General features: G+C 56.3%; 53 protein-coding genes (1 of these 53 running past the window's edge). 13 read left to right on the top strand and 40 right to left on the bottom strand.

What is annotated here, in order from left to right; genetic code table 11:
* The 4 genes from gyrB to AC6I8E_RS00250 all read left to right on the top strand — a co-directional run.
* Positions 1–2,135: the 3' portion of a DNA topoisomerase (ATP-hydrolyzing) subunit B gene (gene gyrB / locus AC6I8E_RS00265; RefSeq protein ID WP_013359602.1), read on the top strand. It extends 274 nt beyond the left edge of the window; 2,135 of the gene's 2,409 nt are visible here — the last part of the coding sequence; its start codon lies beyond the left edge, outside the window; it ends in the stop codon at positions 2,133–2,135.
* A gap of 191 nt (positions 2,136–2,326) precedes the next feature.
* On the top strand, positions 2,327–2,806 hold the full coding sequence (locus AC6I8E_RS00260) for a NanQ anomerase/TabA/YiaL family protein (RefSeq protein ID WP_013359601.1): 480 nt from the start codon (positions 2,327–2,329) through the stop codon (positions 2,804–2,806).
* Positions 2,807–2,905: 99 nt separating this feature from the next.
* A complete protein-coding gene (gene yidA / locus AC6I8E_RS00255; RefSeq protein WP_033784374.1) occupies positions 2,906–3,715 on the top strand; it encodes a sugar-phosphatase in 810 nt (269 codons plus the stop codon).
* A gap of 116 nt (positions 3,716–3,831) precedes the next feature.
* Positions 3,832–5,091, top strand: a complete 1,260-nt coding sequence (locus AC6I8E_RS00250; RefSeq protein ID WP_195857523.1) for a YidR family protein — start codon at positions 3,832–3,834, stop codon at positions 5,089–5,091.
* On the opposite strand, the gene AC6I8E_RS00245 is transcribed toward AC6I8E_RS00250, so the two are convergent.
* The gene (locus AC6I8E_RS00245; protein ID WP_236263131.1) at positions 5,066–5,434 is read right to left on the bottom strand and encodes a YceK/YidQ family lipoprotein; all 369 of its coding nucleotides are present in this window, start codon (positions 5,432–5,434) and stop codon (positions 5,066–5,068) included. The genes AC6I8E_RS00250 and AC6I8E_RS00245 overlap by 26 nt on opposite strands.
* A 290-nt stretch (positions 5,435–5,724) precedes the next feature.
* Here AC6I8E_RS00245 and ibpA point away from each other — a divergent pair, with 290 nt between their 5' ends.
* A complete protein-coding gene (gene ibpA / locus AC6I8E_RS00240; protein ID WP_003849623.1) occupies positions 5,725–6,141 on the top strand; it encodes a small heat shock chaperone IbpA in 417 nt (138 codons plus the stop codon).
* A 284-nt stretch (positions 6,142–6,425) separates the two neighbouring features.
* On the opposite strand, the gene AC6I8E_RS00235 is transcribed toward ibpA, so the two are convergent.
* The 6 genes from AC6I8E_RS00235 to AC6I8E_RS00210 are packed head-to-tail and all read right to left on the bottom strand — an operon-like array spanning position 6,426 to position 12,160.
* Entirely contained in the window at positions 6,426–7,337 is a 912-nt protein-coding gene (locus AC6I8E_RS00235) for an EamA family transporter (protein ID WP_195857524.1), read from the bottom strand.
* A 21-nt stretch (positions 7,338–7,358) separates the two neighbouring features.
* The gene (locus AC6I8E_RS00230) at positions 7,359–7,859 is read right to left on the bottom strand and encodes a YbaK/EbsC family protein (RefSeq protein WP_013359596.1); all 501 of its coding nucleotides are present in this window, start codon (positions 7,857–7,859) and stop codon (positions 7,359–7,361) included.
* Positions 7,860–7,900: 41 nt separating this feature from the next.
* Complete coding sequence (locus AC6I8E_RS00225; protein ID WP_013359595.1) at positions 7,901–8,701, bottom strand: 2OG-Fe(II)-dependent halogenase WelO5 family protein; 801 nt, start codon at positions 8,699–8,701, stop codon at positions 7,901–7,903.
* Positions 8,702–8,706: 5 nt separating this feature from the next.
* The gene (locus AC6I8E_RS00220) at positions 8,707–9,414 is read right to left on the bottom strand and encodes a class II glutamine amidotransferase (RefSeq protein ID WP_013359594.1); all 708 of its coding nucleotides are present in this window, start codon (positions 9,412–9,414) and stop codon (positions 8,707–8,709) included.
* Positions 9,402–10,676, bottom strand: a complete 1,275-nt coding sequence (locus AC6I8E_RS00215; RefSeq protein ID WP_110331117.1) for an ATP-grasp domain-containing protein — start codon at positions 10,674–10,676, stop codon at positions 9,402–9,404. The genes AC6I8E_RS00220 and AC6I8E_RS00215 overlap by 13 nt, the downstream gene beginning before the upstream one ends.
* 17 nt (positions 10,677–10,693) lie before the next feature.
* Positions 10,694–12,160 (bottom strand): hypothetical protein, encoded by a 1,467-nt coding sequence (locus AC6I8E_RS00210; protein WP_497824307.1) that lies wholly within the window; start codon positions 12,158–12,160, stop codon positions 10,694–10,696.
* Positions 12,161–12,328: 168 nt separating this feature from the next.
* On the opposite strand from AC6I8E_RS00210, the gene AC6I8E_RS00205 reads away from it, so the two are divergent.
* Positions 12,329–13,789, top strand: coding sequence for an aminotransferase-like domain-containing protein (locus tag AC6I8E_RS00205; protein ID WP_013359591.1), 1,461 nt, complete (start codon positions 12,329–12,331; stop codon positions 13,787–13,789).
* Here AC6I8E_RS00205 and AC6I8E_RS00200 read toward each other — a convergent pair.
* From AC6I8E_RS00200 to AC6I8E_RS00160, 9 genes are all read right to left on the bottom strand, one after another.
* On the bottom strand, positions 13,786–15,036 hold the full coding sequence (locus tag AC6I8E_RS00200; protein WP_095706442.1) for a valine--pyruvate transaminase: 1,251 nt from the start codon (positions 15,034–15,036) through the stop codon (positions 13,786–13,788). The genes AC6I8E_RS00205 and AC6I8E_RS00200 overlap by 4 nt on opposite strands.
* Positions 15,037–15,117: 81 nt before the next feature.
* On the bottom strand, positions 15,118–16,092 hold the full coding sequence (ghrB, locus tag AC6I8E_RS00195) for a glyoxylate/hydroxypyruvate reductase GhrB (protein ID WP_135907366.1): 975 nt from the start codon (positions 16,090–16,092) through the stop codon (positions 15,118–15,120).
* A 133-nt stretch (positions 16,093–16,225) separates the two neighbouring features.
* Positions 16,226–17,506 (bottom strand): MFS transporter, encoded by a 1,281-nt coding sequence (locus tag AC6I8E_RS00190; protein WP_201252220.1) that lies wholly within the window; start codon positions 17,504–17,506, stop codon positions 16,226–16,228.
* Between the two features lie 32 nt (positions 17,507–17,538).
* Positions 17,539–18,504 carry a sugar kinase gene (locus tag AC6I8E_RS00185; RefSeq protein ID WP_013359587.1) on the bottom strand — a complete coding sequence of 322 codons (966 nt, stop codon included), beginning with the start codon at positions 18,502–18,504 and terminating at the stop codon, positions 17,539–17,541.
* Between the two features lie 9 nt (positions 18,505–18,513).
* Positions 18,514–19,263, bottom strand: a complete 750-nt coding sequence (locus AC6I8E_RS00180; protein ID WP_201252219.1) for a sugar phosphate isomerase/epimerase family protein — start codon at positions 19,261–19,263, stop codon at positions 18,514–18,516.
* A 139-nt stretch (positions 19,264–19,402) separates the two neighbouring features.
* Positions 19,403–20,428: a LacI family DNA-binding transcriptional regulator gene (locus AC6I8E_RS00175; protein WP_497824306.1), complete on the bottom strand. Its 1,026-nt coding sequence runs from the start codon at positions 20,426–20,428 to the stop codon at positions 19,403–19,405.
* A 65-nt stretch (positions 20,429–20,493) separates the two neighbouring features.
* Entirely contained in the window at positions 20,494–21,477 is a 984-nt protein-coding gene (locus AC6I8E_RS00170; RefSeq protein ID WP_201252218.1) for a LacI family DNA-binding transcriptional regulator, read from the bottom strand.
* A 134-nt stretch (positions 21,478–21,611) separates the two neighbouring features.
* Positions 21,612–22,274, bottom strand: coding sequence for an OmpA family lipoprotein (locus AC6I8E_RS00165; RefSeq protein ID WP_013359583.1), 663 nt, complete (start codon positions 22,272–22,274; stop codon positions 21,612–21,614).
* A 110-nt stretch (positions 22,275–22,384) separates the two neighbouring features.
* Complete coding sequence (locus AC6I8E_RS00160; protein WP_497824305.1) at positions 22,385–22,951, bottom strand: DNA-3-methyladenine glycosylase I; 567 nt, start codon at positions 22,949–22,951, stop codon at positions 22,385–22,387.
* Positions 22,952–23,163: 212 nt separating this feature from the next.
* Between AC6I8E_RS00160 and AC6I8E_RS00155 the strand changes: the two genes are divergently transcribed.
* The 5 genes from AC6I8E_RS00155 to AC6I8E_RS00135 all read left to right on the top strand — a co-directional run bounded on the left by AC6I8E_RS00155 (position 23,164) and on the right by AC6I8E_RS00135 (position 27,265).
* Positions 23,164–23,787 carry an autotransporter gene (locus AC6I8E_RS00155; protein ID WP_230299978.1) on the top strand — a complete coding sequence of 208 codons (624 nt, stop codon included), beginning with the start codon at positions 23,164–23,166 and terminating at the stop codon, positions 23,785–23,787.
* 74 nt (positions 23,788–23,861) lie between these two features.
* On the top strand, positions 23,862–24,542 hold the full coding sequence (locus tag AC6I8E_RS00150) for a hypothetical protein (RefSeq protein ID WP_107319184.1): 681 nt from the start codon (positions 23,862–23,864) through the stop codon (positions 24,540–24,542).
* A 110-nt stretch (positions 24,543–24,652) separates the two neighbouring features.
* The gene (gene dnaT, locus AC6I8E_RS00145; RefSeq protein WP_013359579.1) at positions 24,653–25,189 is read left to right on the top strand and encodes a primosomal protein DnaT; all 537 of its coding nucleotides are present in this window, start codon (positions 24,653–24,655) and stop codon (positions 25,187–25,189) included.
* On the top strand, positions 25,189–25,929 hold the full coding sequence (dnaC, locus tag AC6I8E_RS00140; protein WP_033734618.1) for a replicative helicase loader DnaC: 741 nt from the start codon (positions 25,189–25,191) through the stop codon (positions 25,927–25,929). The genes dnaT and dnaC overlap by 1 nt, the downstream gene beginning before the upstream one ends.
* Before the next feature lie 202 nt (positions 25,930–26,131).
* Entirely contained in the window at positions 26,132–27,265 is a 1,134-nt protein-coding gene (locus tag AC6I8E_RS00135) for an ROK family transcriptional regulator (protein ID WP_013359577.1), read from the top strand.
* A 27-nt stretch (positions 27,266–27,292) separates the two neighbouring features.
* Here AC6I8E_RS00135 and AC6I8E_RS00130 read toward each other — a convergent pair whose 3' ends face one another.
* From AC6I8E_RS00130 to xylF, 5 genes are all read right to left on the bottom strand, one after another.
* The gene (locus tag AC6I8E_RS00130) at positions 27,293–28,744 is read right to left on the bottom strand and encodes a sugar porter family MFS transporter (RefSeq protein WP_013359576.1); all 1,452 of its coding nucleotides are present in this window, start codon (positions 28,742–28,744) and stop codon (positions 27,293–27,295) included.
* Between the two features lie 506 nt (positions 28,745–29,250).
* Positions 29,251–30,429 carry a D-xylose utilization transcriptional activator XylR gene (xylR, locus tag AC6I8E_RS00125; protein ID WP_061061193.1) on the bottom strand — a complete coding sequence of 393 codons (1,179 nt, stop codon included), beginning with the start codon at positions 30,427–30,429 and terminating at the stop codon, positions 29,251–29,253.
* A 93-nt stretch (positions 30,430–30,522) separates the two neighbouring features.
* Positions 30,523–31,707: a xylose ABC transporter permease XylH gene (xylH, locus tag AC6I8E_RS00120; protein WP_497824304.1), complete on the bottom strand. Its 1,185-nt coding sequence runs from the start codon at positions 31,705–31,707 to the stop codon at positions 30,523–30,525.
* Entirely contained in the window at positions 31,700–33,220 is a 1,521-nt protein-coding gene (locus AC6I8E_RS00115) for a xylose ABC transporter ATP-binding protein (protein ID WP_147789688.1), read from the bottom strand. Before AC6I8E_RS00115 ends, xylH begins: the two co-directional genes overlap by 8 nt.
* 28 nt (positions 33,221–33,248) lie before the next feature.
* Positions 33,249–34,241: a D-xylose ABC transporter substrate-binding protein gene (gene xylF / locus AC6I8E_RS00110; RefSeq protein ID WP_033734607.1), complete on the bottom strand. Its 993-nt coding sequence runs from the start codon at positions 34,239–34,241 to the stop codon at positions 33,249–33,251.
* A gap of 344 nt (positions 34,242–34,585) precedes the next feature.
* Here xylF and xylA point away from each other — a divergent pair, with 344 nt between their 5' ends.
* Both xylA and xylB read left to right on the top strand, forming a co-directional pair.
* Positions 34,586–35,908 (top strand): xylose isomerase, encoded by a 1,323-nt coding sequence (gene xylA / locus AC6I8E_RS00105; RefSeq protein ID WP_095706451.1) that lies wholly within the window; start codon positions 34,586–34,588, stop codon positions 35,906–35,908.
* A gap of 17 nt (positions 35,909–35,925) precedes the next feature.
* Positions 35,926–37,368 carry a xylulokinase gene (gene xylB, locus AC6I8E_RS00100; RefSeq protein ID WP_418162597.1) on the top strand — a complete coding sequence of 481 codons (1,443 nt, stop codon included), beginning with the start codon at positions 35,926–35,928 and terminating at the stop codon, positions 37,366–37,368.
* Between the two features lie 112 nt (positions 37,369–37,480).
* On the opposite strand, the gene AC6I8E_RS00095 is transcribed toward xylB, so the two are convergent.
* The 19 genes from AC6I8E_RS00095 to mnmG all read right to left on the bottom strand — a co-directional run bounded on the left by AC6I8E_RS00095 (position 37,481) and on the right by mnmG (position 57,347).
* Positions 37,481–38,719, bottom strand: a complete 1,239-nt coding sequence (locus tag AC6I8E_RS00095) for an MFS transporter (protein WP_013359569.1) — start codon at positions 38,717–38,719, stop codon at positions 37,481–37,483.
* A gap of 107 nt (positions 38,720–38,826) precedes the next feature.
* Positions 38,827–39,561, bottom strand: a complete 735-nt coding sequence (gene phoU, locus AC6I8E_RS00090) for a phosphate signaling complex protein PhoU (protein ID WP_009088225.1) — start codon at positions 39,559–39,561, stop codon at positions 38,827–38,829.
* A 17-nt stretch (positions 39,562–39,578) separates the two neighbouring features.
* Entirely contained in the window at positions 39,579–40,352 is a 774-nt protein-coding gene (gene pstB, locus AC6I8E_RS00085) for a phosphate ABC transporter ATP-binding protein PstB (RefSeq protein WP_033784348.1), read from the bottom strand.
* Positions 40,353–40,396: 44 nt separating this feature from the next.
* On the bottom strand, positions 40,397–41,287 hold the full coding sequence (gene pstA, locus AC6I8E_RS00080) for a phosphate ABC transporter permease PstA (protein ID WP_013359567.1): 891 nt from the start codon (positions 41,285–41,287) through the stop codon (positions 40,397–40,399).
* Complete coding sequence (gene pstC / locus AC6I8E_RS00075) at positions 41,284–42,246, bottom strand: phosphate ABC transporter permease PstC (protein ID WP_013359566.1); 963 nt, start codon at positions 42,244–42,246, stop codon at positions 41,284–41,286. Before pstC ends, pstA begins: the two co-directional genes overlap by 4 nt.
* A gap of 86 nt (positions 42,247–42,332) precedes the next feature.
* Complete coding sequence (pstS, locus tag AC6I8E_RS00070) at positions 42,333–43,376, bottom strand: phosphate ABC transporter substrate-binding protein PstS (RefSeq protein WP_033784347.1); 1,044 nt, start codon at positions 43,374–43,376, stop codon at positions 42,333–42,335.
* 165 nt (positions 43,377–43,541) lie between these two features.
* Complete coding sequence (gene glmS, locus AC6I8E_RS00065) at positions 43,542–45,371, bottom strand: glutamine--fructose-6-phosphate transaminase (isomerizing) (protein WP_497824303.1); 1,830 nt, start codon at positions 45,369–45,371, stop codon at positions 43,542–43,544.
* 154 nt (positions 45,372–45,525) lie between these two features.
* Positions 45,526–46,896, bottom strand: a complete 1,371-nt coding sequence (glmU, locus tag AC6I8E_RS00060; RefSeq protein ID WP_195857541.1) for a bifunctional UDP-N-acetylglucosamine diphosphorylase/glucosamine-1-phosphate N-acetyltransferase GlmU — start codon at positions 46,894–46,896, stop codon at positions 45,526–45,528.
* Positions 46,897–47,056: 160 nt separating this feature from the next.
* The gene (locus tag AC6I8E_RS00055; RefSeq protein WP_008926374.1) at positions 47,057–47,476 is read right to left on the bottom strand and encodes a F0F1 ATP synthase subunit epsilon; all 420 of its coding nucleotides are present in this window, start codon (positions 47,474–47,476) and stop codon (positions 47,057–47,059) included.
* Between the two features lie 24 nt (positions 47,477–47,500).
* Complete coding sequence (atpD, locus tag AC6I8E_RS00050) at positions 47,501–48,898, bottom strand: F0F1 ATP synthase subunit beta (protein WP_008926373.1); 1,398 nt, start codon at positions 48,896–48,898, stop codon at positions 47,501–47,503.
* Between the two features lie 30 nt (positions 48,899–48,928).
* Positions 48,929–49,795, bottom strand: coding sequence for a F0F1 ATP synthase subunit gamma (atpG, locus tag AC6I8E_RS00045; protein ID WP_003849534.1), 867 nt, complete (start codon positions 49,793–49,795; stop codon positions 48,929–48,931).
* A gap of 52 nt (positions 49,796–49,847) precedes the next feature.
* Entirely contained in the window at positions 49,848–51,389 is a 1,542-nt protein-coding gene (atpA, locus tag AC6I8E_RS00040) for a F0F1 ATP synthase subunit alpha (RefSeq protein WP_003849532.1), read from the bottom strand.
* A gap of 14 nt (positions 51,390–51,403) precedes the next feature.
* Positions 51,404–51,937, bottom strand: coding sequence for a F0F1 ATP synthase subunit delta (atpH, locus tag AC6I8E_RS00035; protein ID WP_033784344.1), 534 nt, complete (start codon positions 51,935–51,937; stop codon positions 51,404–51,406).
* A gap of 14 nt (positions 51,938–51,951) precedes the next feature.
* Entirely contained in the window at positions 51,952–52,422 is a 471-nt protein-coding gene (gene atpF, locus AC6I8E_RS00030; RefSeq protein WP_003849528.1) for a F0F1 ATP synthase subunit B, read from the bottom strand.
* Positions 52,423–52,529: 107 nt separating this feature from the next.
* Positions 52,530–52,769 (bottom strand): F0F1 ATP synthase subunit C, encoded by a 240-nt coding sequence (gene atpE / locus AC6I8E_RS00025; protein WP_003849523.1) that lies wholly within the window; start codon positions 52,767–52,769, stop codon positions 52,530–52,532.
* A gap of 105 nt (positions 52,770–52,874) precedes the next feature.
* Entirely contained in the window at positions 52,875–53,693 is an 819-nt protein-coding gene (atpB, locus tag AC6I8E_RS00020; protein ID WP_003849506.1) for a F0F1 ATP synthase subunit A, read from the bottom strand.
* Positions 53,694–53,701: 8 nt separating this feature from the next.
* On the bottom strand, positions 53,702–54,082 hold the full coding sequence (atpI, locus tag AC6I8E_RS00015) for a F0F1 ATP synthase subunit I (RefSeq protein WP_013359561.1): 381 nt from the start codon (positions 54,080–54,082) through the stop codon (positions 53,702–53,704).
* A 704-nt stretch (positions 54,083–54,786) separates the two neighbouring features.
* Positions 54,787–55,410 (bottom strand): 16S rRNA (guanine(527)-N(7))-methyltransferase RsmG, encoded by a 624-nt coding sequence (gene rsmG, locus AC6I8E_RS00010; protein ID WP_497824302.1) that lies wholly within the window; start codon positions 55,408–55,410, stop codon positions 54,787–54,789.
* A gap of 47 nt (positions 55,411–55,457) precedes the next feature.
* Positions 55,458–57,347, bottom strand: a complete 1,890-nt coding sequence (gene mnmG / locus AC6I8E_RS00005) for a tRNA uridine-5-carboxymethylaminomethyl(34) synthesis enzyme MnmG (protein ID WP_013359559.1) — start codon at positions 57,345–57,347, stop codon at positions 55,458–55,460.
* Positions 57,348–57,671: the final 324 nt, after the last annotated feature.

Raw genomic sequence — 57,671 nt, 5'->3', positions numbered from 1 at the left:
AAGTGATCATGACCGTGCTGCATGCGGGCGGTAAGTTCGACGATAACTCCTATAAAGTCTCCGGCGGCCTGCACGGCGTGGGCGTCTCTGTCGTTAACGCCCTGTCGCAGAAGCTGGAGCTGACCATTCGTCGCGAAGGCAAAGTCCATCAGCAGATTTACGTCCACGGCGTACCTGAGGCACCGCTGGCGGTCACTGGTGATACCGACATCACCGGTACCCGCGTGCGTTTCTGGCCAAGCTATGAAACCTTTACCAACGTGCGCGATTTCGAGTATGAGATTCTGGCAAAACGCCTGCGCGAACTGTCGTTCCTGAACTCGGGCGTGTCGATTCGCCTGGAAGACAAGCGTGATGGCAAAACCGACCACTTCCATTACGAAGGCGGTATCAAGGCGTTTGTTGAGTACCTCAACAAAAACAAAACTCCGATTCACCCTACCGTGTTCTATTTCTCTACCGAGAAAGATGGCATTGGCGTGGAAGTGGCGCTGCAGTGGAACGACGGCTTCCAGGAAAATATTTACTGCTTTACCAACAACATCCCGCAGCGCGATGGCGGTACGCACCTTGCCGGTTTCCGCGCAGCGATGACGCGTACCCTGAATGCCTACATGGATAAAGAGGGTTACAGCAAGAAAGCCAAAGTCAGCGCCACCGGTGATGATGCGCGTGAAGGCCTGATCGCCGTGGTTTCGGTAAAAGTGCCGGATCCAAAATTCTCCTCACAGACCAAAGACAAACTGGTCTCGTCAGAGGTGAAATCGGCGGTTGAGCAGCAGATGAATGAACTGCTGGCAGAATACCTGCTGGAAAACCCGTCAGACGCCAAAATCGTCGTGGGCAAAATTATCGATGCCGCACGTGCCCGTGAAGCAGCACGCCGCGCCCGTGAAATGACCCGCCGTAAAGGCGCGCTGGATCTGGCTGGTCTGCCAGGTAAGCTGGCGGATTGTCAGGAGCGTGACCCGGCGCTCTCTGAAATCTACCTGGTGGAGGGTGACTCCGCAGGCGGCTCGGCCAAACAGGGCCGTAACCGTAAAAACCAGGCGATTCTGCCGCTGAAAGGTAAGATCCTGAACGTTGAGAAAGCGCGTTTCGACAAGATGCTCGCCTCGCAGGAAGTGGCCACGCTGATCACCGCACTGGGTTGCGGTATTGGTCGCGATGAGTACAACCCGGACAAGCTGCGCTATCACAGCATCATCATCATGACCGATGCCGACGTCGATGGTTCACACATCCGAACCCTGCTGCTGACCTTCTTCTATCGTCAGATGCCTGAAATCATTGAGCGCGGCCACGTCTATATCGCCCAGCCGCCGCTCTACAAAGTGAAGAAAGGCAAGCAGGAGCAGTACATCAAAGATGACGAGGCAATGGACCAATACCAGATCGCTATCGCCCTTGACGGTGCAACGCTGCATACCAATGCCAGCGCGCCTGCGCTGGGCGGTGAGCCGCTGGAGACGCTGGTCTCTGACTTCAACAGCACCCAGAAGATGATCAAGCGTATGGAACGCCGTTATCCGATGGCCATGCTGCGTGCGATGATTTATCACGACACGCTGAGCGACCTGAGCAACGAAGCAGAGGTCACTACCTGGCTGAACGGCCTGGTGAGCTATCTGACGGAGCGTGAAGCGCACGGCAGTACTTATCTGGCACAGGTGCGTGAAAACCGCGAACTGAACCTGTTCGAGCCGGTGCTGCGCGTCCGTACCCACGGTGTGGATACCGACTATCCGCTGGAAGCTGAGTTTGTTCAGGGACCTGAGTACCGCAAAATCTGTGCTCTGGGCGGCAAACTGCGTGGTCTGCTGGAAGAAGATGCTTACATTGAACGTGGTGAGCGTCGTCAGCCGGTGGCAAGCTTCGAACAGGCGATTGAGTGGCTGGTGAAAGAGTCGCGTCGCGGCCTGTCGGTCCAGCGCTATAAAGGTCTGGGCGAGATGAACCCGGATCAGCTGTGGGAAACCACCATGGATCCAGACAGCCGTCGTATGCTGCGCGTCACTATTAAAGATGCGATCGGTGCTGACCAGCTGTTCACGACCCTGATGGGCGATGCGGTCGAGCCGCGCCGCGCCTTCATCGAAGAGAATGCGCTGAAAGCGGCCAATATCGATATTTAACAGATAGCGGACATAAAAGGCCATCACTCAGGTGATGGCCTTTTTTTTGTGCCGTATGGGCGAAAACCCGGCGAGGCGGGTCCTGCTGCCCGCATGCTGCGACCCCGATCACGTTTTAACCCGCTGAGCTCCCTTACTCTTGCCTCTCTTTGCGCTATTCCGGCGCACTCATTTTTACAGGGAGTTACACCATGATTGTTTGCGATCGTCACGACTGGGACAGAGAACGTCACGCCTTTCATCCGGTCATCGATCAGGCGATAAGCTGGATTGCGGAAACCGATTTCAGCCAGCTGGACACCGGCAAATATGAGATTTTGCCTGACAACAAAATGTTCTGTCTGGTGCAGGAGATGATGACCGAACCGGCCAGCGCGCGTCGTGCAGAGTCCCACTTTAACTACATCGATATTCAGTATCTGCTGGCAGGCACCGAGAATATTGGTGTGGCCCGCGCCCATCCCGATCAGCACATCACCGAAGATTTCGCCCAGGAGCGTGACGTCGTTTTTTATCAGAAAATATTAAATGAGTCAGTGATTACGCTGCTGCCCGACATGTTCGCGCTGTTTTTCCCGCACGATATTCATCGCCCCTGCTGCGCGCCAGGCGAACCCGCAACTATCCGAAAAGCCGTAATTAAAATCCACCGCGATCTCTTTACCGCCTGACCCTGGCGGTTTCCTGGCCATTCCCGCCTGCCAGGAAACTAGTCAATGTGCGCTGAATCGCGCTAGCATTGAACAAAACCCAGACGCTACGAGGACTCTATGGCTATTAAATTGATCGCTATCGACATGGATGGCACCCTGCTCAATCCGCAACATGAGATCACGCCGGGGGTGAAATCCGCCCTGGATCGTGCCCGTAAGCAGGGCGTGTCGATTGTGCTGACCACGGGTCGGCCGTTTGTAGGTATCCAGCGCTATCTGATGGAGCTGGATATGCAGGCGCCCGGCCAGTACGCGATCAGCAACAACGGTGCGCTGGTTCATCAGGCGGCAGATGGTGAGTGTGTGGCAGAAGTGACGCTGACCTTTGACGATTACCTCTACATTGAGAATCTGGCACGTGAGCTTGGCGTCCATTTCCAGGCGTTCGACAAATCTCATCTCTACACGCCGAACAAAGACATCAGTGAATACACCATCCATGAAGCGAGCCTGACCGGCATTCCGGTGCGCTATCGCGCGGTGGAAGAGATGGATCGCGCTATGCGCTTCCCGAAACTGATGATGATCGATCGGCCCGCCCTGCTCGACGCGGCGATTGCCCGCCTGCCCGAGCATGCTCAGCAGACTTACACCATCCTGAAAAGTGCGCCGTATTACCTCGAAATCCTCGATCGCCGGGTGAACAAAGGCCAGGGCGTCAGAATGCTGGCGGAGAAGCTCGGCCTGAAGCAGGAAGAAGTGATGGCGATTGGCGATCAGGAGAATGACCTGGCGATGATTGAATATGCTGGCACGGGTGTCGCCATGGGTAATGCCATTGATTCTGTTAAGAAAATCGCGCAGTTTATCACTAAAACCAATATGGAAGATGGCGTCGCTCATGCCATTGAAGAGTTAGTGCTGTAACGGCCCTGTTCTCTGCCGGGCCGCAGCGGCCCGGCTCCCTTACCCCGCCAAAAAAGCTGCACCGCAAAACGGAATCGCGTAATTTGTCGGGCAACGCTTTCTCCGTGAGTTTCATCATGTCAGAAAAACAGATCACCTTTGCTGCCCGTCAGCATCAGCTCACCAATATCAATGTCTGGACGGCCGACAGCCAGTGGCTGGCGTTTGACGTCCGTCCATCAGGTGCCTCCTTTACCAGCCAGACCATTGAGCGGGTCAATGTGATGACCGGTGACGTTGAGGTGCTCTATCAGGCCCGGCACGGTGCCCACGTCGGCGTCGTGACGGTCAGCCCCGATCTGCCCCCACGCTACGTCTGCATTCATGGCCCGGAACATCCCGATGACAGCTGGCAGTATGACTTCCACCACCGGCGCGGTGTGATCGTTCAGAACGGCGCGGCGGTGAATCTGGATGCCTGCGATATTACACCGCCCTTTACCCCTGGCGCGCTGCGCGGCGGCTCGCATGTACATGTCTTCAGCCCCGATGGTTCACGCCTGAGCTTTACCTACAATGACCATGTCATGCATGAGCTGGATAGCCGTCTCGATCTGCGCAACGTCGGTATCGCGGTGCCGCTTCACGCGGTGACGCCGGTTAAACAGCATCCGCGCGAGTATGACGGCAGCTATTTCTGCCTGCTGGTGAGCAGAACGCATGCGGAACCGCAGCCAGGCAGTGACCAGATTAATCGTGCTTATGAGGAGTGCTGGGTCGGTGAGCGTGGCTATCAGAAACCGGACGGCAGCTGGCAGCGCTGGGCCATCGCTTTCATTGGCGACACGCTGACGGCGCAGGGCGAGAAACGGCCTGAAATTTTTATTGTTGATCTGCCGGACGCGCTGGAGGATTACGCCCGCGCCGGAGAGAGGCCGCTGGAGGGCAGCAGCCAGCAGTTACCTGCGCCACCGGCTGGTGTGCAGCAGCGTCGCCTGACGCACAGCCGTGGCGTGGCGCTACAACCGCGCCATTGGCTGCGTACTGCGCCCGATGGCAGCCAGATCGCGTTTCTGATGGCGGATGCCGGCGCGGTGATCCAGCTCTGGACGGTCTCTCCCAACGGCGGCGAACCGCGTCAGATCACCGAACTCAGCCACAGCATTCAGTCCGCTTTTAGCTGGCATCCTGACGGCCAGTCAATTGCCTTTATCTGCGATAACAGCGTGATGCGATGTGAGGTTGAGAGCGGCACGTGTCAGCGTCTGACACGCAGAACGGAAGAAGCACCGTCAGGTGACGCGGTAGTCTGGTCACCGGACGGGTCACAAATTGCTTTTATGCGTGAGGTGAATGGCTGGCGGCAGCTCTTTACGGTTGCGGCTGTGACCGCATAGGTGGCATAGGCTGCGCCTGCGCAAGGCTTTCCTGGGTATGCGCCAGCCTTTCGCTCTGCAGGATACGTTCACGTGGGGAGTCGAGAGATTTGTCTTTGTCGCTACGGTAGTAGTCCCACGGCAGCAGCAGCGTATCCAGCACGGCAGAGAAAGGAAGATCGATTAACGCCAGCGGCTTCAGCGCCCAGCTGGTATCACCATCCGTCAGCATGTCGGCACTGGCACGGGTGCCGGGATAATAGCCCTGACTCGCACCGGTATGAGACATCACGCTGGAACAGCCTGTTGTTGCCATAGCGCAGCACACCATTCCAGCCAGAGGTAAGGTCTTCATCAATTTCATCATCATCATCCCTTCAGCCATGGCATAAGCCTGGCTGAGTTGGCTTGCCAGACAACGTCAACACTCTGGGGCGAAGTCCGTCTGCGTCTGGCAAAAGTAGTCCTGAGTGTATGTCATTTCCGCAATTTGGCGAAAAAAATTGCATTTCGCCCTCTTGAAAATCGTTTTGTGACACCCATTTTTAGTTTACGGACGCACTCACCGTCGCCGCAAGGGACAGTGAGGTGCCGTATCCAGCCTGTCCAGTTGTGGAAGGTTGCCAAAACTTGCTGAATTTCAGGAGTCTTAATATGCGTAACTTTGATCTCACCCCACTTTATCGCTCTGCTATCGGTTTTGATCGCCTGTTTAACCTGCTCGAATCTAATCAGAATCAGAGCAATGGCGGCTATCCTCCCTATAACGTTGAACTGGTCGATGAAAATCACTATCGCATTACCATTGCGGTGGCCGGTTTTTCTCAGAGCGAACTGGATATCACGGCGCACGATAACGTGCTGATCGTGCGGGGTGCCCATCCTGAAGAGCAGGCCGAGCGTAAGTACCTGTATCAGGGTATCGCCGAGCGTAACTTCGAGCGTAAATTCCAGCTCGCCGACCACATTGTGGTACGCGATGCCCGCCTTGAAAATGGTCTGCTGAGCATCGATCTTGAACGACTGGTGCCGGAAGAGGCGAAACCACGCCGTATTGAGATTCTGAAGTAATTTCTGACAAACGCCGCGTTAGCGGCGTCAGACTACTGACAAAGCCAAAGCTGGGTGAACCTGGCAGCAACGCATTCGCTAAAAGCGCAGGGAATAAGGTCAGAGGAGGAAAGCGTCCCGCGCCAGGGATGGCGTGGGCCGAGCGTGCCAGGGATGGCGGTTTTTGCGACTTTCCGATCTGACTTTGTTCCCTTCGCTGGCTGGATCTTACAGCGAGCCAGGGCAGACTTTTTCAACAATCTCAACGCCGCGCATGCGGCGTTTTTTTGCTCTTATGGCTATCTTTAAAGCTGCGTTCGCATCGCCAGACGCTGACCCAGCACGCCACCAAACACATTCACCAGCAGCCCCAGAATAATCACCCCCGCCCCCAGCATCTGCTGACCAGATAGGTGCTCATCCAGCACCAGCGCGGCAGTAATGATCCCTACCACCGGTACCAGCAGCGACAGCGGCGCGACGCGCCAGGTTTCATAGCGACTCAGTAAATTCCCCCAGATAGCGTAACCGACAATGGTGGCGACAAACGCCAGGTAGAACAGCGCCAGCACGGTCTGCAGGCCGATATGCAACAGGCTGTTGACGATGGCGGCCTGCCCCTCAAACAGCAGCGAACAGGCAAAGAAGGGAATGACCGGCACCAGCGCACTCCAGACCACCAGCGACATAATCGGCACACTGCGGTTCCGCATAATAATCTTATTGGTGATATTCCCCAGCCCCCATGACAGCGCCGCCGACAGGGTCAGCATCATAGTCGTCAGCGTAATCCCGGCGCTGGTCTGCCCTTCCATCCCCGCCGTCGCCAGCATAAACATCCCCAGCGTGGCGATAATAATCCCGACGATATGATTCCAGCGCAGCTTCTCTGCCAGCAGCAGCGCACCCAGCAACAGGGTAAAGAACGCCTGCGCCTGCAGCACCAGCGACGCCAGACCGGCTGGCATGCCGAGCTTAATCGCCAGAAACAGAAACGCAAACTGACCAAAACTGATGGTCATGCCGTAAACCACCAGCCAGCGCAGCGGGATCGGCGGGCGACGCACAAAGAAAATAGCGGGAAAGGCGACCAGGGCGAAACGCAGTCCGGCCAGCAAAAAAGGCGGCATGCCCTGCAACCCGAGCTTAATCACCACAAAATTCACGCCCCACGCTACCACCACGCACAGCGCTAACAGCATATCTTTTACCGACATCTGAAACTCCTTGAGCCGCCGTCAGGCGGTGATCGCAATCGGGGAGGCGATATCAGCACAACAGCCTTCACCCACGATGCGAAAATAGTCATCTGCAGCCAGCGCGATCGACTTCTCCAGCTCGCCCGCGTTAAACCATAATGTGCCGACCTGCTGCAGCCGGGTATCGACCCTCAGCGCCAGCCGGTCATCAAAACTAAACGGCGGCACAGCCCCCATCACACAGTCGGTCAGTGCCTGCGCCAGCTCTGGCGCGGCGAACGAGGACTTTTTGCCGCCAATGGCGCGCGCCGCGCTTTTGAAATTGATCCGACAGTCACCCGGCACAATCGCCAGCAGCTGACGCGATGGCGCACCGTCCGGCATAGTGACCTCCAGTACCATCGCTTTGGCCGCCTGGCCCAGCGCGTTGCCGCGAATCTGGCTGATCTGATCGGTCTGCCCGACTGCCTCATGCTCCACCACGCGGTAGCTGGCCTGATGCTGATCCAGCAGCGCAGTAATTTTTTCAAACGTCGTCATTCCCTTCTCCTCTTCTGGCAAAAATTCCTGCACAACCCGGCTTAGCTCCAGGCGATAGCGTGTTTCATCTTTTTATCGGTCAGCCCGAAAAAGAACCCCATGGTGATGCGGGTATCACCTTCAACCCGGTCGATCTCGTGATAAAAAGCAGGATTAAACAGATAGATATCACCACTGCGTGGTGAAAATTCGCAGATCTCGCTGTTTTCAATCACACCACTGCGATAGCCCAGCTCACCGGCGGTTTTGAACTGCTCATCCTCCGGCATCCACTTTTTGTTGTAGATACGTAGCGCGCCACCTGCGTTGCACTCCTGCAGGCAGACCACGCAGCTGAGCTGATGCAGGATCTGCGTCACCACCAGCGAGGTCTTTGCGGCGTCGCGCACGATATTGTCGTTATGCAGCGGGTTCGCGACGCCATCCGCATGAAAGCGCACGATAGAACCGGCGTAGTCGCCACGACCCGGCTCATGGGCGATGTTTAAACTTTCCAGCCGCAGCGCATGCTGCACCCAGCCGTAAATCAGTTCACGCAGCTGGTTCAGCGAGGGCGGCAACGCCGGCTGGATATCACGCAGCTCGGTAAAATAGTTATCGGGTGCCGCCGTATGGCGCGCCAGATAGGGACCAAGCGTGGTCAGCGCGCCATTGGGATAGTGAGAGACACGGATCTTTTCCCGGCAGCGCTGCAGGTCAGCCACCACCGTTTCCCGCACCTCTGGCGTCAGGAAATTACGCAGCACCAGCAGCGGCACCCGTGCAGTGACGATGTCATCCAGCCAGGTCGATTCCACAAACATGTTGGGATTAATCACGCGGAACTGATTGAAAATAGCCATGTTTATCACTCCCTAAACGGTATTTCATAGAGTTCATGATTGTTCATTCGCCGCCAGCTGCCGGCGCTGCCTGGTATTGTTACGGGTTCAGAGGCGATCAGCGTGCAACCGTCCTGTTGCCGAAAATGCATCGTAAAGTAGTCAGGGAAAGGCGTATCGTGCGGATGCCACTGCCACGCCCAGGCTTTGTCGCGGGTGACAAAAATGGCATTGCCTGCGCTACCGCCTGGCTCAACCTGCGCCATCTTTGCGCGCAGATAGTCGCGGGTGAAATCGGCGGGTGTGGTCTGATCCACCAGGTAGCGCAGATACTCTTCGGAATCGAAGCGGGATTCCGCCAGGCCAAGCTGGCGGTAAATCGTCGGCAGAAAGCCGTTATGCATCATGTACCACTGATGTCCGGCGCTGTTGCGCCACAGCGGATGCGAAAATTCGATCCCCTGATTTTTACTCAGCGTGGCGTGACGCACATGCACCGCCAGAAAGCGGCTGCGCAGGCGATCCACATCAATGCCCGGCAGGGCGTCGGCGAACGGGCCGGTGCCGTGCAGGGTTCGAATCTCGCCCTCTTCCAGCCACAGACAGCCCCAGCCGTTGGGATGCGATTTAATCGGGCCATCGTGTTCAGCGCCTTCACCGCAGCTCATGGCGCGCGCCGCCTCTAAAATCTGTGCGCTGTCGAACTGACCATGCGCCAGAATCATCCTGCACATACTTTGTCTCTCCCGGCTGTAACGGATTGCGCGGCAATCACCTGCTGAAAGGTGGTCATAATGGGTTCGCGCGTAGCGGCCGTCAGGCTGAACGTTGCCAGAATGCCCGCGTGTCGGGTCAGATCGGCATAGAGTGAGGATCGGGGTGAAACCTGTAATGCCGGCAATCTGAGTGGTGGCAACAGCGCACCCTGCTGATGCTGATCAATCCAGCGTTCAGCCGCCTGAAGCTGCGCCGGTTGCCGTAACCGCAGCTGGCCGACCGCACCGGGTGGGGTGAAGGTAAAGACAGGCAGTGCACCGCCCGCTTCCAGCCGGAAGGTGACTTCCGCCCAGTTGATGCCCGTCGTCGCCTGCACCAGCGTCGCCACGCCCATGCCGGAGAGCCGGAATCCCATCTCCAGGAAATGCGGCACGCCATTCACCACGATGAAATCGATGTGAAACGCGCCCTGACGATAGCCAAAGGTTTCGCAGCAGAAGGTCATCAGACTGCTGAACGACGCTGGCAGGGCTGCTGCTGCCATCGCCACATGCCCCGACTCATAAAAGCTGACGCAGCCTTCGCTATCCCGGTGCTGCTCAATGACCTTCTGGCAACAGGTCAGCGCCAGGGGATGCCCCTGATGCACCACGCCCTGCAACGAAAACTCCTCGCCGATCAGCGCACTTTCCACAATAAAGCCGCTGAAGCCGCGCCCGCCGTAGTTCATGGTCTGTACCAGCTGTGTTACTACGCTGTGCAGCTGATCGGCGCGCTCAATCAGCCAGATGCCCAGCCCGCCGCCGCCATCCACCGGCTTCACGACACAGGGATAGATCAGCGCCTGTTCCGCATCCAGAATGCTGAGCGGCGAGGCAAAAAAGCGGAACTCCGGCTGCGGAAAGCGCGGCCAGGCTTTTTTCAGCGCCATGCGCTGCGCATATTTATCCAGCGGAATAAAGGCGGCGGGCGCGTCAGGCCCGGCCAGCATCTCGCGCAGCCGTCCGGCGCTGGCGTTGTAGGCTTCAAAACCCGCCAGCACCACCAGCGGATGCGCCAGCAAACCGGCATGGAGATAGGCCTGCATGACCTCCCACGGATTCTCAGGACGGTCGAGGCGGATAATCAGATCAAACGGCAGCGCCAGACTTAACGACTGGTAATCGACAAAATCGCCCATTTCCGCCAGCACGGTGAAATAGCCATCGCGCTTTGCCACCTCGCAGTAGGGGTTCTGGCCATCGCGGGTGGCGCCAATTTGCAGAAAAATCTTTTTCATCGCCTTGCCTTACCGGGTTAACGCCCGGAAATGATTTCTGTCACGATGTCGTTGAGCACACCGTTATTGACCTGAATCACCGCTTTATGGGGATCAAAACGCAGGACGCGCGACAGCGGATCGCGGCTTTTGCCCTCCAGCAGCGAACTGACCGGTCTGCTCTGCCAGCAGTGCCGCATCTGCGTCAGCGTCAGGCCAGAGAGCTGTGTTAGCTGCTCTGCCAGCGTGAGATCCTCGCTACGCTGCTCAAGCAGGTCGCGAATGGCTGTTTCATCCAGCGCAATCTGCTGCTGCGTCAGCCACTGTCCGAGCTGTTCTCCCTGTGCCAGGAAGGGTGAGTAGATCATGCAGATCAGCTGGTCGTCGTTAAGGTCAAACGCCTGCAGGGCGAAGTCCGCCGCGCGCTGCCGCTGCTGGTAGATGGCGTCGTCATCCTGATAACGTGCCGCCATCTCATCAATCAGCTGTGGCGGAAAATCTTTCTTCACCATCAGCCCCAGCGCAAAGCGCACATATTCGCGGATCCCTTCGGCATAGTTACGCTGCAGCAGCGTTTCAGCCCGCAGTCCCCGCAGGTGCGCCATCAGTGTCGGATTACCGCAGTCGGACTCAGAAAAGCTGAACATCAGCTCATCAAAACGGAAACGCATAAATTCGCTGAGCAGCGCCCAGTGCGCGCCCGCTTCATAGGCAGTGTCCTGATAGATGTTGAAAAACAGCGGATCGCGCGCCAGCTGGTGGGTAATGCGGTGCGCGGGTGTCAGTTGATCGGCACCGTAAACGTCAGAGAAGTAGCGCTCAGCTACGCCGTCCAGCGTCTGGAGAAAGCCGCTGAAGCCCCGGTCTTTGTCCGCTACCGGCGCATCAAACAGCCGTGAAAGGTGCCGCGCCCAGGCAACATAGGCAGCCTGCTCCTGCGGCGAGTCGCCGGTAACAATCAAATCCACGCCGCCGTTGTAGTCTGCCGCCAGGCCAAAGGAGTTCACCATGCTGAGATTACAGGCATTGCAGAAGGTCGAGCGCCCATCGGCGCGAAAGCGGTGGCCATTCATCAGCACATCATGGCGGTTCTGCTGCCGCACGCTCTCCGGCATCGGCAGGTCGCGGGCAAACGGCCGGATCAGCAGGCCATCCACCACCAGACATTCCGCCCGTTCATCGTCATGCATCGCCAGCGCCTGATACACGCGATGGATATTCCCCATCACGCTCTGATTCATCGCCGCGTGGCGGTTGGTGCTGACCCGAAGAGAAAAAGTGCTGCCCTGCTGCTGCCAGATCAGGCCCTGAATGTATCGCACATACGCCACCATGTAGCTGCTGTCTTTTCCGCCGCCATAGGCGAGCAGCACACGGTTGTTCTCCAGCTGCAGCTTATCCGGTAACGCCGCCAGCAGGCGGGCGGAGCAGCGCTGAGCCGACTCCATGATCGCGGGCGACAGATACGCTTCAATCTCCTTCATCATGGCGGGCAGATTATTCATTTCTCGCATTTCCCTCAGGTGAACAGAATCGCTTTATGGCCTGAAGCCCGGTGGCTGGCGGGGTCGCCGTGCCGTTCAGCATCATGAATAATTAAGAGATGCAGCCTAAAGTACTTTGAATGTACTCTGTTGAATATGCACAGATCAGCGCGATATGGGGTGGAACAGATGGCCGATGTTATCGGGGAACAGGAGAGTCAGAGCAGTCGTTACCGCCAGATAGCAGAACAGATCAAGCAGGCCATTCATGCCGGTTCGCTGGCTCCCGACAGCCGTCTGCCGTCGGTACGCACGCTGGCGACGCAGTACAATGTCAGCCTCACCACCGCCCTGAAAACATTGCGCACGCTGGAAGATGAGCGCTACGCCGTCGCCCGGCCTAAATCGGGCTTTTTTGTCGCCCCGCAGCGGCCTTCTTCACGTCAGTTGCCCGCCATCAGCGAACAGCCACACGCCATCGCACCGCTGGATGAACAGACCGAACTGCATCTGGCGATGCTTGGCTCAGACTGCCGGGTGCGCCTCGATCTGGCTAACGGCGACAGCGCGCTCTATCCGGTCAAACGCATCGGCCTGCTGATGCGCCAGATGGGCTACAGCAAACCGGCCCTGCTCGGCAATACGGTCAAGGGCACCGGCTATGCGCCGCTGAAAACCGAGATTGCCCGCCGCGCGGTCGATTATGGCTGCAATATCAGCGCTGACGATATTCTGATCACCAACGGCTGCATCGAGGCGATCTCACTGTCGCTGCGCGCCACCACCCAGCCGGGTGACGTCGTGGCCGTAGAGTCACCCTGCTATTTCGTGCTGCTGCAGATGCTGCATAACCTGAATCTGCGGGTGATTGAAGTGGAAGCCGGGCCGGAAGGGTATGTGAATGTGGCGAAGCTGACCGGCCTGTTTCAGCGCAAGGCGGTGCGGGTCTTTCTCACCCTGTGCAACGTCAATAATCCGCTGGGCAAGAGTATTCCCAACGAGCATAAAGCCTATATCGCGCGGCAGGCGGATGAGAACGATGTAGTGATCATTGAGGATGATATTTTTGGCGATACCGCCTTTGGTGAGCGTCGCCCCTTCCCGATGCGCGCCTTCAGCCCCAATGCCATTCTCTGCAGCGGCTTCTCTAAAACCGTGGCACCGGGCATTCGTATTGGCTGGGTGCACAGCGTTAACTACATGCGCAAAATTGCCTCGCTGAAATATACCTCCACCATGGGCACCTCCGTGCTGTCACAGGCGGCGGTGGCGGAGCTGCTGCGCAGCGGCGGCTATGATGCTCACCTGCGCAAACTGCGGCGCGAGCTGGCGCGGCAAATCCGTGAAATGCGGCAGTCGGTATTGCGGGAATTTCCGGCGGGAACCCGGGTGTCCGATCCGGAAGGAGGCTATGTGCTGTGGGTGGAAATGCCACGGGGGGCACTGAACGTGCGCGAGCTGTTTCTGAAAGCGCGCAATGCGGGCATCGGGATTGCGCCCGGCCACATTTTTGCTACCGATCAGCGCTACGATCACTGTTTCCGGCTGAATGCCGGTTTCGGCTGGAATGCGGAAGTGGAACAGGCGATTCAGCAGCTGGCACAGTGGTGCCAGCTGTCGTTAACCGATTCACAGGAACAGCAGGATTAACTGTCGCGCCAGGCGATCTCAACCTCTTCCGCCAGAATCTGCACCGCCCGCTCGATGTTCTCTGCATCCGGCACGTAGTTCATCCGCATACATTGATGAGTATGCGGCCACGCCTGTTCCAGTCCCGGGAAGAAGAAGTGACCTGGCACCATCAGTACGCCGCGCGCTTTAAGCCGCTGATAAAGCAGTTCGGTGGTGATCGGCAGATCGCGGAACCAGAGCCAGAGGAAAATCGCCCCTTCCGGCTTATGGATCAGGCAGCGATCTTCCGGCAGATAGCGCCGCAGGATCGCGATAGTCTGCTGCACCTTCTGCTGATAGAACGGCTTAATCACCTCTTCGGAGAGCCGCAACAGATCGCCACGACGGATCATCTCATTGGCGATGGCCGGACCGATACTGCCTGGCGCCAGGCTGATAATCCCGTTCATATTGCTCAGCGCAGTAATGATCTTCTCATCCGCGATAATAATGCCGCAACGCGCACCCGGCAGGCCGAGCTTCGACAGGCTCATGCAGAGAATAATGTTGGGATTCCACAGCGGGCGCACCTCGCTGAAGATGATGCCGGGGAACGGCACGCCATAGGCATTGTCGATCAGCAGCGGCACGTCATGCTGCTGTGCCAGCGCATCGAGCTGCATCAGCTCATCATCGGTGATCACATTGCCGGTGGGGTTGGTCGGGCGCGATACGCAGATTAACCCGACATCATCGTTCATCGGCAGATGCTCGAAATCGACATGATATTTAAACTGGCCTTCCGGCAGCAGCTCAATGTTCGGCTTCGCCGACACAAACAGATCGTCTTCCAGACCGGCATCCGCATAGCCAAGATACTCAGGCGCCAGCGGGAAAAGCACTCGCTTTTTGCTGCCATCGGCCCGGCGACCGGCGTACAGGTTAAACAGATAGAAGAAGGCACTCTGGCTGCCGTTGGTCAGCGCGATGTTCTCTGCGGTAATCGGCCAGCCAAGCTGTTCGCTCAGCAGTCCGGCCAGCGATTCGAGCAACGTCGCTTTGCCACGCGGACCGTCATAATTGCACAGCGCCTCGCTGAGTTTGCCCTCCTCATGCATCTGCTGCAGCAGTTGCTGAAAATAGTCGTTCATGGCCGGAATTTGCGCCGGATTGCCGCCACCCAGCATGATGGTGCCGGGCGTACGCAGGCCTGCGCCCATATCTTCCATCAGACGTGAGATGCCGGAATGTTGGGTAAATTTGTCGCCGAACTGAGAAAAGGACATAGCGGTTAAATATTTGTAATAGCGAATCGGGGGTCCACCATAACGCCCGCCATCGGCGGGCGCAATGGGAAGGCGTGGGGATTACTTCAGCGCCTGCGGGTTCACGCAGTTTTTCTCAACGTTTCCGCCGAGCGCGGCGATGAGATTCTCTACCGCATCCTGCATCATGCCGTAACGGGTTTCATGCGTGGCGGAACCGATGTGCGGCAGCGTCACAACATTAGGCAGCGACAGCAGCGGAGAGTCGGCTGAGACCGGCTCCTGCTCAAACACATCCAGCCCGGCAGCGTGCAGTTTGCCCGCCTGCAACGCGGCGATCAGCGCCTGCTCATCCACCACCGGCCCGCGACCGGCGTTGATCAGCACTGCATCCGGCTTCATCAGTTCCAGTTCGGCAGCACCGATCAGATGGTGCGTCTCTTCCGTCAGCGGCAGGCTGATGCAGACGAAATCACTCTGCTTCAGCAGCGCCTCCAGTTCACAGCGCTGCGCGCCAAAGCGCGACTGCGCCTCTTCATGTTCGCGGCGGGCGTTGTAGAGGATTTTCATGCCGAAACCAAAGTGGGCGCGCTGCGCCAGCGCCATGCCGATGCGTCCCATGCCAAGGATACCCAGCGTTTTATGGTGCACGTCGATGCCGAACTGCGCCGGCCCGATGCTCTTCTGCCAGTTGCCCGCTTTCACCCAGGCATCCAGTTCCGGCACCCGGCGCGCCGTGCTCAGCACCAGCGCCATCATGGTGTCCGCCACGGTTTCGGTCAGCACGGTCGGCGTGTGCATCAGCACCACGTGACGCTGATTGAGTGCATCAACATCGAAATTGTCATAGCCCACAGAGACGCTGGAGCAGACGCGCAGATTGGGCATTTTCGCCAGCAGCTCGCCATTCACTTTACCGCCCGATCCCAGCAGCCCTTCTGCCTGCTGAAACACCGCAGCGTGCTGCTGCTGGCTTTCCGGCGACAGATCGCTGATTTCCGTCACGTCACACTGTTCAGCCAGGCGTGCGTAGAGATCGTCAGGCAGTTTTTTATAAAGAATTACAGCGGGTTTCATTCGGTGGCTCCCGTTCAATAAGTAGCGGGCGGCTTGCAGGCCGCCCGGAGAAACAGAGATTAACGATTACGCTTTTAATGTGCTGACTAAGCCTTAGGCGCTTATGAATCAGCACTCTCTAGCGTTTACGCTTTCAGGCCGGTTTCGCACCCTGCAGCGGCGGGGCTTTATTCTGCGCCGGTTTCACAATCAGCGTCAGCCACACCGAAACCAGCAGGGCCGATCCCATAAAGATGTAAGACGCCGACGGGCTGCCGGTAGCACCATTAAGATAGCCGACAATCCATGAACCGATGAACGACCCCAGCGCGCCCATGCTGTTGATCAGCGCCATTGCGCCACCGGCGACATTACGGGGCAGCATCTCAGGAATAATGGCGAAGAACGGTCCGTAAGGGGCATACATCGCGGCTCCGGCAATCACTAACAGGGTGTAGGACATCCAGAAATTGTTCGATCCCACCAGATACGAGCCGAGGAACGCCAGCGCGCCAATCAGCAGCAGCGGCCAGACGAACAGCTTACGATTCTGGGTTTTGTCCGACGCCCAGGAGACCACCACCATCGCAATGGTCGCTGCCAGATAAGGAACGGCAGAGAGCCAGCCCGCTTCTACCATGCCCATCTGCGTACCGTTGCGCAGAATCGACGGCAGCCACAGCACAAAGCCATACACGCCGATGCTCCAGGCAAAGTACTGCAGGCAGAGAAGGATGACGTTGCGGTTACGGAACGCTTCGCCGTAGTTACGCACCGCTTTGATGTTTTCCTGCTCTTTCTGCAGTTCAGCCTGCAATGCCGCTTTCTCGGCATCACTCATCCAGCGCGCCTGTGCCGGTTTATCCTGCACCAGGAACCACCAGGCAATCGCCCAGACCACCGCCGGAATCCCTTCGAAGATAAACATCTCACGCCAGCCAAAGGATTCAATCAGATAGCCCGACACCACAGACATCCACAGCACCGTGACCGGATTACCCAGAATCAGGAAGGTGTTGGCGCGCGAACGTTCCGATTTAGTGAACCAGTTGCTGATGTAGATCAGCATTGCAGGCATCACGGCGGCTTCCACGACGCCCAGGACAAAGCGAATCGCGGCCAGCATCGGAATGTTGCTGACCACGCCGGTCAGCGAGGCGCAACCACCCCACAGCATCAGACAGACGAAGATCAGTTTCTTGACGCTGCGGCGTTCGGCGTAAATCGCACCCGGGATCTGAAAGAAGAAGTAACCCAGGAAGAACAGCGCACCCAGCAGCGAGGACATGCCTTTAGTGATGCCGAGATCGTCGTTAATCCCGGCAGCAGAAGCGAAGCTAAAATTTGCACGATCGAGATACGCCAGGCTGTAGGTGATAAAAACGATGGGCATGATGAACCACCAGCGTTTTGGCGCGATTGTCTGCTTTTTCATCGGGAACTCCTGTGACTGTAGAGGGGCGCGAACTACACGTCGCCCAGTTGCTGACGCGTCGGCAGACCTTCGCTGTCACCAATGACCTGAATTGCCATCGAACCAATCTTGTTACCGCGCCGAATCGCCTGCGGCAGCGACTGACCTTCCAGCAGCGCGCTGATGACGCCAACGGCAAAGCCGTCACCAGCACCCACGGTATCCACCACGTTATCGACCTTGATCGCCTCAACCTGGCCCTGTTCGCCCTGCGCGGTTTTATACCATGCACCGTCACAACCGGTTTTAATCACGACGGCTTTCACACCCCTGTCGAGATAGAAATCCGCGATCGCTTCCGGCTGACGATAACCGGTCAGAATCAGACCCTCTTTTTCGCCCGGCAGTACCCAGTCGGCATACTCCGCCAGCAGATTGAGCTGCTTACGCATCTCCTCTTCGCTGCGCCACAGCACCGGTCGCAGGTTCGGGTCAAACGAGATAGTTTTGCCGCGTGCGCGCATCTCTTTGGCGGTGTGCTTCAGCAGTTCTAATGAGCTTTCTGACAGCGCCGCCGCCACACCGCTGAGGTGCAGATGGCGCGCCGAGCCGAAATAGTCCGCGTCAAAATCATCGACCGAGAGATGGCTGGCCGCCGAGCCTTTACGAAAATATTCCACCAGCGGATCGGAACCGTCATCCACTTTGGACTTGAGCTGAAAACCGGTGGGATAGCGCTTATCGACCGTCACACAGGCGTGATCGATACCCTCTTTTTCCAGCTGCTGGCAGATAAACCGGCCAAAAGCGTCATCGCCGACACGGCTGACCCAGCCCACTTTCAGGCCAAGACGTGCCAGGCCGGTCGCTACATTGAGTTCCGCGCCCGCGGCACGTTTAACAAAGGTCTCTGCTGCGGCCAGGTCGCCGGTTTCACGGGCGATGAACATCGCCATCGCTTCACCGATGGTGACAACATCAAGCGGACCGTTGTGATGCATAGTGTGATGCGTCGTCATCTTCACTCCTTACACGTTACGCAACAGCGACACGTAGTGACGTGTCACCGCAATCAGATCGTTGCCTTCCAGCGGAAATTCAATACCGCGCGGCGCGCGGGCGGGCAGCTTTTGCAGCAGCGTGCGCCAGTGGTCATCAGCCTCATCCAGCGCAATCGCCCGGAAGCTATCCTGATGCGGTACGGCGGCTTTGACATGCACATAGCCCACCTGCGCGGCCAGCTGCTCTGCTGCCTGATCGGCGTTTTCGCCGGTCCAGCACCAGTTACCCATATCAAAGGTCATGCTGATCGGCAGATTGGCTTCGCGCACCGCCGTGAAAAACGCGACGGACGGTGCCAGTCGGCCATGTTCGGTCTGGTCGTTTTCCACGGTCAGCTGGAATGGCAGATCTGCCAGCAGCGCCTGCAACGTTTCGCGAGGCAGCGCACCAGTAAAGTCTCCCAGCGCCACTTTCAGCCGCTGCGCGTTTAGCTGTCGTGCCTCTTCAACGTAGTGGGTTATGCGTGGATTGATTTCGCCGCCGTCACAAAACAGCGTATCCGGCACGGAATAGCTGGCGTGCAGCTGATGCTCCGCTATCGCCCTGGCCAGCGCCGGCAGATCGGCCAGCGCCGCGTCATCAAGCAGTTCACGGCGGATTTCGACCCCGTCAGCGCCCGCCTGCTGGATTACTGGCAGCAACGCAGCCTGACCGCCGAGTGCGGCGATCTGCGCGTGGCCATAAGCGGCGGTCACCACGATAATGTCAGGTTTCATGTTCTACTCCATGGCAGAGGTCTGCCCATAACGAATAGAAAAACCCTAAATGGAACCGGTTCCAAAGCAAAGCAGCAAACTGTGAAATTATGATCGTGCTCACGAAGCGAGCATGTAAACGGAAGGTTAAATCTGAAATTCAGCCCAGAGGCTGGCTGGAGCCACGAACGATCAGTTCACCCGAGAAGACCTGCTCAGCAACAGGCAGTTCACTGCCCTCGATGCGCGCAATCAATCGCTCCAGCGCGCTGTAGCCAATCTGCCAGGTCGGCTGTTTCAGCGTGGTAATGCCGACACCCGCCAGCGCCGCCCACTCCAGTTCGTCGAAACCGAGCAGGCCGATATCACGGCCCCAGTGCAGGTTAAGTCGTTGCAGCGATCGCGCCACCTGCAGCGTCAGCGCGCCGTTGGCCACCATCACCGCGCAGCGTTTACCGGTGTGACGCTGCTGGAAGGCCAGCAGCGCCTGGTCCAGTGCGGCGGGCTGGTGCAGCGGCACTTCCGCATTTTCATGCTCAACCTGCGGATGCGCCGCCAGCAGCTGGCGGAAAGCCTTCAGACGCTCGCGTCGCGTATTCACGCTGCCCAATGGCTCGCTGAGAAACAGCAGCGCGTCATAGCCATTGTCGACCAGATGGCGTGTGGCCTTCTCGGCCGCTTCGGCATTGTTCAGGCCCACCACATCGCAGGGAAAGTCGGGGATTTTGCGGTCGATCAGCACCATCGGCAGCAGGGATTGTTGCAGATGGCTGAGTACCTCTTCACGCATGCCGACCGCGTTAACCACGATGCCCTCAACCTGATAACTGCTCAGCAGTTGCAGATAGTGCTGCTCCAGATCCACTTCGTTGTTGGTGTTACACATCAGCAGCGTGAAACCCTGCTCCCGGCAGGCAGCTTCAATGCCGCTCATCACATCGACGGAATAGGGATTGGTAATGTCGGCGATAATCAGCCCAATCAGGCGGGTACGTCCGCGCTTCAGGCCGCGCGCCATCTGACTCGGGCGGTAGCTGAGATCCGCAATAGCCTGTTCAATCCGCGCTTTTAAGTCGGCAGAGAGCAGATGCAGCTCGCCATTGAGATAGCGTGAAACGCTGGTTTTACCGGTTCGTGCCGCGTGAGCAACATCGCTGATGGTGGCGCGAGGCGGCCTGATTTTCATGAGATATCCTGCGAAATAAGAAACCCGGCAGAGACTAGCACAAGCGAAGCCCGGCGCAAAAAGTGCTAGGCCGGTAATTGCAGCCAGGGTTGCCACAGGGTCTGTAACGTTTCCGGCGGCGCGCCATTGATCAGCCTGATAACCATGTCAGCCACCTGTTCGCCGGCCTGATGCGGCGTTGCCTGGCGAATCGCGGCAATGGGATGATCGAGAATCGCATCACGCGGTAATCCTTCCCAGCCTGCGAGCAGAATGGCGTCCTCGCCCGCTGCCCGACCGGCCTGCTGCAGCGCCAGAGCTGCCCCTTCAGCCAGCGCAGCGCAGTCGGTGATAATCACTTCCGGCGCGGATTCCTCTGCCAGCCACTCACGCGTCTGGTGATAGCCGGCACGGCGCGACGGTGCGACCGCCGCCATCGCGTAAGGCGCAACGTCACCCAGCGCCGTCAGATAACCCTGACGCCGGTCACGTACCCGCGTGCTGTTTTCATTGCTGCCGAGCCAGGCTATCCGCTGCCGCCCCTGCGCCAGCGACCAGCCCACCGCCAGTTGTGAACCGGCAAGGTGATCAACATCAAACCAGGCGTAGGCGGCTGGCAGATCGCTGCGGCCCAGCGCCAGAAAGCGAAAACTGGTCTGCATCAGCGCATTCAGTCGGCTGTCTTCTGGTGTGGTATGGCCGACGATCAGAGCATCGATGGCCCCACTGCGCAGCAGGCGCGTCAGGGTTGAGTGACTCTGTTGCTGCTTATCCGCCAGCAACAGCAGGTTAATTTCATGACGGGCAAGATGATGATCCAGTGCCAGCAGCATGTCGCTGAAGTCGCTGCCACATAGAGGGGATGCACTGATTGGGCAGACAAATCCCACCGCGTTTGCACGGCCGGTTTTCAGCCGTCGGGCCGCCGCATTAGGCCGGTAGCCGCGCCGCTGCGCTTCCTCTTCGATGCGTTTACGCGTCTCCTGAGCGACATCCTGATAACCATTAAGGGCGCGGCTGACAGTCGTAACGGAAAGACCTAAAACTGCAGCGATGGCTTTAAGAGACATGGGGCAAGTCCACTGATCAATTTTTGATCAGACTACCATAAGGCCTCTGCTGGCTCTATCCGCAGAAACATTACTGGTGCTTTTAACGTGATGCTTTACAGAAAAGGTACGCCCCCGTTCGGGGGCGACCGCGATTATCCCAGCGGGCTGAGCGTGATCTCAACACGACGGTTTTGTGCTTTGCCTGCTTCGGTGCTGTTGGTGGCAACCGGATTATCCGGGCCTGCACCCTGCGTACGCAGGCGATCGCTGGCAACACCCTGCACGATCAACGCACTGGCAACACTTTCAGCACGCTGCTGTGACAGACGCATGTTCAGCGCACGGCTGCCGGTACTGTCGGTGTAACCCACGACGTTTACCGCGGTTTTCGGATACTCTTTCAGCACCATTGAAACACCGGTCAGGGTGTTGGCGCCGGCAGGTTTCAGATTGCTGCTGCTGGAGTCGAAGGTGACATTGTTTGGCATATTCAGGACGATGTTATCGCCGTTGCGGGTTACGCTGACGCCGGTCCCGCGCATCTTGTCACGCAGTTTCGCTTCCTGCACGTCCATATAGTAACCCACGCCACCACCCAGTGCAGCACCACCAGCGGCCCCAATCAGCGCACCTTTACGACGATCTTTCTTCGATGAAGAGAGCACGCCGACACCGGCACCGACTAATGCGCCAAGGCCCGCGCCCACGCCTGACTTACCCGCCTGAGATTCGCCGGTGTAGGGATTGGTCGTACAACCTGGCAGGGCCAGACTGCCGCTTAATAACAAGGTGATGGCGATTAATTTCTTCTGCATTTTTGTTCCCTTACATTCGACACACAGGGGAAAACCTTTCCCATAAGTGGCACGATTATGCCGTCTGGTGACCGGGAATGTAGTGCGGAAAAATCCTGATTTACCGGGAATCACGCCTTTTGATTGTCAGGATGGCAAAAACAGTTGCTCTGATGATCGTTTATCAGCCCGCAGGCCTGCATAAAGGAGTAGCAAATTGTAGGGCCGATGAATTTGAAACCACGCAGCTTCAGCGCCTTCGAGAGCGCAATGGCCTGCTCTGACGTGGTGGGTGCCTGGCTGTAATCAGGATAATGGTGGACAATTTGCACGTTATCGACAAATTGCCAGACGAAGTCGCTGAAATCCTCGCCTTTCGCTTCCATCTCAAGAAAAGCGCGGGCGTTAGCGATAATGGCAGCGATTTTGCCAGGGTGGCGGATAATGCCGCTGTTGAGCATAAGATCGTCAATGTCGGCAGCGTCCATCTGCGCAATAACCTGAGGATCAAACTGGTGAAACGCCGCCCGATAGTTTTCACGTTTTTTCAGCACGGTGATCCAGGATAATCCCGCCTGCTGTCCTTCCAGACAGAGCATCTCGAACAGTGCACGCGTCTCTCTCTGCGCCACACCCCATTCCCTGTCGTGATACGCCAGATAGAGCGGATCCTGCGTTACCCAGCCACATCGTTGCATCGTTTTGTTCCTTTATAACGAGAATATTTTAGCGGTCCGCTTGATCTTAGAATTAATCGGTTGATAGTTAAACGATCACCGGTTAAATAACAGAGACGGGCCGAAAAATTCATTAAGACGCCATAACTTCAGCCTTGCCCGGAGAAGCGATGTTGCCGAGAAGCGGTTGGAAAGGTCTGCGGACCTGCTGTGCTGTAGGGCTGTTAATGTTCATGCAACCGACTTTTGCCCGCGGTGGTATCTCTGCGCCTCAGCATCCTGACTTTCTGCCCGACTACGACACAATTCTGGCGGAGAAGATCGCCCTGACGCCACTTGCGTTCAGCGATGAGAGCCGCGCCCTGTTTGAAGCTGCAATTAATTCTCCCACTGCTTCCCCCATCGCCCTGCACAGTGAAACCGGTAGCGTAGGCACCACGCCGCTGGGTAAACGCTATCGGGCGGGCGTTGATATGCCCATTGCGCCGTCATTGACCACCGGACCCGTGGCGCAGTATGCGGTCGATCCCCAGCAGATGAACTGTCTGCAATGCGACTACAGCGATCAGCAGAGCCGTGAACAAAGCGCCAGCGTTGGCTGGCGCATTGATTCGCAGCAGGGATGGATATCGCCCTGGGCGCAGCTGAGTTACCACTATCTGATGGCAGATGCGCCGCAAAGCCCACGGCGCGAGGCAACGAATGGCTCGGACCAGTCCGACGGTATCGATTTAAGCATCGGCGCACAAATGCCACTGAACGATAATCTGGCGGCTTTCGCGTCATTTTCACAAAGCGAAGCGCTGAATAACGACGAGCAGCAACTTTATAGCTTTGGCTTCAGCGCCAGCTTCTAGCGGGGCATGAAAAGAGAAAGGGAATCGGGCGTTTAAAATATAATGAGTCCGCTAATCATTATACTGGTAACAAAATGCGCAACGATTTGACAATTATTGGCCGTGAAATCGCGGTCTTCCTGATGGCCGCCCTGGTTCTCGCCCTGACTATCGTCCCCGTCTACATTGATGTGGCCTGGATGAACGACGCACTGCACGAAACCTCTTTTACTGAAACTACCCAGGAAATCATGCTGGCGATGATCGCCGCGCTGTTTTTCATTGCGGCCCGCCGCCGTCCCGCCCAGCGTGGAGCGCTGACCCTGGTCGCCGGCTTTTACAGCTGCATGCTGATCCGCGAGCTCGACTTCGTGTTTGATGTCATTCAGCACGGCAGTTGGGTCTGGTTTGCCCTGGCGGTCACGGCGGGTTCGCTGGCCGGTGCACTGCGCACGCCGAAGAACACAGTCCATGCGCTGGCAAACCTTGTTCAGCACCGCAGCTGGCCGGTGATGGCGTCCGGCTTTTTAGTGGTGCTGGTTTTTTCCCGTCTGTTTGGTGTTCATGTGCTCTGGCAGCATCTGATGCTCGGTGATTACAACCGCGTGGTGAAAAACATGGCCGAAGAGGGCACCGAGCTTCTGGGATACAGCCTCTGCTGGCTCGCCTCGGTTCGCTATTTATGGCAGACCCGCCCGGCCGCCGCTGCCATCAGCGTGTGCGCCACTGAATCTGCATCGGCCCGCCACGCCTCTTCTCCGGCCACGTCGCACTGACTGCGGTGTTGCTTTTTAAGCGATCCGCACCCTCAAAACAGGTACAATAAACACTTCTGTGTCGGCGACAGGTTCCCGGCGCAAGGTGTTCGTTAACCTCAGGTCTTTTCATGTCAGCTAAAATCTTAACTTCAACGCTCATTGGCCTGGATGCCTTCCGACAGGATCCGCTGACTGCCCTGCAGCAGGCGGAAAAGGGCACGCTGGCGGTATTAGACAACTATGCGCCGGTGATGTATGCCATCACACCGGCGCGTCTGGCTGAGCTGCTGGCGCTGGAAGCCGCCGCCCGGCAGCCAAATGATGTGGTGCTGGATGACAGCCTCTATGACGATGCGCCCGCCGCGATTCATACGCCGGCAGGCAAGTTCGCCATGTATCCGGGCTGGCAGCCGGATGCCGACTTTACGCGTCAGGCCGCCATCTGGGGCGTGGCGCTGAGTGAACCGGTGACGCCCGGCGAGCTGGCGGCCTTTGTGGCCTACTGGCAGGCGGAAAGCCGGATGTTCCATCATGTGCAGTGGCAACAGAAGCTGGCGCGCAGCATTCAGATGAACCGCGCAGCAAATGGCGGGCAGCCGAAGCGTGATATCACGCAGTTGCCTGATCCTGACCGTACCATTCCCGATGGTTTCCGAGGTGAATGATGAAAACGCCAGATGATCTCTTTAACCGTCTGAAAAGAATGATGCCTGCGGGCACCCGTCCCAAATTTGCCAATGGTGAAGAGCTGCTGGCGTGGAATCAGGAACAGGGTCGTCTGCGATCGGAGGCGATTGTGCGTGAGAATCGCGCAATGAAAATGCAGCGCGTGATGGGCCGTTCCGGTATTCGCGAGCTGCACATGAACTGCTCATTTGATAATTACCGGGTAGAGAACGAGGGACAGCGCAAAGCGCTGGAGCTGGCGCGTCAGTACGCCGCTGAGTTTGATGGCAGCATCGCCAGCTTTGTCTTTTCCGGGCGTCCTGGCACCGGTAAAAACCATCTGGCCGCGGCGATTGGCAATGACCTGATCCTGCGCGGTAAAAGCGTGCTGATCGTGACGGTCGCCGATCTGATGTCGAGCATGAAGGGGACCTTCAGCGGCAGCAGCGGCATTACCGAAGAGCGACTGATTCAGGATCTCAGCAGTGTCGATCTGCTGGTGATTGATGAGATCGGTATGCAGAGTGAGTCACGCTACGAAAAAGTGATTATCAATCAGATTGTCGATCGCCGCTCTTCATCGAAACGCCCGACCGGCATGTTATCCAACCTCGATCATGCGGGCATGAATGCGCTGCTGGGCGAGCGCGTCATGGACCGTATGCGGCTGGGCAACAGCCTGTGGGTACGTTTCGACTGGGAGAGTTATCGCAGTCGGGTGCGCGGCGACGAGTATTAACAATGACCCGGCTACGCCGGGTCATTGCGCTAATGAGGCCGCCGGTACAGCAGAAAAGCCAGGCTTAAGCTGGCGATCTGATCGCCGTCACGATCTCAGACACAGGCGTTCGGGTTGTGTGAAACAGCCCACAAAGTGTAGGGCGAAGAATGCGCCAGGGCTGATACACTCAATTCTTACTCCTTTGTTGGGTGAATCCGTGATGAAAACGAACGGCAAAGGCCCCGCACTACTGCGACTGAATAACCAGAAACGGGTGATGGCTCAGCTGCGTAAGCTGCGCGTGACGTCGCGTCAGGATCTGGCGGAGGCGCTGACCCTCAGCAAAAACACGGTCTCATTAATCATTGATGACCTGCTGGAGCAGGGTCTGATAGAGGAACTGGGGCCGGTCAGCGTCGCGGCTGCCGGACGGCCTAAAATCGGTATCACCCTGAGACCGGAAAAGCTTAAGAGCGCAGGCGTCATGGTAGAACGCAACGTGATCCACTGGCGTGTCTGCGACTACTTTTCACAGGTGCTGGCTGAAGCGACGCTGCGCACCGATACCAGTCACCCGACCCGCCTGCTGGCTGAACTGGCTATGCTGTGCCGGGAACTGACAGAACGCTATCCCGACTTGCTCGGTATTGGCCTCGGCTTCCCCGGCATCGTCGATCCCCGGCGCGGCTGGATGCATATCTCATTGCCGCTGGAATGGCAGGATGTTGACCTGCTGACCACGCTGCGCAAGCACGTGCGTCTGCCTATCCGCATTATGAATAATGTCAAAGCCGCTGCGCTACTGGCTGTCGAGCAAAGTGGATTATCGCCGGAGAGCGGTCATTTTTATCTGCGTATTTCCGAGGGGATTGGTGGCGCACTGGTACAGCAGGGTCAGGTATTTACCGGGCATAGCTGGACGGCGGGCGAAGCAGGACATCTGGTTGTCCAGCCTGAAGGGCCACGTTGCAGCTGCGGCCGCCGGGGGTGTCTGGAAGCGCTGGTCAGCAAGCCTGCAGTGAATCAGCAGCTGGCGCAGCGTCAGCCTGGCCTGAGCTGGCAGAACCGTGACAGCGCCCCGCGCGTGGTGGATGAGGTGATGGCGCAGGCGGGTGGCTATCTGGGTGCGGCGCTGAGTCAGATTATGCTGCTGCTCAATCCCGCTACCATCATCATTGATTGTCCGTGGAACGCCAGTGAGCGCTTCTGCAAGGCGGTGCGCGATACCGCACACGGCAACGCGCTGGCCTTTACCGCCGCGCACACTCAGTTGCACTTCCCGGAAAACCGGATTGACCCGGCAAACGGGCTGGCACTGGCGGTGCTGGAACAGAGTGAGCAGCGTGTGGGGTGAGCGTGCCCCCACAGACTGCCCTCTTTTTTACGATCGTGTCTCGCTGACCGGAGCATCTGTCCGTTCGCCCGCCTCACGCGGGTCAATATTAAACTTCTCCAGCACGCGCGCGTGAATTTTTTCCAGCGGCATCCCAGCCGTTTCCGGCAGATAGCGGAAAGTGAAGAAATACATAGCCAGTGAAAAAAGCGCAAACAGTAACAGCGGGAAGCCACCGTGGAAAATCTCAAGCAGAAAAGCACTACTGTTCAGAATCGGGAATGTGGTGCTGATGACAAAATTGGCCATCGACATGGCGCAAATGGAGATGCCGACACAGATTGAGCGGATTTCTGTCGGAAACAGCTCGCCCAGTACGGTCCAGACAATCTGTCCCCAGGTCATGCCAAAGAAAACCATATAGGCAAACAGTCCCACCACCGCCAGCAAGCCGGGCAAACGGTAATAGAAAGCGATAAAGGTGTAGGCAAGGAAAACGGCAGAGGTAATCGCCCCCAGCAGTAACAGCTTACGACGTCCGACTTTATCAATCAGCGCCATACCCATCAGCACTCCCACAAACTGACATACAGACAGCCAGAAGGTCTGGAGCAGCGCCGAATCCGTGCTGCCGGACACATTTTTCAGCAACGTTGGTCCGAAATACTGAATCACATTGATGCCGCTAATCTGGTTGCCGACAGCCAGGCCAATACCAATGATGAGCAACGGCACCGTGGTTTTGTTCAGGCGGAATCGGGATTTATGGCGGGTCGCCGCCTCATCAGAGAATGAGTGTTTAATTTCATTGAAAACGGTGCGGGCATGGACCGGGTCAGAGATTTTGCTCAGCGTATCCAGCGCCTCTTTGTCTTTGCCTTTCAGAACGTTCCAGCGCGGTGATTCCGGTATAAAAGCAATGAAAAAGATAAACAGCGCACAGGGCACCAGCGCGGTTGCCAGGATATAGCGCCAGCCTGTATCGACCATCACCTCCGGCAGCATCGATTTATTAATGAAGTAGTTGGTGAGCAGTACCACCGATTGCCCACCGACACAGCAGACCGCATAGAGCGCGCTGGTGCGGCCACGATACTTCGACGGTGAAAGCTCCGCCAGATAGATTGGCGAAATCACCGAGGCCAGCCCGATGGCTAATCCGCCAAGAATACGAAAGGCGACAAAGGTGAAGAAGTTATGGGCGATGGCAGTCCCCACCACCGAGGCAGTAAACAGTAGCGCCGTGATAGCGAGCGACTTTTTGCGGCCAAATTTATCGCTCAGCTTTGGCGCAATAAAGCAGCCCACCAGACTGCCAAGCAGGATGTTAGACACTGCCCAGCCGGTTTCTGCCGGGGTCAGCTGGAAATAGTCACTAAGCGGCTCGATAGCGCCAGAGATAATTGACGAGTCATAGCCCATCAGCAGGCCACCAAAAGCGGCGACGGTGCAACAGAGCATGACATATTTCATGTTGTAACGTTTTTGCCGGGTTTCCATTTTTACAGGCTCCTTTTCTCTACTGCCTGAACCGTATCGGTTCAGAAAGAGGAGGCGTGATTGTCAGGGGTTCAGGAATTGCAGCGATCAGATACCCGTGAAATATATTTTCTAAATGGAGAAATTTGGATTAATTCTTTCGGAAGTGTGAGGCGGGTTGGAAAAAATTATAAACTTGTTGAGTGATAACCCTTAATAAAGCTCATATAAATCATTGATATAATAGAGAAATCCGGGCAGTGATGTTTTCCCATCCAGGGTAAACATCTGATGACAGACGAAATATCGTCTGAAGTGGCCTGTCTGGGGCTGATAAAACACTACGCCAGCATTCATCCTTAAGTGCTGATTTTTAAGCTTTAAATTCAATGAAGCCGGGCCGTTCCGGCTGGCAGATTAAGCCTGCGAAAATAGCCCCTGGACTGACAGCGAGGCATCAGGATGAAATATAATTTTCATCCTGGTCATTATATGAAAACACGGGCGTTCTTTACGCCAGTCTGTCGTTAAAGCAGGTTTTCGCCAAAATGCTGGCGATACTCTTTCGGCGTGGTGTCGTAGCTTTTGCGAAAAACTGAGTAAAAGTATTGCAGCGAAGGGTAGCCGCACATCTGTGAGATTTCGTTGATGTTGAGCGACGAGGAAGCCAGCAGTTCGCGGGCTTTTTCCAGCTTTTCGCGGTGGATCATCGCATGGATAGTGTCGCCGGTCTCATCCCGGAAGCGCTTTTCCAGGTTAGAGCGCGACAGTCCTACCGCATCCAGCACCTGCTCCACTTTAATCCCTTTACAGGCGTTGAAGCGGATGTAGTGCATCGCCTGAATCACCGCCGGATCGCGCAGCGAGCGGAAATCGGTAGAGCGTCGGGCGATCACTTTCACCGGCGGCACCAGAATGCGCTGAAGCGGCAGAGGCTGCTTATCCAGCAGCCGATGCAGCAGTTTGGCCGCCTGATAGCCCATCTGTCGCGAGCCCTGTGCTACGGACGAGAGCGCCACGCGTGACAGATAGCGGGTCAGCTCCTCATTATCAATCCCGATCACCGTAAGCTTCTCCGGCACCGGTATTTTCAGATGTTCGCACGCCTGCAGCAGGTGCCGTGCCCGTGAGTCGGTGACGGCGATAATGCCGGTTTGCGGCGGCAGCGTCTGCAGCCAGTCGGCGAGCCGGTTCTGGGCGTGCTGCCAGTTTTCCGGTGCGGTTTCCATGCCCTGATAAACCACGCCCTGATAGCGCTCACGCCCCACCAGCTGGCGGAACGCCTGTTCCCGCTCCTGTGCCCAGCGCTTGCCGCTGGAGGCCGGTAAACCATAAAAGGCAAAACGGTTAATGCCCTTCTCTTTCAGATGCAGAAAGGCTTTCTCCACCAGCGCGGCATTGTCCGTAGCGATGTAATGCACCGGGGGATAATCTTCCTGACGATGGTAAGAGCCGCCAACGCCGACAATCGGCACAGAGACATTTGACAGCAGGGTTTCGATGGAGCGATCGTCGTAATCGGCGATCACCCCATCGCCCAGCCACTCGCGGATGTTGTCGATGCGACAGTGGAAATCTTCCTCGATGAAGATATCCCAGTCAGTCTGCGACGCCTGCAGATACTCTCCGACGCCCTCAACAACCTGGCGGTCATACACTTTATTGGCGTTAAACAGCAGCGTAATGCGATAGCGTTTATCATGCATGGTGGCGCGTTCCCTTAAATCCTCAGCGCATTGCATAACACGGCTGAAAGGGGCAAAAAAATTGTTTGCGCCACAATGTGATCGCCCGCGCGATTACACCCGACGCCGCGTTGCGGTATCCATCCACACCGCCAGCAGCAGAATCGCGCCTTTGACGATGTACTGCCAGAAAGTCGGCACATCCATCATGCTCATGCCGTTATCCAGCGAGGCCATGATAAAGGCCCCCATTACCGCGCCCGCCACCGACCCCACACCGCCCGCCAGGCTGGTGCCGCCGATGACGCAGGCAGCAATCGCGTCGAGTTCTGCGATGTTACCCGCCGATGGCGAACCTGCGCCCAGCCTTGAACTCAGAATCAGCCCGGCAATCGCCACCATCACACCGTTGATGGCGAACACCGCCAGTTTGGTGCGCGCCACGTTAATGCCAGACAGCCGGGCAGCATCAATGTTGCCGCCGATGGCATAGATACGACGGCCAAATGCAGTGCGGGTGGCCATAAACATGCCTGCCAGCAGCAGCACAGCCAGCATTAAAACCGGCGTCGGCACGCCGCGATAGTCGTTGAGTAACCAGATGGCACCGAGCACTATGATGGCGGTAATCGCCTGACGCCCCACGGTGCTGCTGGCTGCGCCCTGCGGCAGTCCGAGCTGCTGACGACGCAGACGCAGACGCCACTGCCACAGCATAAACAACGCCAGACCGGCCACGCCAAAGCCGAAACCAACGCCACCCGGCAGATAACTCTGTCCAATCTGCGACATGCCCGGCGTGATGGGCGCAACCGTAGTGCCGTCAGTAATTCCGACCAGAATGCCGCGGAACGCCAGCATCCCTGCCAGCGTGACGATAAACGACGGCACTTTACGGTAGGCCACCCACCAGCCATTCCAGGTACCGAGCAACAGCCCCATCACCAGTGTCACCACGATGGTCAGCGGCAGTGGCCAGCCGAGCCAGACGTCGAATATCGCCGCCGCCCCGCCCAGCAGCCCCATCATGGAGCCGACTGACAGGTCGATCTCCGCCGAGATAATCACGAATACCATGCCCACCGCCAGGATACCGGTGATGGCGGTCTGACGCAGCAGGTTGGAGACATTACGCGCACTGAGCCACGCGCCGTCGGTGGTCCAGGTAAAGAACAACGCAATCAGCACAATCGCGCCCAGCATCACCAGCACCTGCAGATTAGGCAGCGTGAACCTGCCCGGTGACGGTTTGCCCGACGTGCCGGTGAGGCGGCTTTGGGTACTTTCACTTTTAAGCATAATGTTCACTCCGCAGGGCAGCTTCCATCACCTGCTCCTGAGTCAGGTTATCGTTAATCAGATCGGCTTTGATCTGCCCTTCATGCATCACCAGCACCCGATCGCTCAGGCCCAGCACCTCCGGCAGCTCAGATGAAATCACAATCACCGCGATACCCTGCTGCACCAGCGCATTGATCAGCAGGTAGATCTCCTGACGGGCGCCCACATCGATGCCGCGCGTCGGTTCATCCAGGATCAGGATTTTGGGATTAAGCAGCAGGCACTTCGCCAGAATCGCTTTCTGCTGATTGCCGCCGCTCAGGCGGCCAATGGGCAGTTCCGATGAGGAGGTTTTTACCCGCAGCCGGCTGATCGCGTCGTTGATCGCCTGCTGCTCCTGCGCTTCATCCAGGGTAGAGAGGCGGTGACTGAACTGGTCCAGCGCCGCCAGGGTAATATTTTTACCCACCGCCATCAGCGGCACGATGCCATCCTTTTTGCGATCTTCGGGCACCATCGCGATGCCGTGCGCAATCGCAGCGCGGCAGTCGGTGATGCTGACCTGCTGGCCATTGATCCAGATATCACCCTGCCAGCGCCCCGGCCAGATGCCAAACAGACACTGCACTGTTTCAGTCCTGCCCGCGCCCACCAGCCCGGCGATACCCAGAATCTCACCGCGTCTGAGCGTGAACGAAACATTGTTAACGCGGCGGATGTGGCGGTTAACCGGATGCCAGGCGGTAAGGTTATCGACTTTCAGTATCACATCGCCAATCTGATGGGGCGCGTGGGGATAGAGCGCGGTCAGCTCGCGTCCGACCATCATGGTGATGATGTCATCTTCGCTCAGGCCCGCCGCCGGACGGGTGGCGATATGCTGGCCATCACGGATCACGCAGATGGTGTCGGAGATCGCCTTCACCTCATTCAGCTTGTGTGAGATGTAGATGCAGGCGATGCCGTGTTCGCGCAGATTACGGATGATACCCAGCAGCACATCCGTCTCCTGCTCCGTCAGCGATGAGGTCGGCTCATCCAGAATCAGTAGCCGGACCTGTTTGTTGAGGGCACGGGCGATCTCCACCAGCTGCTGCTGGCCCAGGCCTAACTCACCGACCCGGGTCGCGGTAGAGACGTTCAGCCCGACCCGCGCCAGCAGCTGCTGGCAGCGCAGGGTCATGGTTTCATCATCCACCATGCCGAAACGGCTCAGTTCGGCACCCAGGAAGATGTTCTCCATCACGGTGAGTTGCCGCACCAGCGCCAGCTCCTGATGAATAATCACAATGCCTTTACGTTCGGTGTCGCGAATAGTCTGCGCCTGAATCTCGTCGCCAGAGAAGTGAATCTGCCCTTCAAAATCGCCGTGCGGATAGAGGCCGCACAGGATTTTCATCAGCGTCGATTTACCCGATCCATTCTCACCGCACAGCGACATCACTTCGCCCGCCTCCAGTTGCAGACTGACATCATTAACCGCCTTCACGGCACCGAAACGCTTGGTGATGTTTTTCATTTCCAGCAGCATCGACTGTTCTCCCTCACGCTATGCGCGGTCAGAGTTCGCTCTGTTTATGGAAACCGTCTTTCACCACGGTGCTTTCTATATTGTCTTTGTTGACCGGAATCGGCTTCAGCAGTCGCGACGGCACATCTTTCAGGCCATTGTTCAGCTTGCTGTTGCTGGCTGGTGTTTTGCCATCACCCAGTTCGACGGCAATTTTCGCCGCTTCGGTGGCCAGTTCGGTGATCGGTTTATAAACCGTCATGGTCTGGGTGCCCGCTTTGATGCGCTTAATCGCGGCCAGATCGGCATCCTGACCCGAAATCGCCACTTTTCCGGCCAGTCCCTGTGCACTCAGCGCCTGAATCGCACCGCCTGCGGTGGCATCGTTTGAGGCCACGACCGCATCGATGTGGTTACTGTTAGCAGTCAGGGCGTTTTCCATAATTTTCAGGGCGTTTTCCGGCAGCCAGGCATCGACCCACTGATCGCCGACAATTTTAATACTGCCGTTGTCGATATAAGGTTTTAACACTTTCATCTGCCCGGCACGGAACAGGCGGGCGTTATTATCTACCGGCGATCCGCCCATTAAAAAATAGTTGCCCTTAGGCACCTGTTTCACAATGCTTTCGGCCTGAAGTTCGCCCACTTTTTCATTATCGAACGAAATATAAAAATCGATATCGGCGTTATTTATCATTCGGTCATAGGCCAGCACTTTAATGCCTTCCCGTTTCGCTTCAGCGACAACGTTACTCAAGACCTGACCGTTGTAGGGAATAATCACCAGCACATCGACACCGCGGTTGATCATATTTTCAATCTGCGACATCTGTGTTTCTTCGTTGCCGTTGGCCGACTGAACAAACACCTTAGCGCCCAGCGTCTCCGCCTGTTTAACGAAAATATCGCGGTCTTTCTGCCAGCGCTCAAGGCGCAAATCGTCAATTGCCATGCCGATCTTCACTTCTTTTGCCACGCTGGTCTGGCTGAAGAGCGCCAGCGCCGCGCAGGCGGCTAACAGTGCATGTTTCATCTTCATTGTGATCATCCTGTAGGTGGAGGCTATTGTTATCGCAGGCCGATAAACCAGGCGGATGAATTGTTGCCCTTCTTTTCCTGTCGCAGCAATTACTGATTTTTATCCGGCTATTACGTTTTTTGGTTTATTTCTTTTTTTATGAGCGCGATCGAGGTTTCATCTTTTTAGGACAAAAGAGTGACAAGGATAAACCGCCACGCAAATAACATTATTTTGCGAGCCAGCGCACAAATAATAATTATCTGACACCCGTAATGAAATATCGTAATTGAGCTGAGGTTACAGCCCATATTGAATATTGCTTCAACGCAGACCATCCGGGTACTGATGCTAAGGAGCAAACCATGCACGCTTATTTCGATCAGATCGATCGGGTTCGTTATGAAGGCACCCAGTCGACGCATCCTCTCGCTTTCCGCCACTACAATCCCGATGAGGTCATCCTCGGCAAGACCATGGCGGAGCATCTGCGCTTTGCTGCCTGTTACTGGCACACCTTCTGCTGGAATGGCGCGGATATGTTTGGCGTCGGTGCCTTTGATCGTCCGTGGCAGAAAAACGGGGATGCGCTGCAGCAGGCAAAACTGAAAGCGGATGTCGCCTTTGAGTTTTTCCATAAGCTGAATGTGCCGTGGTACTGCTTCCATGATGTGGACGTCTCACCGGAAGGTGATTCGCTGCACAACTACAAAGAAAACTTTGCCGCCATGACCGATAAACTGCTGGAGAAACAGCAGGAAACCGGCGTGAAACTGTTATGGGGCACGGCTAACTGCTTTACCCATCCGCGCTACGGTGCGGGCGCTGCCACTAATCCCGATCCGGAGGTCTTTGCCTGGGCCGCGACGCAGGTCTGCAGCGCCATGCAGGCGACCAAAACCCTGGGCGGTGAAAACTATGTGTTGTGGGGCGGGCGCGAAGGTTATGAAACTCTGCTGAATACCGATCTGCGCCAGGAGCGTGAGCAGATTGGCCGCTTTATGCAGATGGTGGTCGAGCACAAACACAAAATTGGCTTCCAGGGAACGCTGCTGATCGAACCCAAACCGCAGGAGCCGACCAAACATCAATATGACTACGATGTCGCGACAGTTTATGGCTTCCTGAAACAGTTCGGACTGGAGAAAGAGATCAAGGTTAACGTTGAGGCGAACCACGCCACGCTGGCTGGCCACTCGTTCCATCATGAAATTGCGACCGCCATTGCGCTGGGCATTTTTGGTTCCGTGGACGCCAACCGTGGCGATCCGCAGTGCGGCTGGGATACCGATCAGTTCCCGGTCAGCGTGGAAGAAAACGCGCTGGTGATGTACGAAATCCTTAAGGCGGGCGGCTTTACCACTGGCGGCTTAAACTTTGATGCCAAAGTGCGTCGTCAGAGCACCGATAAATATGATCTCTTCTACGGCCATATCGGCGCGATGGACACCATGGCGCTGGCGCTGAAAGTGGCGGCCCGCATGATTAGCGACGGTGAACTCGATAAGCGTGTGGCGCAGCGCTACAGTGGCTGGAATGGTGAGTTCGGCCAGCAAATTCTGAAAGGTGAGTTTTCACTGGAGGCGCTGGCGGCGCATGCTCAGCAACAGCAGTTCAATCCGCAGCATCAGAGCGGACGTCAGGAGCAGCTGGAAAATCTGGTGAATCACTACCTGTTTGATTTCTGACCCTTCAGGAGCAGCGCATGTTTATCGGGATCGATTTAGGCACCTCTGGCGTCAAAGTGGTGCTGATGGATGCACAGGGCAACGTGGTGGCGACAGAGACGTCGCCGCTGCAGGTTTCGCGTCCGCAGCCCTTGTGGAGCGAGCAGGATCCTGAAAGCTGGTGGCAGGCGCTGGATTCAGCCATGCAGGCGCTGAGCGCGCAGCAGGACCTGCGCGCGGTGCAGGCCATCGGGCTGAGCGGACAGATGCATGGTGCCACGCTGCTCGACAGCGCTAACCAGGTATTACGTCCGGCCATGCTCTGGAATGACGGGCGCAGCGAGGCGCAGTGCCGTGAGCTGGAGCAGAAGGTGCCGGATTCGCGTTTGATAACTGGCAACCTGATGATGCCCGGTTTTACGGCCCCCAAGCTGCTGTGGGTGCAGCAGCATGAACCAGCCATCTTCAGTCAGATTGCTCATGTGCTGTTGCCCAAGGATTATCTGCGCTGGCGGTTGAGTGACAACTTCGCCACCGATATGTCCGATGCCGCAGGCACGATGTGGCTGGATGTGGCGCAGCGTGACTGGAGCGATGTGATGCTGCACGCCTGCGATCTCAGCCGCGATCAGATGCCGCAACTCTGTGAAGGCAATGCCCTGACCGGCACTTTACAGGCTGAACTGGCCGCACGCTGGAAGATGAACGCGGTGCCGGTGGCCGCTGGCGGTGGTGACAATGCCGCGGGCGCTGTTGGCGTCGGTATGACCGAACCGGGCCAGGGGATGCTGTCGCTGGGGACGTCGGGCGTCTACTTCGTGGTGAGCGACGGCTATCTCAGCAATCCGGAACGTGCGGTTCACAGCTTCTGTCATGCGTTACCGCAGCGCTGGCATCTGATGTCGGTGATGCTTAGTGCGGCTTCCTGTCTCGACTGGGCAGCCACGCTGACCGGATGCAAAGATGTTCCAGAACTGCTGGCTCAAGCGGCGCGCGCGCGCGATGACGTGCCAGGACTATGGTTTCTGCCCTATCTTTCCGGAGAACGCACGCCGCATAACAACCCCAGTGCCCGGGGCGCTTTCTTTGGCTTCACCCACCAGCATGGTCGTCCCGAGCTGGCACGATCGGTGCTGGAAGGCATAGGGTTCGCCCTGGCGCAGGGCATGGACGTGCTGCATGAGTGTGGCGTTCAGCCAAATAGTATTATGCTGATCGGCGGTGGCGCACGCAGTGCCCTGTGGCGTCAGATGCTGGCAGATATCAGTGGTCAGACGCTGGATTACTGCCACGGCGGGGACGTTGGCCCGGCACTGGGGGCAGCGAGGCTGGCGCAGCAGGCGCTTGACGCCGACGTCACCGTTCCACGGCCGGCGCTGGTGCAGCGCCATCAGCCGGATCCGGCCAGGAGGGCGTACTATCAGCCGCGTCGTGAGACGTTTGCGACCCTGTATCAGCAGCTCCTGCCGCTGATGAAATAAAGAGGACGCCAGGCATCTGAACCGTTTTGCCTGGCGTCCTGCTTAGCGGATGACCATCATCCCTGATCTGTTGTTGCCGGGAGAAAATCATCCGGCGAACGCGCACTTCGCATCAGCCAATCGCGCCCAGCGTATCTTCCTGACCCTGTTTCTTCGGCAGCAGGAACAGCGTTGCCGCAATATCCAGCAGATAGATCAGCGCCAGCAGGGTAATCGCCGCGGTGAACGAGAACTGGCTCGCCAGCAGACCAATCACCACCGGGCCGAAGCCGCCCACGCCACGACCCAGGTTGAACAGGACGTTTTGCGCGGTGGCACGCACCTGTGGCGGGAAGGTATCGGAAATCAGCGCGCCGTAGCCGCCAATCATGCCGTTAACAAACATTCCCATGATCGCACCGGTAAACAGCATGATGTTCGGGTCGCGCAGCTGAGCATAAACCACCACCATCACGACGGCACCAAACTGATAGAGCAGGAAGATTTTCCAGCGAGCAAAGCGGTCGGCCAGCACGCCAAACAGCCAGATGCCGAAGGTCATCCCGATCACGGTTACCGCGGTCCAGAGGCCGGATTTCGTCAGGCTGAAGCCAAAGCTGGAAGAGAGGTAGCTCGGCATCCAGATCATCAGCCCGTAGTAACCAAAGTTCTGGACTGAACAGAGGATAAAAATACCGAGACTGGCTTTGGCGGTCGCGCGGTCGCGCACCAGCAGCTTCAGGCGCGCCGGAAATGACAGCGACGGCACATGTTTAACCTGCCGCTGAAACGCCTCCGGTTCGCCCATGCCGCGACGAATGGCAAACGAGACCAGCGCCGGTAATAATCCGACCAGGAACATGCCGCGCCAGCCGATGATATTCAGCAGCGGCGGCGTGATAAAGGCTGCCATCAGCACGCCGAGCTGCCAGCCGATACCGACCCACGCTGAGGCGCGGTTACGCTTTTCAGCAGGCCAGGCTTCGGCAATCAGCGCCATGCCGATACCGAATTCGCCACCCAGGCCCACACCTGCCAGCGTTCGCCAGGCGAGCAGGTCCCAGTAGCCCTGCGCCACCGCGCACAGGCCGGTAAAGATCGAGAAGACCAGAATCGTGACGGTCAGCATGCGGATACGGCCATAACGGTCGCTGAGATGACCGAAGACGATGCCACCGATAACCGCGCCAATCAGCGTCCATGTCACCAGCGATCCCGCCTGTGATGGATTGAGCGCCAGCGAAACACTGATAGCCGGCAGCATAAAGCCGAGTATCAGCAGGTCAAATCCATCCATGGCATAACCGCTGACCGCAGCCAGCATCGCTTTGCCCGGCGTTACGCCCGGCTTAGATTGGGGAGAAGGGGACATCGTTGCGCACCTCTGAAAGAAAAGTGCCGCAATTATAAAGAGAGTTCAGGATGTGACCAATTGAAAAGGCTTATCCCTGCGCCACTCCGGCACAGGGATAAGATGGATCAGGAAGGGCGGTTGCTGCCATCGTCACCTGACAGTAATTCATCGAGCCGATCTCCACCCACGTGACGGAAATCCTGACCTTTGACGAAGTAGAAGATAATTTCGCAGATGTTCTGGCAGCGATCGCCGATGCGCTCAATCGCGCGGGCGCAGAACAAAGCTGTCAGCACGCTGGGAATCGTGCGTGGATCTTCCATCATGTAGGTCATCAGCTGGCGCACAATGCCTTCGTACTCTTTATCCACCTTTTTGTCTTCACGGTAGATAGTGATCGCTTCATTGAGATCCATTCGCGCGAAAGCGTCCAGCACATCATGCAGCATCTGCACGGTGTGACGACCCAGCGACTCAAGGCTCACCAGCAGGGGAAGATGCTGCTGACCAAACTTCTCCAGCGCCGTGCGGCTGATTTTCTCCGCTACGTCACCAATGCGCTCCAGCTCGGAAATGGTTTTGATGATCGCCATCACCAGCCGCAAATCGATCGCGGTTGGCTGACGTTTGGCGATGATGCGCACGCAGGCTTCATCAATCTCCACTTCCATCATATTGACCTTCTGGTCGCCGTCGATCACCCGCTGCGCCAGCTCGCCATCCAGATTATGCATGGCGGTAATCGCATCGGTCAGCTGCTGCTCGACCATGCCGCCCATGATCATTACCTGAGTTCGGATATGCTCCAGTTCGGCATTGAACTGACCGGAGATGTGCTTATTCAGATTCAGATTATCCATGTCGATCTCCTGTCAGATCAGCCGTAGCGGCCAGTAATGTAGTCTTCGGTTTGTTTCTGCGCGGGCTTGGTGAACAGCGTGTCGGTATCGCTGAACTCAATCAGTTCGCCCAGATACATGAAAGCAGTATGGTCAGAGCAGCGTGCCGCCTGCTGCATATTGTGCGTCACAATCACCACGGTATAGTCCTGCTTCAGCTCGGTGATCAGCTCCTCAATGCGGCCAGTGGAGATGGGATCCAGCGCGGAGCAGGGCTCATCCAGCAGTAAGACTTCCGGCCGAATCGCGATGCCACGCGCAATGCACAACCGCTGCTGCTGGCCGCCGGAGAGACTGTAACCGCTCTGATGCAGCTTGTCTTTGGTTTCATTCCACAGCGCCGCTTTGGTCAGCGCCCACTGTACGCGCTCATCCATATCGGCACGCGACAGCTTTTCAAACAGGCGGACGCCAAAGGCGATGTTGTCATAGATCGACATCGGGAACGGCGTCGGCTTCTGGAATACCATGCCGACGCGGGCGCGCAGCAGCGCAATATCCTGCTGTGTCGCCAGAATGTTTTCGCCATCCAGCAGAATGTCCCCTTCGGCCCGCTGCTCCGGATAGAGCGAGTACATTTTATTGAAGGTGCGCAGCAGGGTCGACTTACCACAGCCCGATGGGCCGATAAACGCGGTGACCTGATTCTTAGCGATATCCAGGTTGATGTTCTTCAGCGCATGAAACTTGCCGTAATAGAAGTTCAGATTACGGACCTGAATTTTATCGGCTGTTACTGTCGCGATACTCATAATTCATCTCTCTTATACGGCGCCGCGCAGGGCCACGCCGGAAGTTAACCGTGTTTACCTTTGGCGAAAATCACCCGTGCCACAATGTTCAGCAGCAGCACGCAGAGGGTAATGATCAGCACGCCCGCCCAGGCCAGGCTCTGCCATTCGGCGAACGGGCTCATGGCGAACTTAAAGATGGTGACCGGCAGGTTTGCCAGCGGCTGCATCATGTCGGTGCTCCAGAACTGGTTCGACAGCGCCGTAAACAGCAGCGGAGCCGTTTCCCCTGCGATGCGGGCAATCGCCAGCAGCACGCCGGTGATGATGCCCGAGACCGAGGCTTTCAGGGTGATAGCCGAAATCATCTTCCACTTGGGCGTGCCAAGCGCATAAGCCGCTTCACGCATGCTGTCTGGCACCAGCCGCAGCATATTTTCGGTGGTACGAATCACAATCGGTACCTGCAGCAGCGCCAGCGCAATCACCCCGGCCCAGCCAGAGAAGTGCTGCATCTGTGACACCACCAGGGTGTAGACGAACAGCCCGACCACAATGGAGGGGGCTGAAAGCAGAATGTCGTTAATAAAGCGGATCACTTCTGACAGGGCCGATTTGCGCCCATATTCCGCCAGATAGATCCCGGCCATGATGCCCAGCGGCGTGCCGAAAAAGGTCGACCAGAAAATCAGCAAGCCACTGCCCGCCAGGGCATTCGCCAGCCCGCCGCCCGCCGTATTCGGTGGTGGCGTTGATTCGGTGAACAGGGACCATGAAAGCCCATCCACGCCACGCGATACGGTGGTGAAAAGGATCCACACCAGCCAGAACAAGCCAAACGCCATGGTCAGCAGCGACAGCGTCAGTGCAATTTTATTTTTCGTGCTGCGCCAGGACTGCATTTTACGACGTGATGCGTCCAGTTCGGCGCGCGCCTGAATTTCAATCGTGGTCATGAGCGCGCTCCTTCACTTTTCGCCAGTCGCATAATCATCAGCTTTGAAATCGCCAGTACGATAAAGGTAATCACAAACAGGATCAGGCCCAGCTCCATCAGCGCGGCGACATGGACACCCGATTCCGCTTCCGCAAACTCGTTGGCCAGCGCCGAGGTGATGCTGTTACCCGGCATAAACAGCGACGGGCTGTCGAGCTGGTAGGTGTTGCCGATAATAAAGGTCACTGCCATGGTTTCACCCAGCGCACGACCCAGTCCCAGCATCACGCCGCCAATCACGCCATTTTTGGTAAATGGCAGGACGATGCGCCAGATCACTTCCCAGGTGGTGCAGCCTATGCCGTAGGCTGACTCTTTCATCATTACCGGGGTCTGCTCAAAGACGTCGCGCATCACCGAGGCGATGTAGGGGATGATCATGATCGCCAGAATCACTCCCGCCGCGAGGATACCGATACCGAAAGCGGGGCCGGAAAAGAGCTCGCCGACAATCGGAATACCCGACATCACGTCGTTAACCGGTGTCTGGAAATATTCGGCAAACAGGGGTGCGAAGACAAACAGGCCCCACATGCCGTAAACGATGCTCGGAATTGCTGCCAGCAGCTCAATGGCGGTACCCAGCGGGCGACGCAGCCAGCCTGGCGCGAGTTCGGTCAGGAACAGCGCGATACCAAAACTCACCGGCACGGCGATAATCAGGGCGATAATGGAGGTCACAAGGGTGCCGTAGATCGGAACCAGTGCGCCAAATTGTTCGTTGGGCGCATCCCAGGTTTTGGTCCACAAAAAGGCGAAACCAAACTTCTGGATGCTGGGCCACGAGGAGATGATCAGGGAGACAATAATGCCGCCCATCAGTAACAGCACAATCAGCGCAGCCAGCCTGACCAGCGCGCCAAAAATTCTGTCACCTTGTTTGCCTGGGGCTTTGAATGCCGGCTTCGTTGCAGCCATAGAAGTCTCAGTCTTCAGAAGTTATCAGGGCGGCATGAGCCGCCCGTTGGGTCTGACCGGACAGCCGTCCGGCCAGGGTCGGTCAATTACTGATAAAGCGCTTTACCAGAACTGTCTTTGATGTTGGCTTTCCAGGCGGCGCGAATCTGCTCGGTCACGCTCTCTGGCAGCGCAGCATAATCCAGCGCTGTAGCGGTTTTGCTGCCGCTTTTGTAAGCCCAGTCGAAGAACTTCAGTACTTCAGCGCCTTTAGCCGCATTCGCCTGATCTTTGTAGATCAGAATGAAGGTGGTTGAGGAGATTGGCCAGGCATCCGCGCCCTTCTGGAAGGTCAGATCCTGCGCGAACGATTTGCTCCAGTCAGCGCCTTTCGCGGCATTACTGAAGCTGGTTTCGCTTGGCGCGACCGCTTTACCATCGGCATCGATCAGTTTGGTGTAGGTCAGGTTGTTCTGTTTGGCGTAGGCGTATTCCACATAGCCGATTGAACCCGGCAGACGCTGAACAAAGGCAGCGACGCCGTCGTTGCCTTTACCGCCCAGACCCACCGGCCAGTTAACAGTGTTGCCTTTACCGATTTTGCTGTTCCAGTCCTGGTTTACCTTCGCCAGATAGCTGGTGAAGACGAACGAGGTGCCTGAACCATCAGCGCGACGCACCACGTTGATGTTGGTCTCTGGCAGTTTCACGCCCGGGTTAAGTTTGGCAATCGCCGGGTCGTTCCACTTTTTGATGGTGCCGAGGTAGATATCACCCACAGTTTTGCCATCCAGCGTCAGCTGGCCTGACTTGATGCCCGGCAGGTTAACCGCCAGTACCACACCACCGATCACGGTAGGGAACTGGAACAGACCATTTTTCTGCAGATCTTCATCTTTCATTGGCGCATCGGACGCACCGAAATCAACGGTTTTGGCGATAATCTGTTTCACGCCGCCAGATGAACCGATGCCCTGGTAGTTAATTTTGCTACCGGTGGCTTGCTGATATTCTGCTGCCCACTTGGCATAAACCGGCGCCGGGAACGTCCCGCCTGCACCGGTGAGATCGGTGGCCGCAAAAGCAGATACCGCGCTTACGGCGAAGGTGGTGGCGAGGATTCGGGCTACGGTGCTACGCATCAGTGTCATATTCCCTCCAGGGGAGAAAAGTCAGGCTAGGGGCCGTTTTAGTAAGAGTCTGTGATTGCTGCAGGAGGGAAAATAGGACAGTTTGATGACAGTGAAATGTACGAAATATGACAGTTATATGACAAAGGGCCAGAATGAAGTGGGCCCGCGACGGGGCCCACCAGGTTATTCCACGGTAACCGATTTTGCCAGGTTACGCGGCTGATCGACGTCGGTGCCTTTGATCAGGGCAACGTGATAGGAGAGTAACTGCAACGGCACGGTGTAGAAGATCGGCGCAATCACCTCTTCAACATGCGGCAGCGGGATAATCTTCATCCCGTCACTGTCGCTGAAACCCGCATCCTGATCGGCAAACACATAGAGCAGGCCGCCGCGTGCGCGCACCTCTTCGATGTTGGATTTCAGCTTCTCCAGCAGTTCGTTGTTAGGTGCCACTACGATCACCGGCATGTCCGCATCAATCAGCGCCAGCGGGCCATGTTTCAGCTCGCCTGCGGCGTAGGCTTCCGCATGAATGTAGGAGATCTCCTTGAGCTTCAGCGCCCCTTCCATGGCAATCGGGTATTGATCGCCACGGCCCAGGAACAGCGCGTGATGCTTGTCAGAGAAGCCTTCGGCCAGATTCTCAATCAGCTTATCCTGCGCCAGCATCTGCTCAATCCGGTTCGGCAACGCCTGCAGGGCATGAACGATCTCATGCTCAGTCTCCACAGACATCCCTTTCAGACGACCCAGTTTCGCCACCAGCATCAGCAGCACCGCTAACTGAGTGGTGAACGCTTTGGTGGAGGCGACGCCGATTTCGGTGCCCGCTTTGGTCATCAGTGCCAGGTCAGATTCCCGCACCAGTGACGAACCCGCCACGTTGCAGACGGCCAGCGACCCCAGGTAGCCCAGCTGTTTCGAGAGACGCAGCGCTGCCAGGGTATCTGCCGTTTCACCCGACTGTGACAGGGTGATCAGCAGGCTGTTTTTGCGCACCGCTGACTTGCGATAGCGGAACTCTGAGGCGATCTCCACGTCACAGGGGATATTTGCCAGCGACTCAAACCAGTAGCGTGACACCATCCCGGAATTATAAGAGGTGCCGCAGGCGATAATCTGGATATGCTCCACCTGACTCAGCAGTGCTTCAGCGCCCGCGCCCAGCTCGCTGAGGTCAACCTGCCCCTGACTGAAGCGCCCACTCAGGGTGCTTTTCAGCGCCATCGGCTGTTCGTAGATCTCTTTCTGCATGTAGTGACGGTAAATACCTTTATCACCGGCGTCATATTGCAGGTTCGATTCGATCTCGGCACGCGTCACGGTATTGCCTTCACGGTCAATAATCGTGACATCACGACGACTGATCTCGGCGATATCACCCTCTTCCAGATAGATGAAGCGGCGGGTCACCGGCAGCAGGGCCAGCTGATCCGAGGCGATAAAGTTTTCGCCCATGCCACGGCCAATCACCAGCGGGCTGCCGGAACGGGCTGCCACCAGCAGCGACGGATCGCGGCTGTCCATGATCACCATGCCATAGGCACCGCGCAGCTGTGGGATCACACGCAGCACGACTTCGCGCAGCGAGCCGCCCTGTTTCTGCTCCCAGTGAACCAGATGCGCCACCACTTCGGTGTCGGTTTCAGAGGCAAAAACGTAGCCGCGTTCGATCAGCTCAGCACGCAGCGGCTCATGGTTTTCGATGATGCCGTTGTGCACGATGATGATGTGCTCTGAGACGTGCGGATGCGCATTTGCTTCCGACGGCTCGCCATGAGTTGCCCAGCGCGTGTGCGCGATGCCGGTACCACCGATCAGCGGCTGCTGTTCAGCGGCTTCCGCCAGTTTCTGCACTTTCCCTAACCGCCGCAGGCGCGTGACGTGCCCCTGACGATCGACCACGGCCAGACCGGCCGAATCATATCCGCGATATTCAAGACGACGCAGACCTTCCAGCAGAATCTCTGCGATATCGCGTTGCGCTACTGCACCAACAATTCCACACATAATGATGTTTTCCTGACTACATGGCTTTTCGCCACTTCTGTTGTCATGCGACCTGATATCCGGCTTTGCCGGTTCCCCGAGCCTTGTAGAGAGTGGGGATTATAGTTTTGGCACTGCACTGTATCGGCCCGCATAAAGCGGGCCGTTAAAAATTTTATTTTTTCTTCACCGGACGCTGCCAGTCCGCTTTGTGATTCTGCTCTTTACGGTTATAGACCAGACCGGCTTCGGTCACATCTTTCATGATGGTGGTGCCTGCCGCAATGGTAGCACCTGCCGCGACGCTGACCGGAGCCACCAGCTGCGTATCTGAGCCGACAAATACGTCATCGCCAATCTCGGTTTTGAATTTGTTCGCGCCATCATAGTTGCAGGTGATAGTGCCTGCACCGATGTTCACGTTGTCGCCAATCTCCGCATCGCCAAGATAGGAGAGGTGGCCCGCTTTCGATCCCTTGCCCAGACGCGCTTTCTTCATTTCGACGAAGTTGCCCACGTGCGCAGCGTCGGCCAAATCGCTGCCAGGACGCAGACGGGCAAAGGGTCCGACGGTACAGGCGGTAGCGAGATGAGCATCCTCGATCACCGTATAGGGGCTGATTTCACAATCATCGCCGATCACGCTGTTTTTGATGATGCAGCCCGCGCCGATTTTGACGCGCGAGCCCAGCGTGACCCGGCCTTCAATAATAACGTTGGTGTCGATTTCGACATCCCGTCCATGCGCCAGCGTCCCGCGCAGATCAAACCGTGCCGGATCGCGCAGCATCACGCCGGCCAGCAGCAGTTTTTCGGCCTGTTCAGCCTGGTATGTGCGTTCTAATGTCGCCAGCTGCAGACGGTTATTCACGCCATCGGTTTCACTGATGCGTGCCGGATGAACCGCGTTGATCACCCGACCTTCCTGATGTGCCAGCGCGATAATATCGGTAATGTAATACTCACCCTGCGCATTGTTATTGGTGAGCTGTGACAGCCAGCGTTTTAAATCGCCGCCGTTGGCGATCAGAATACCGGTGTTGATCTCTTTAATCATGAGCTGCGCCGGGCTGGCATCTTTCTGTTCGATAATGCCGGTGATGGTATTGTTCTCACGCACGATGCGGCCATAGCCGGTCGGGTCGTCCAGTACCACGGTAAGTAAGCCAATGCCGCCCTGCGGTTTTGCTTCGCGCAGACGCTGTAATGTCGCCTGAGAGATCAGCGGCACGTCGCCATAGAGCATCATGATATCTTCATCATCGGCGAAGGCAGGCGCGGCCTGCTGCATGGCATGGCCAGTGCCGAGCTGCTCAGACTGCAGTACCCAGTTCAGCGTGCTGTCGGTAAGTGTCGCTTTCAGGCGATCGCCGCCGTGACCATAGACCAGATGCACCTGCTGTGCGCCCAGCCCTTTGGCGGCATCAATGACGTGCTGAACCATCGGTTTGCCTGCCAGCGTATGCAGAACTTTAGGCAGATCGGAATACATACGGGTGCCCTTGCCAGCAGCAAGGATCACCACACTCATCGCACTGTTAGACATAACTATCCTGAGTGAATTTTTACGGGTGAAAGTAAAACGGTTTGGGGTTGAGATTACTACATTTTTCTCAGGCCGAAATTAGGCGGACGGGCAGATCGGGCACCGCAGGCAAAAAAAATGCCAGCCCGAGGGCTGGCATTTCGTGACGCATAAAGCTGGATTACATCGCTTTTTTGGTCAGTTCGATCACGCGCAGTTTAGCAATGGCTTTCGCCAGCTCGGCAGAGGCCTGAGCGTAGTCCACGTCGCCGTGGCTGCTGTTCATGTGCTCTTCTGCTTTGCGTTTTGCTTCCAGAGCTCGCGCTTCGTCCAGATCGGTACCGCGAATCGCGGTATCGGCCAGAACGGTGCTGCTGCCCGGTTGCACTTCCAGCACGCCGCCAGAGAGGTAGATATACTCCTCTTCGCCGTGCTGTTTCACGATACGGATCATTCCAGGCTTAATGGCAGTCAGCAGCGGCGCATGGCCAGGGAAAATCCCCAGTTCACCTTCGCTACCTGACACCTGAATTTTCTGTACCAGACCAGAGAACAACTGCTCCTCTGCGCTGACCACATCCAGGTGATAAGTCATAGCCATAATCTTCCTCCCGGGAAACCGTTATTACAGTTTCTTCGCTTTTTCCACGGCTTCTTCGATGGCACCAACCATGTAGAAGGCCTGCTCTGGCAGGTGGTCAAACTCACCTTCCATGATGCCTTTAAAGCCACGGATAGTGTCTTTCAGCGTAACGTATTTACCCGGTGAACCGGTGAATACTTCCGCAACGAAGAACGGCTGAGACAGGAAGCGCTGAATTTTACGCGCACGTGCCACCAGCAGTTTGTCTTCTTCAGACAGCTCATCCATACCGAGGATGGCGATGATGTCTTTCAGTTCCTGATAACGCTGCAGCAGTGACTGAACGCCACGCGCAACATCATAGTGTTCCTGACCGACAACCAGCGGATCCAGCTGACGGCTGGTAGAATCCAGCGGGTCAACGGCCGGGTAGATACCCAGAGAAGCGATCTGACGGCTCAGCGTTACCGTTGAGTCTAAGTGCGCAAAGGTGGTTGCTGGTGACGGGTCAGTCAGGTCATCCGCAGGGACGTAAACGGCCTGTACGGAGGTGATTGAACCGGTCTTGGTGGAGGTAATACGCTCCTGCAACACGCCCATCTCTTCTGCCAGCGTTGGCTGGTAACCTACCGCAGATGGCATACGACCCAGCAGTGCGGAAACTTCTGTACCGGCCAGGGTATAACGGTAGATGTTATCGATGAACAGCAGAACGTCGCGGCCTTCATCACGGAATTTTTCCGCCATGGTCAGACCGGTCAGTGCAACGCGCAGACGGTTACCCGGCGGCTCGTTCATCTGGCCATAGACCAGCGCAACTTTATCGATAACGTTTGAGTCAGTCATTTCGTGGTAGAAGTCGTTACCCTCACGAGTACGCTCACCCACACCGGCAAACACAGAGTAACCTGAGTGTTCAGCCGCGATGTTACGGATCAGTTCCATCATGTTGACGGTTTTACCGACACCCGCACCACCGAACAGACCCACTTTACCGCCTTTAGCAAACGGACACATCAGGTCGATAACCTTGATGCCGGTTTCCAGCAGTTCCTGCGAGTTAGACTGATCTTCATAAGAAGGCGCTGCGCGGTGAATAGAGGCGATCTCTACTGCACTGCCGTCTTCTTCTTTCAGCTCGCCTTTCATGTCGATTGGCTCGCCGAGAACGTTCATGATACGGCCCAGGGTCGCTTTACCGACCGGAACCTGAATGGGTTTCTGCAGGTCGTTGACGTTCAGACCACGCTTCAGGCCGTCAGACGTACCCATTGCGATGGTACGAACTACGCCGCCGCCGAGCTGCTGCTGTACTTCCAGCACCAGACGCGCATCACCATTCATCACCTCGAGGGCGCTGTACACTTGCGGTACCGCGTCCTGAGGGAATTCGACGTCAACAACGGCGCCGATAATCTGGACAATCTTTCCAGTTGCCATCTTGAATCCTCTACCTAATTCCAAACCTGGTTAAACCGCGGAGGCCCCCGAGACGATCTCGGTAAGTTCCTGGGTGATGCTGGCCTGACGAGCTTTGTTGTATACCAACTGCAGCTCTTTGATCAGATTTCCGCCGTTGTCGGTTGCGGCTTTCATCGCCACCATACGTGCAGCCTGCTCACTGGCCAGATTTTCCACCACACCCTGATAAACCTGCGATTCGACATAACGACGCAGCAGGGTATCCAGCAGCGCTTTCGGATCGGGTTCGTACAGGTAATCCCAGGTCTTCGCCTTCATCTCTTCTTCACCTTCCGCTGGCGCTAACGGCAGCAGTTGGGTGATGGTCGGAGTCTGAGACATGGTGTTATTGAACTTGTTACTGACGATCATCAGTTTGTCGATGCGGCCTTCATCATAAGCCTGCAACATCACTTTTACCGGGCCAATCAGATCAGACAGGGCAGGTTTATCGCCCATGCCGCTGACTTGCGCCACAATGTTGCCACCCACAGCACTGAAGAATGACGCCCCTTTTGAACCGATAATCGACAGATCGCTCTGCACGCCTTTATCGGACCAGGACTTCATATCCGCCAGTAATTTTTTGAACAGGTTAATGTTCAAACCACCACAAAGCCCGCGGTCTGTAGAAACGACCAGGTAGCCGACGCGCTTGACGTCGCGCTGTTCCAGGTAAGGGTGCTTGTATTCCAGATTACCCAACGCAAGGTGACCAATCACTTTGCGCATGGTGTCTGCATACGGACGGCTGGCCGCCATGCGTTCCTGCGTTTTACGCATCTTGGAGGCGGCGACCATTTCCATCGCTTTGGTGATCTTCTGCGTGTTTTTCACGCTTCCAATCTTGCTTCGTATCTCTTTTGCGCCGGCCATTAGCTTCTCCTCAAAGCCTTGCGGCCTGCCTTTTCAGACAAGCCGCCAGACATTACCAGGACTGGGTTGCTTTAAACGTATCGATCAGGCCTTTCAGCTTCGCTTCGATATCGTTGTTAAAGTTACCCGACTGGTTGATTTCAGCCATCAGCTCAGCGTGGTCGCGATCGGCGAAGGCCAGCAGTGCAGCTTCGAAGCTGCCAATTTTTGCCAGTTCAACGTCGTTCAGGTAGCCACGCTCTGCAGCGAACAGAACCAGACCCTGCTGCGCGACAGACATCGGCGCATACTGTTTCTGCTTCAGCAGCTCGGTCACTTTCTGACCATGGCTCAGCTGTTTGCGGGTGGCATCATCCAGATCAGATGCGAACTGCGAGAACGCCGCCAGTTCACGATACTGTGCCAGCGCGGTACGGATACCACCGGACAGTTTCTTGATGATCTTGGTCTGTGCAGCACCACCAACGCGGGATACCGAAATACCTGGGTTAACGGCCGGACGAATACCGGAGTTAAACAGGTTCGATTCCAGGAAGATCTGACCATCAGTAATCGAGATTACGTTGGTCGGAACGAACGCAGAAACGTCGCCCGCCTGGGTTTCGATGATCGGCAGCGCGGTCAGTGAACCGGTTTTACCTGTCACTGCGCCATTGGTGAAACGCTCTACATAATCAGCGCTTACGCGTGATGCACGTTCCAGCAGACGGGAGTGGAGATAGAACACGTCGCCAGGAAACGCTTCACGGCCTGGTGGACGACGCAGCAGCAGAGAGATTTGACGGTAAGCGATAGCCTGCTTGGAGAGGTCATCGTATACGATCAGCGCGTCTTCACCACGGTCACGGAAGTATTCGCCCATCGCACAACCTGCGTACGGAGAGAGATACTGCAGTGCAGCTGATTCAGAAGCAGACGCCACAACAACGATGGTGTTCTGCAGTGCGCCATGCTCTTCCAGCTTACGAACCACGTTAGAGATGGTTGAGGCTTTCTGACCAATCGCAACATAGACACACTTGATGCCTGAGTCGCGCTGGTTGATGATCGCATCGATCGCCATCGCGGTTTTACCGGTCTGACGGTCACCGATGATCAGCTCACGCTGGCCACGGCCGATTGGAATCATCGCATCGACTGACTTATAACCGGTCTGAACCGGCTGGTCGACTGACTGACGATCGATAACGCCAGGTGCAATCACTTCGACCGGTGAGAAACCGTCGTTGTCGATTGCGCCTTTACCGTCGATTGGCGCACCCAGGGTGTTCACAACGCGGCCCAGCAGGCCACGGCCTACCGGTACTTCAAGAATACGGCCAGTACACTTAACCTTCATGCCTTCGGCGAGGTCAGCGTAAGGACCCATCACCACTGCACCAACCGAGTCACGCTCGAGGTTCAGGGCGATAGCGTAACGGTTACCCGGCAGGGCAATCATCTCACCCTGCATCACATCGGCCAGGCCGTGTACGCGGATGATACCGTCACTTACAGAAACAATCGTACCTTCGTTGTGAGCTTCACTCACGACATTGAACTGAGCAATGCGCTGCTTGATCAGTTCGCTGATTTCGGTGGAATTCAGTTGCATATGCTCCAGTCCCCTTAAGACTGCAAGACGTCAGCCAGACGGTCAAGACGGCCGCGTACGCTGCCATCAATAACCAGATCACCCGAACGGATGATCACGCCTGCCATCACAGACTTATCAATTTTGCAATTCAGCTTAACTTTGCGTGACAGACGTTTTTCCATCGCGGCGCTGATTTTACTCAGCTGGTCGTCACTCAGCGTACTGGCGGAGATAACATCAACTTCAGCGGTGGCTTCATGAGCGTCACGCAGTTCGATGTATTGGGCCAGTACAGCCGGAAGCGCTGTCAAACGTCCGTTTTCCGCCATAACCTTAATCAGGTTCTGCGCGGGTTCATCCAGTTGATCACCACAGACTGCGTTAAACGACGCTGCCAGCGCTTCAGGTGCTAATGCACCGGAGAGAAGATCAGCCATCTGTTCATTGCGAGCCACTTCTGCGGCAAACGCCAGCATCTGTTGCCAGCGTTCTATACTTTGATGCTCAACAGCAAAGTCAAAAGCTGCTTTGGCGTAGGGGCGAGCTACAGTAATCAGATCAGACATCAGCCCCTCCCTCCTTACAGTTCAGCGACCAGTTTATCAACGATGTCGCTGTTAGCAGCTTCATCCACGGAGCGTTCGATGATCTTCTCGGCGCCAGCCATAGCCAGCAACGCAACCTGCTTACGCAGTTCTTCACGTGCACGTTTACGTTCGGCATCAATTTCAGCCTGCGCTTGTGTCACGATGCGATTACGTTCGTTTTCAGCTTCGGTTTTCGCTTCGTCCAGAATCTGCGCGCGACGCTTGTTCGCTTGCTCGATAATGACCTGAGCGTCTTCTTTGGCTTTTTTCAGCTGGTCGGTCGCATTAGCCTGCGCGAGATCCAAATCTTTCTTTGCACGTTCAGCAGAAGCAAGGCCTTCAGCAATTTCTTTCTGGCGCTTTTCGATAGCAGCCATGAGCGGCGGCCATACGTACTTCATGCAGAACGCGACAAACAGGATGAACGCGATAGCCTGGCCGAGGATTGTTGCATTAATGTTCACAGCACAATGCCTCTAGATTGAGTATTTAACTTTTCTGCCGTTATCGTTGTGATAAGCGGCAGAATCCGTTCACCCCTGCACATTGTGCGCTGAGTGAACACAGGGCTTTAGGCGACAGCAAACATCACGTACAGACCCAGACCAACAGCGATCATCGGGATTGCATCCACCAGACCCATTACAACAAAGAACTGCGTACGCAGCAGAGGAATCAGGTCAGGCTGACGAGCAGCGCCTTCCAGGAATTTTCCTCCGAGGATGCCGATACCGATCGCAGCACCGATTGCCGCCAGGCCCATCATCACAGCGGCAGCCATGTACAGCAGATCCATATTCAGGTTTTCCATGACAGTCTCCAGTTTGTTTCAGTTAAATGCTCCCTTCATCTTCCGGGCTTCAGCGGAGTACGCTGCAACCCGGAATCAAGAGGGAAAGTAGTGTTGAGAAAAAAATCAATGCTCTTCAGATGCCATCGACAGATAGACAATCGTGAGGACCATGAAAATGAAAGCCTGTAGCGAAATGATCAGGATGTGGAAAATGGCCCACGGCACATTCAGCACCCACTGCGACCACCACGGCAACAGACCGGCAATAAGGATAAAGATCAGTTCACCCGCATACATGTTACCGAACAGTCGTAAACCCAGTGACACAGGCTTAGACAGAAGGCTTACACCTTCCAGAATCAGGTTGATCGGGATGAAGATCGGGTGGTTAAAAGGCTGCAGCGTCAGCTCTTTCGTGAAGCCGCCAATGCCTTTCATTTTGATGCTGTAGAACAGAATCAAAATAAATACGCCCAACGCCATAGATAGCGTGATGTTCACGTCTGCAGACGGTACGACGCGCAGCGCCGGTAACCCCAATACGTGCTCACCAATATATGGCAGCAGGTCGATTGGCAGCAGATCCATGAAGTTCATCAGGAAGACCCAGACAAAAATTGTCAGAGCCAGCGGGGCGATAAGTTTGCTCTTACCGTGATACATGTCGCGCACGTTACTATCAACGAAACCGACAACCAGTTCGATAGCCGCCTGCATTTTCCCTGGTACACCGCTGGTAGCAGACTTCGCCACGCTACGGAACAACACCAGGAAGATGATTCCCAGCACCATAGAGAAAAACATGGAATCGATATTTAATACCCAGAACGTCGCGGGAGCGTCGTGCGGATTCACTAACTCGAAGGTACGCAGGTCCAACTGAAGATGAGTCAGGTGGTGACCAATGTACTCTTGCGGAGTAGAGATTTCTCCTGCAGCCATGATGCCTCTTACCCTTTGTTGTTAATTACCGCCGGTGCCAGCATTTGAACCACCAGCACCGATAACCAGGTTATTCCGACCGGCCAGAAGACCGCCCCGAACAGACCCAACGCCACAATGAGCAAAATGATGGTCGCAAACACTTTAGCAATTTCACCTAAAGCGAAGCTCCACGCGACTCGCCCCGAAGCGGGGGGTTGCCCCTGCAGGCGCCAGGCTAAAAACAAAAACAATACGTTTGGCAGCCAGGCTGCCGCTCCGCCAGCAAGAGCAGAGACACCCCAGGTGACATCTTTAACAGCAAAGAGTCCGCCGATGATGACTATCGTCACCAGCTGAATCATCAGCACCGTTCGGGCGAATTTTACACTGTAAAGAGACACTGACATGACGCTGATACTCTCCTGCCCCGTTAGGGGTATGTCGCGTGTCGTATAAGACTGCCTTTGCGCAGTTGAGTCAAGCAGCAAAAGCCGTGCAAATTATACGGGCCGCACCTGCGATTTCAATCGGTAAGTAGCGAAAAGGTGAACAATTATTTAAATTTCTTTCCGGAGGGCTATTTTTCCAAAGATTACCCTGCAGAGATTCACCCGAATCTGACTGAAAATTCACTCGCATCTTGCTTTTAAAGCGTGCTTTAGATCACATAATAAGCACTCACACGACATTGAGTTTTATCTGTGGTCTATTTAAGAACAATCTGCAAAACAGATTAATCCTTTAAAATCAGAATATTGAAATTACAAAAATGTGTCCGCAAGACTATTTTCACAGAAAACACGCTATTGACATCGAACTGTGCATGAGAATCGTGAAATTGATATTACGTACGCAAAGTTATTACCACGATATATTTTCCGGCGTGACTACTTTTATTCCGCGACCCGCCTATACAAGTGATATTTCTGATAACTGAATGTGAATTAAACGTTAAATGTAACAGAGCTTTTCGGATAATTTCCGTCTCCGTTTTTAACCTTCGCTCAGCCAGGGCTTAATCAAAATCTTTTATTGATAGCGCATCATCTGCACTTTTTTCATCCATACCCTGATAAAAACCCTGGCAGATAAGCGTTAAATTTCTGGAAACTCAGGCCTGCTGGTGACGAATAATGACCAGATGACGGTCACCTTCCAGCTGAGGCACCTGCAGCTTTATCACTGCATCTGAGAGATAGCCAGCGGGTAACTCAGCCATTTCATCGTCCGGACGGACACCTTTGAGCGCATAAAAGCGCCCTTCCCCGCCAGGCAGATGGTGACACCACTTCACCATGTCGGTCAGCGAGGCGAATGCACGGCTGATGACGCCATCAAAAGGTGGCTCAGCCGGAAACGCCTCAACCCGGCTCTGTACCGGAGTAATGTTAGTGAGTCCTAACTCATGCTGAACCTGACGCAGGAAGCGCACCCGCTTGCCCAGACTGTCGAGCAGCGTAAAATGCGCATCGGGCATCACGATAGCCAGCGGAATGCCAGGCAGACCGGGACCGGTGCCGACATCAATGAAACGCGAACCTTTCAGATGCGGCGCCACCACAATGCTGTCGAGGATATGGCGAACCAGCATCTGCTGCGGATCGCGCACGGATGTCAGATTGTAGGCTTTGTTCCACTTATCCAGCAGGCCGACATAGGCAACCAGCTGCTGTTTTTGTTGATCGGAGAGGGAAATACCGGCTGCCTTTAGCAGCGACGTGAGTGTGTTAATCACAGCATAAGTCCATTCAGCGGGGGCGAGTCGCCTCGCCCCGTTTCAGATCAGGCGCTTTTGCGCAGCAGACCCTGTTTTTTCAGATAGATCAGCAGTATTGAGATGGCCGCCGGAGTAATGCCGGAAATACGCGTTGCCTGACCAATCGACACGGGTTTGTGATCGTTCAGCTTGGCGATCACCTCGTTCGAGAGGCCATTCACCTGACGGTAGTCGAGTTCCACCGGCAGCAGCGTATTCTCATTACGCAGCTGCCGATCGATCTCTTCCTGCTGACGCGCGATATAGCCTTCATATTTGACCTGAATCTCAACCTGCTCAGCGGCCTGTTCATCAGCCAGTGCCGGACCAAAGGCATCCAGCGTCATCAGCTTCAGATAGGTCAGCTCAGGACGGCGCAGCAAATCTTCACCGCTCGCTTCTTTAGTCAGCGGCGCGCTGAGTACCGTGTTCACTTCGGTCACATGCTCTGACTTCGGATGAACCCAGATATCGCGCAGGCGCTGACGCTCCTGTTCAATCGCTTCCAGCTTCTGATTGAAACGCGCCCAGCGCGCATCATCCACCAGGCCCAGTTCACGGCCGGTTTCGGTCAGGCGCAGGTCAGCATTGTCTTCGCGCAGCATCAGGCGGTATTCCGCACGGGAGGTAAACATCCGGTACGGCTCTTTGGTGCCAAGTGTGCAGAGGTCATCCACCAGTACGCCGAGATAAGCCTGATCGCGGCGTGGTGCCCAGCCCTCTTTGTCGGCAGACTGACGGGCCGCATTCAGACCGGCCAGCATTCCCTGCGCAGCCGCTTCTTCGTATCCGGTTGTGCCGTTGATCTGTCCGGCAAAGAACAGGCCGTGAATGAATTTACTTTCCAGCGTCGGTTTGAGATCGCGCGGATCGAAGAAGTCATACTCGATGGCATAGCCCGGACGCACGATCTTCGCATTCTCCATGCCCTGCATCGACCGGACGATCTGAATCTGCACATCAAAAGGCAGACTGGTCGAGATACCGTTCGGGTAGATCTCATTGCTGGTCAGCCCTTCCGGCTCCAGGAAGATCTGATGCGAGTTGCGATCGGCAAAACGCATCACTTTGTCTTCGATCGACGGGCAGTAGCGTGGGCCGATCCCTTCAATGATCCCGGCGTACATCGGGCTGCGATCCAGGTTATTGCGGATCACCTCATGGGTTTTCTCGTTGGTATGCGTGATCCAGCACGGCACCTGCTGCGGATGCTGAGAGGCATTGCCCATAAACGAGAAGACCGGCATCGGGTTATCACCGTGCTGCGGGCTGAGCACTGAAAAGTCGATGGTGCGCGCATCGATACGCGGTGGCGTACCGGTCTTGAGGCGGTTTACCCGCAGCGGCAGCGCACGCAATCGTTTTGCCAGTGGAATAGACGGGGGATCGCCAGCGCGACCGCCGCTGTAGTTGTCCAGACCGATATGAATTTTGCCGTCAAGGAATGTTCCGACGGTAAGAACGACGGTTTTCGCGCGGAACTTCAGTCCCATCTGAGTGACGGCACCCACGACACGATCGTTTTCCACGATAAGATCGTCGACCGCCTGCTGGAAGATCATCAGATTGGGCTGATTCTCCAGTGCCGTACGCACCGCCTGGCGATAGAGCACGCGATCGGCCTGAGCACGGGTCGCCCGTACTGCCGGGCCTTTACTGGCGTTTAGTATCCTGAACTGAATACCCGCCTGGTCAATCGCACTGGCCATCAGACCACCCAGGGCATCCACTTCCTTCACCAAATGTCCTTTGCCAATACCACCAATCGCCGGGTTACAGGACATTTGTCCAAGCGTATCAATGTTATGGGTGAGTAACAGGGTTTGCTGACCCATTCGGGCTGCCGCCATTGCGGCTTCGGTGCCCGCATGACCACCACCAATTACGATGACGTCAAAAGGATCCTGATAAAACATGAAGTGGTACCTCGGTTGATGAACTTGCAGGATCGTCGTCCTGGGGCGTGGATTCTACTCAAATTCCGTCTGGGGTGAAAGTCGCGGGATCGTCCGGTTTTAAAAGAAAGGATCTTAGATCTGTATATGATCTTTCTGTTAGATCTCTTATTAGGATCCCTGCTTTCTGTGGATATGTGCCAGAAGCATTGCAGAAACAACAGGATGAAGAGGATCACTAGCTGTGAGTGATCGGTGATCCTGATCCGTATAAGCTGGGATCAAAAGCCGTTGTTATCCACAGCTCAAAAATCGATCTACCGTTGTTCTTTGGATAACTACCGG

It is taken from the genome of Pantoea sp. X-Soil-YNGN-785 (assembly GCF_059730585.1).
This window is presented reverse-complemented; position numbering and strand designations above follow the sequence as displayed.

Coding starts and splice junctions, on each gene's coding strand:
- AC6I8E_RS00260 (WP_013359601.1), top strand. CDS start 2,327: ATGATTGTTTGCGATCGTCACGACTGGGACAGAGAACGTCACGCCTTT.
- yidA (WP_033784374.1), top strand. CDS start 2,906: ATGGCTATTAAATTGATCGCTATCGACATGGATGGCACCCTGCTCAAT.
- AC6I8E_RS00250 (WP_195857523.1), top strand. CDS start 3,832: ATGTCAGAAAAACAGATCACCTTTGCTGCCCGTCAGCATCAGCTCACC.
- AC6I8E_RS00245 (WP_236263131.1), bottom strand. CDS start 5,434: ATGAAATTGATGAAGACCTTACCTCTGGCTGGAATGGTGTGCTGCGCT.
- ibpA (WP_003849623.1), top strand. CDS start 5,725: ATGCGTAACTTTGATCTCACCCCACTTTATCGCTCTGCTATCGGTTTT.
- AC6I8E_RS00235 (WP_195857524.1), bottom strand. CDS start 7,337: ATGTCGGTAAAAGATATGCTGTTAGCGCTGTGCGTGGTGGTAGCGTGG.
- AC6I8E_RS00230 (WP_013359596.1), bottom strand. CDS start 7,859: ATGACGACGTTTGAAAAAATTACTGCGCTGCTGGATCAGCATCAGGCC.
- AC6I8E_RS00225 (WP_013359595.1), bottom strand. CDS start 8,701: ATGGCTATTTTCAATCAGTTCCGCGTGATTAATCCCAACATGTTTGTG.
- AC6I8E_RS00220 (WP_013359594.1), bottom strand. CDS start 9,414: ATGTGCAGGATGATTCTGGCGCATGGTCAGTTCGACAGCGCACAGATT.
- AC6I8E_RS00215 (WP_110331117.1), bottom strand. CDS start 10,676: ATGAAAAAGATTTTTCTGCAAATTGGCGCCACCCGCGATGGCCAGAAC.
- AC6I8E_RS00210 (WP_497824307.1), bottom strand. CDS start 12,160: ATGAATAATCTGCCCGCCATGATGAAGGAGATTGAAGCGTATCTGTCG.
- AC6I8E_RS00205 (WP_013359591.1), top strand. CDS start 12,329: ATGGCCGATGTTATCGGGGAACAGGAGAGTCAGAGCAGTCGTTACCGC.
- AC6I8E_RS00200 (WP_095706442.1), bottom strand. CDS start 15,036: ATGTCCTTTTCTCAGTTCGGCGACAAATTTACCCAACATTCCGGCATC.
- ghrB (WP_135907366.1), bottom strand. CDS start 16,092: ATGAAACCCGCTGTAATTCTTTATAAAAAACTGCCTGACGATCTCTAC.
- AC6I8E_RS00190 (WP_201252220.1), bottom strand. CDS start 17,506: ATGAAAAAGCAGACAATCGCGCCAAAACGCTGGTGGTTCATCATGCCC.
- AC6I8E_RS00185 (WP_013359587.1), bottom strand. CDS start 18,504: ATGACGACGCATCACACTATGCATCACAACGGTCCGCTTGATGTTGTC.
- AC6I8E_RS00180 (WP_201252219.1), bottom strand. CDS start 19,263: ATGAAACCTGACATTATCGTGGTGACCGCCGCTTATGGCCACGCGCAG.
- AC6I8E_RS00175 (WP_497824306.1), bottom strand. CDS start 20,428: ATGAAAATCAGGCCGCCTCGCGCCACCATCAGCGATGTTGCTCACGCG.
- AC6I8E_RS00170 (WP_201252218.1), bottom strand. CDS start 21,477: ATGTCTCTTAAAGCCATCGCTGCAGTTTTAGGTCTTTCCGTTACGACT.
- AC6I8E_RS00165 (WP_013359583.1), bottom strand. CDS start 22,274: ATGCAGAAGAAATTAATCGCCATCACCTTGTTATTAAGCGGCAGTCTG.
- AC6I8E_RS00160 (WP_497824305.1), bottom strand. CDS start 22,951: ATGCAACGATGTGGCTGGGTAACGCAGGATCCGCTCTATCTGGCGTAT.
- AC6I8E_RS00155 (WP_230299978.1), top strand. CDS start 23,164: ATGCAACCGACTTTTGCCCGCGGTGGTATCTCTGCGCCTCAGCATCCT.
- AC6I8E_RS00150 (WP_107319184.1), top strand. CDS start 23,862: ATGCGCAACGATTTGACAATTATTGGCCGTGAAATCGCGGTCTTCCTG.
- dnaT (WP_013359579.1), top strand. CDS start 24,653: ATGTCAGCTAAAATCTTAACTTCAACGCTCATTGGCCTGGATGCCTTC.
- dnaC (WP_033734618.1), top strand. CDS start 25,189: ATGAAAACGCCAGATGATCTCTTTAACCGTCTGAAAAGAATGATGCCT.
- AC6I8E_RS00135 (WP_013359577.1), top strand. CDS start 26,132: ATGAAAACGAACGGCAAAGGCCCCGCACTACTGCGACTGAATAACCAG.
- AC6I8E_RS00130 (WP_013359576.1), bottom strand. CDS start 28,744: ATGGAAACCCGGCAAAAACGTTACAACATGAAATATGTCATGCTCTGT.
- xylR (WP_061061193.1), bottom strand. CDS start 30,429: ATGCATGATAAACGCTATCGCATTACGCTGCTGTTTAACGCCAATAAA.
- xylH (WP_497824304.1), bottom strand. CDS start 31,707: ATGCTTAAAAGTGAAAGTACCCAAAGCCGCCTCACCGGCACGTCGGGC.
- AC6I8E_RS00115 (WP_147789688.1), bottom strand. CDS start 33,220: ATGCTGCTGGAAATGAAAAACATCACCAAGCGTTTCGGTGCCGTGAAG.
- xylF (WP_033734607.1), bottom strand. CDS start 34,241: ATGAAGATGAAACATGCACTGTTAGCCGCCTGCGCGGCGCTGGCGCTC.
- xylA (WP_095706451.1), top strand. CDS start 34,586: ATGCACGCTTATTTCGATCAGATCGATCGGGTTCGTTATGAAGGCACC.
- xylB (WP_418162597.1), top strand. CDS start 35,926: ATGTTTATCGGGATCGATTTAGGCACCTCTGGCGTCAAAGTGGTGCTG.
- AC6I8E_RS00095 (WP_013359569.1), bottom strand. CDS start 38,719: ATGTCCCCTTCTCCCCAATCTAAGCCGGGCGTAACGCCGGGCAAAGCG.
- phoU (WP_009088225.1), bottom strand. CDS start 39,561: ATGGATAATCTGAATCTGAATAAGCACATCTCCGGTCAGTTCAATGCC.
- pstB (WP_033784348.1), bottom strand. CDS start 40,352: ATGAGTATCGCGACAGTAACAGCCGATAAAATTCAGGTCCGTAATCTG.
- pstA (WP_013359567.1), bottom strand. CDS start 41,287: ATGACCACGATTGAAATTCAGGCGCGCGCCGAACTGGACGCATCACGT.
- pstC (WP_013359566.1), bottom strand. CDS start 42,246: ATGGCTGCAACGAAGCCGGCATTCAAAGCCCCAGGCAAACAAGGTGAC.
- pstS (WP_033784347.1), bottom strand. CDS start 43,376: ATGACACTGATGCGTAGCACCGTAGCCCGAATCCTCGCCACCACCTTC.
- glmS (WP_497824303.1), bottom strand. CDS start 45,371: ATGTGTGGAATTGTTGGTGCAGTAGCGCAACGCGATATCGCAGAGATT.
- glmU (WP_195857541.1), bottom strand. CDS start 46,896: ATGTCTAACAGTGCGATGAGTGTGGTGATCCTTGCTGCTGGCAAGGGC.
- AC6I8E_RS00055 (WP_008926374.1), bottom strand. CDS start 47,476: ATGGCTATGACTTATCACCTGGATGTGGTCAGCGCAGAGGAGCAGTTG.
- atpD (WP_008926373.1), bottom strand. CDS start 48,898: ATGGCAACTGGAAAGATTGTCCAGATTATCGGCGCCGTTGTTGACGTC.
- atpG (WP_003849534.1), bottom strand. CDS start 49,795: ATGGCCGGCGCAAAAGAGATACGAAGCAAGATTGGAAGCGTGAAAAAC.
- atpA (WP_003849532.1), bottom strand. CDS start 51,389: ATGCAACTGAATTCCACCGAAATCAGCGAACTGATCAAGCAGCGCATT.
- atpH (WP_033784344.1), bottom strand. CDS start 51,937: ATGTCTGATCTGATTACTGTAGCTCGCCCCTACGCCAAAGCAGCTTTT.
- atpE (WP_003849523.1), bottom strand. CDS start 52,769: ATGGAAAACCTGAATATGGATCTGCTGTACATGGCTGCCGCTGTGATG.
- atpB (WP_003849506.1), bottom strand. CDS start 53,693: ATGGCTGCAGGAGAAATCTCTACTCCGCAAGAGTACATTGGTCACCAC.
- atpI (WP_013359561.1), bottom strand. CDS start 54,082: ATGTCAGTGTCTCTTTACAGTGTAAAATTCGCCCGAACGGTGCTGATG.
- mnmG (WP_013359559.1), bottom strand. CDS start 57,347: ATGTTTTATCAGGATCCTTTTGACGTCATCGTAATTGGTGGTGGTCAT.